The organism is Roseovarius sp. MMSF_3359 (genome assembly GCF_030733385.1).
Classification (GTDB): Bacteria; Pseudomonadota; Alphaproteobacteria; order Rhodobacterales; family Rhodobacteraceae; genus Roseovarius.
The window spans coordinates 341,913-398,127 of record NZ_JASHJC010000003.1 but is presented as its reverse complement, the minus strand read 5'-3'; the positions used below and the strand labels follow the sequence as shown (position 1 = coordinate 398,127).

General features: G+C 61.6%; 57 protein-coding genes (2 of these 57 only partly in view). 30 read left to right on the top strand and 27 right to left on the bottom strand.

Features of this window, described 5'->3' with window-relative positions; genetic code table 11:
- Both RBB29_RS06955 and RBB29_RS06950 read right to left on the bottom strand, forming a co-directional pair.
- A protein-coding gene (locus RBB29_RS06955) for a glutamine synthetase family protein (RefSeq protein ID WP_306113832.1) crosses the window boundary here: on the bottom strand, positions 1-216 show its beginning. The gene continues 1,086 nt to the left of window position 1, outside the view; the window shows 216 of its 1,302 coding nt (coding positions 1-216); the start codon lies at positions 214-216; its stop codon lies beyond the left edge, outside the window.
- Entirely contained in the window at positions 213-1,058 is an 846-nt protein-coding gene (locus RBB29_RS06950; RefSeq protein WP_306113831.1) for a MurR/RpiR family transcriptional regulator, read from the bottom strand. The genes RBB29_RS06955 and RBB29_RS06950 overlap by 4 nt, the downstream gene beginning before the upstream one ends.
- An 83-nt stretch (positions 1,059-1,141) precedes the next feature.
- Between RBB29_RS06950 and RBB29_RS06945 the strand changes: the two genes are divergently transcribed.
- The 6 genes from RBB29_RS06945 to RBB29_RS06920 are packed head-to-tail and all read left to right on the top strand — an operon-like array spanning position 1,142 to position 7,202.
- Complete coding sequence (locus tag RBB29_RS06945) at positions 1,142-1,912, top strand: N-formylglutamate amidohydrolase (RefSeq protein WP_306113830.1); 771 nt, start codon at positions 1,142-1,144, stop codon at positions 1,910-1,912.
- Positions 1,909-2,553, top strand: coding sequence for an isochorismatase family cysteine hydrolase (locus RBB29_RS06940; protein WP_306113829.1), 645 nt, complete (start codon positions 1,909-1,911; stop codon positions 2,551-2,553). Before RBB29_RS06945 ends, RBB29_RS06940 begins: the two co-directional genes overlap by 4 nt.
- On the top strand, positions 2,550-4,436 hold the full coding sequence (locus RBB29_RS06935; protein WP_306113828.1) for an ATP-binding cassette domain-containing protein: 1,887 nt from the start codon (positions 2,550-2,552) through the stop codon (positions 4,434-4,436). The genes RBB29_RS06940 and RBB29_RS06935 overlap by 4 nt, the downstream gene beginning before the upstream one ends.
- A complete protein-coding gene (locus RBB29_RS06930) occupies positions 4,433-5,581 on the top strand; it encodes an ABC transporter substrate-binding protein (RefSeq protein WP_306113827.1) in 1,149 nt (382 codons plus the stop codon). The genes RBB29_RS06935 and RBB29_RS06930 overlap by 4 nt, the downstream gene beginning before the upstream one ends.
- Positions 5,582-5,590: 9 nt before the next feature.
- Entirely contained in the window at positions 5,591-6,307 is a 717-nt protein-coding gene (locus tag RBB29_RS06925) for an ABC transporter ATP-binding protein (RefSeq protein WP_306113826.1), read from the top strand.
- 7 nt (positions 6,308-6,314) lie between these two features.
- Complete coding sequence (locus tag RBB29_RS06920) at positions 6,315-7,202, top strand: branched-chain amino acid ABC transporter permease (protein WP_306113825.1); 888 nt, start codon at positions 6,315-6,317, stop codon at positions 7,200-7,202.
- 121 nt (positions 7,203-7,323) lie between these two features.
- Here RBB29_RS06920 and RBB29_RS06915 read toward each other — a convergent pair whose 3' ends face one another.
- Positions 7,324-8,070: a hypothetical protein gene (locus tag RBB29_RS06915; RefSeq protein WP_306113824.1), complete on the bottom strand. Its 747-nt coding sequence runs from the start codon at positions 8,068-8,070 to the stop codon at positions 7,324-7,326.
- A 94-nt stretch (positions 8,071-8,164) separates the two neighbouring features.
- On the opposite strand from RBB29_RS06915, the gene RBB29_RS06910 reads away from it, so the two are divergent.
- From RBB29_RS06910 to RBB29_RS06895, 4 genes are all read left to right on the top strand, one after another.
- Complete coding sequence (locus RBB29_RS06910; protein ID WP_306113823.1) at positions 8,165-8,707, top strand: MarR family winged helix-turn-helix transcriptional regulator; 543 nt, start codon at positions 8,165-8,167, stop codon at positions 8,705-8,707.
- Entirely contained in the window at positions 8,704-9,411 is a 708-nt protein-coding gene (locus RBB29_RS06905; protein WP_306113822.1) for an MOSC domain-containing protein, read from the top strand. Before RBB29_RS06910 ends, RBB29_RS06905 begins: the two co-directional genes overlap by 4 nt.
- Before the next feature lie 236 nt (positions 9,412-9,647).
- On the top strand, positions 9,648-10,688 hold the full coding sequence (locus RBB29_RS06900; protein WP_306113821.1) for an efflux RND transporter periplasmic adaptor subunit: 1,041 nt from the start codon (positions 9,648-9,650) through the stop codon (positions 10,686-10,688).
- Positions 10,689-10,698: 10 nt separating this feature from the next.
- Positions 10,699-13,737: an efflux RND transporter permease subunit gene (locus RBB29_RS06895; protein WP_306113820.1), complete on the top strand. Its 3,039-nt coding sequence runs from the start codon at positions 10,699-10,701 to the stop codon at positions 13,735-13,737.
- A 45-nt stretch (positions 13,738-13,782) separates the two neighbouring features.
- Here RBB29_RS06895 and RBB29_RS06890 read toward each other — a convergent pair whose 3' ends face one another.
- Genes RBB29_RS06890 through RBB29_RS06875 form a run of 4 tightly spaced genes read right to left on the bottom strand, consistent with a single transcriptional unit; the run spans position 13,783 to position 16,218 of the window.
- Positions 13,783-14,049, bottom strand: coding sequence for a hypothetical protein (locus RBB29_RS06890; protein ID WP_306113819.1), 267 nt, complete (start codon positions 14,047-14,049; stop codon positions 13,783-13,785).
- Positions 14,046-14,807, bottom strand: a complete 762-nt coding sequence (locus tag RBB29_RS06885; RefSeq protein ID WP_306113818.1) for a hypothetical protein — start codon at positions 14,805-14,807, stop codon at positions 14,046-14,048. The genes RBB29_RS06890 and RBB29_RS06885 overlap by 4 nt, the downstream gene beginning before the upstream one ends.
- Positions 14,804-15,853 carry a Rieske 2Fe-2S domain-containing protein gene (locus RBB29_RS06880; RefSeq protein WP_306113817.1) on the bottom strand — a complete coding sequence of 350 codons (1,050 nt, stop codon included), beginning with the start codon at positions 15,851-15,853 and terminating at the stop codon, positions 14,804-14,806. Before RBB29_RS06880 ends, RBB29_RS06885 begins: the two co-directional genes overlap by 4 nt.
- Complete coding sequence (locus RBB29_RS06875) at positions 15,850-16,218, bottom strand: hypothetical protein (RefSeq protein WP_306113816.1); 369 nt, start codon at positions 16,216-16,218, stop codon at positions 15,850-15,852. The genes RBB29_RS06880 and RBB29_RS06875 overlap by 4 nt, the downstream gene beginning before the upstream one ends.
- 207 nt (positions 16,219-16,425) lie before the next feature.
- Between RBB29_RS06875 and RBB29_RS06870 the strand changes: the two genes are divergently transcribed.
- From RBB29_RS06870 to RBB29_RS06835, 8 genes are all read left to right on the top strand, one after another.
- On the top strand, positions 16,426-17,997 hold the full coding sequence (locus RBB29_RS06870; RefSeq protein ID WP_306113815.1) for an amidohydrolase: 1,572 nt from the start codon (positions 16,426-16,428) through the stop codon (positions 17,995-17,997).
- Between the two features lie 344 nt (positions 17,998-18,341).
- Positions 18,342-20,321, top strand: coding sequence for an acetate--CoA ligase (acs, locus tag RBB29_RS06865; RefSeq protein WP_306113814.1), 1,980 nt, complete (start codon positions 18,342-18,344; stop codon positions 20,319-20,321).
- A complete protein-coding gene (locus RBB29_RS06860) occupies positions 20,321-21,007 on the top strand; it encodes an adenylate kinase (RefSeq protein WP_306113813.1) in 687 nt (228 codons plus the stop codon). The genes acs and RBB29_RS06860 overlap by 1 nt, the downstream gene beginning before the upstream one ends.
- 71 nt (positions 21,008-21,078) lie before the next feature.
- Positions 21,079-21,360 carry a DUF4212 domain-containing protein gene (locus RBB29_RS06855; protein WP_306113812.1) on the top strand — a complete coding sequence of 94 codons (282 nt, stop codon included), beginning with the start codon at positions 21,079-21,081 and terminating at the stop codon, positions 21,358-21,360.
- A gap of 4 nt (positions 21,361-21,364) precedes the next feature.
- A complete protein-coding gene (locus RBB29_RS06850) occupies positions 21,365-23,164 on the top strand; it encodes a sodium:solute symporter family protein (RefSeq protein WP_306113811.1) in 1,800 nt (599 codons plus the stop codon).
- An 81-nt stretch (positions 23,165-23,245) separates the two neighbouring features.
- Positions 23,246-25,072: a DUF294 nucleotidyltransferase-like domain-containing protein gene (locus RBB29_RS06845; RefSeq protein ID WP_306113810.1), complete on the top strand. Its 1,827-nt coding sequence runs from the start codon at positions 23,246-23,248 to the stop codon at positions 25,070-25,072.
- 18 nt (positions 25,073-25,090) lie between these two features.
- Entirely contained in the window at positions 25,091-25,612 is a 522-nt protein-coding gene (locus tag RBB29_RS06840) for a hypothetical protein (protein WP_306113809.1), read from the top strand.
- A 1-nt stretch (position 25,613) separates the two neighbouring features.
- Entirely contained in the window at positions 25,614-26,999 is a 1,386-nt protein-coding gene (locus RBB29_RS06835; RefSeq protein WP_306113808.1) for a 3'-5' exonuclease, read from the top strand.
- A gap of 27 nt (positions 27,000-27,026) precedes the next feature.
- Here the strand turns inward: RBB29_RS06835 and RBB29_RS06830 are convergent, their stop codons facing one another.
- The 8 genes from RBB29_RS06830 to RBB29_RS06795 all read right to left on the bottom strand — a co-directional run bounded on the left by RBB29_RS06830 (position 27,027) and on the right by RBB29_RS06795 (position 35,029).
- On the bottom strand, positions 27,027-27,995 hold the full coding sequence (locus RBB29_RS06830; protein WP_306113807.1) for an ABC transporter permease: 969 nt from the start codon (positions 27,993-27,995) through the stop codon (positions 27,027-27,029).
- On the bottom strand, positions 27,988-29,109 hold the full coding sequence (locus RBB29_RS06825) for an ABC transporter permease (RefSeq protein ID WP_306113806.1): 1,122 nt from the start codon (positions 29,107-29,109) through the stop codon (positions 27,988-27,990). Before RBB29_RS06825 ends, RBB29_RS06830 begins: the two co-directional genes overlap by 8 nt.
- Positions 29,106-30,674 carry an ABC transporter ATP-binding protein gene (locus RBB29_RS06820; protein ID WP_306113805.1) on the bottom strand — a complete coding sequence of 523 codons (1,569 nt, stop codon included), beginning with the start codon at positions 30,672-30,674 and terminating at the stop codon, positions 29,106-29,108. The genes RBB29_RS06825 and RBB29_RS06820 overlap by 4 nt, the downstream gene beginning before the upstream one ends.
- A gap of 7 nt (positions 30,675-30,681) precedes the next feature.
- The gene (locus tag RBB29_RS06815; RefSeq protein WP_371931442.1) at positions 30,682-31,662 is read right to left on the bottom strand and encodes a BMP family protein; all 981 of its coding nucleotides are present in this window, start codon (positions 31,660-31,662) and stop codon (positions 30,682-30,684) included.
- Between the two features lie 73 nt (positions 31,663-31,735).
- A complete protein-coding gene (locus RBB29_RS06810) occupies positions 31,736-32,578 on the bottom strand; it encodes a 2OG-Fe(II) oxygenase family protein (protein ID WP_306113803.1) in 843 nt (280 codons plus the stop codon).
- A 28-nt stretch (positions 32,579-32,606) separates the two neighbouring features.
- Positions 32,607-33,524, bottom strand: a complete 918-nt coding sequence (locus tag RBB29_RS06805; protein WP_306113802.1) for a nucleoside hydrolase — start codon at positions 33,522-33,524, stop codon at positions 32,607-32,609.
- Positions 33,517-34,383: a ribokinase gene (locus tag RBB29_RS06800; RefSeq protein WP_306113801.1), complete on the bottom strand. Its 867-nt coding sequence runs from the start codon at positions 34,381-34,383 to the stop codon at positions 33,517-33,519. Before RBB29_RS06800 ends, RBB29_RS06805 begins: the two co-directional genes overlap by 8 nt.
- A 64-nt stretch (positions 34,384-34,447) precedes the next feature.
- Positions 34,448-35,029, bottom strand: a complete 582-nt coding sequence (locus tag RBB29_RS06795) for an HD family hydrolase (protein WP_306113800.1) — start codon at positions 35,027-35,029, stop codon at positions 34,448-34,450.
- 65 nt (positions 35,030-35,094) lie between these two features.
- On the opposite strand from RBB29_RS06795, the gene cdd reads away from it, so the two are divergent.
- Positions 35,095-35,496, top strand: a complete 402-nt coding sequence (gene cdd / locus RBB29_RS06790; protein ID WP_371931438.1) for a cytidine deaminase — start codon at positions 35,095-35,097, stop codon at positions 35,494-35,496.
- Between the two features lie 65 nt (positions 35,497-35,561).
- On the opposite strand, the gene katG is transcribed toward cdd, so the two are convergent.
- Positions 35,562-37,748: a catalase/peroxidase HPI gene (gene katG, locus RBB29_RS06785; protein ID WP_306113798.1), complete on the bottom strand. Its 2,187-nt coding sequence runs from the start codon at positions 37,746-37,748 to the stop codon at positions 35,562-35,564.
- Between the two features lie 209 nt (positions 37,749-37,957).
- On the opposite strand from katG, the gene RBB29_RS06780 reads away from it, so the two are divergent.
- Together RBB29_RS06780 and RBB29_RS06775 are read left to right on the top strand one after the other, a co-directional pair.
- Positions 37,958-38,869: a LysR substrate-binding domain-containing protein gene (locus RBB29_RS06780; protein WP_306113797.1), complete on the top strand. Its 912-nt coding sequence runs from the start codon at positions 37,958-37,960 to the stop codon at positions 38,867-38,869.
- 52 nt (positions 38,870-38,921) lie between these two features.
- The gene (locus RBB29_RS06775) at positions 38,922-40,067 is read left to right on the top strand and encodes a Xaa-Pro peptidase family protein (RefSeq protein WP_306113796.1); all 1,146 of its coding nucleotides are present in this window, start codon (positions 38,922-38,924) and stop codon (positions 40,065-40,067) included.
- An 81-nt stretch (positions 40,068-40,148) separates the two neighbouring features.
- Here RBB29_RS06775 and metG read toward each other — a convergent pair whose 3' ends face one another.
- The 3 genes from metG to RBB29_RS06760 form a co-directional block, all read right to left on the bottom strand.
- A complete protein-coding gene (gene metG, locus RBB29_RS06770) occupies positions 40,149-41,861 on the bottom strand; it encodes a methionine--tRNA ligase (RefSeq protein WP_306113795.1) in 1,713 nt (570 codons plus the stop codon).
- A gap of 128 nt (positions 41,862-41,989) precedes the next feature.
- Entirely contained in the window at positions 41,990-44,794 is a 2,805-nt protein-coding gene (gene polA, locus RBB29_RS06765) for a DNA polymerase I (RefSeq protein WP_306113794.1), read from the bottom strand.
- Between the two features lie 158 nt (positions 44,795-44,952).
- Positions 44,953-45,318 carry a MarR family winged helix-turn-helix transcriptional regulator gene (locus tag RBB29_RS06760; protein ID WP_306121113.1) on the bottom strand — a complete coding sequence of 122 codons (366 nt, stop codon included), beginning with the start codon at positions 45,316-45,318 and terminating at the stop codon, positions 44,953-44,955.
- Between the two features lie 218 nt (positions 45,319-45,536).
- Here RBB29_RS06760 and RBB29_RS06755 point away from each other — a divergent pair, with 218 nt between their 5' ends.
- Together RBB29_RS06755 and RBB29_RS06750 are read left to right on the top strand one after the other, a co-directional pair.
- Entirely contained in the window at positions 45,537-45,905 is a 369-nt protein-coding gene (locus tag RBB29_RS06755; RefSeq protein ID WP_306113792.1) for an antibiotic biosynthesis monooxygenase, read from the top strand.
- 38 nt (positions 45,906-45,943) lie between these two features.
- Complete coding sequence (locus RBB29_RS06750) at positions 45,944-46,387, top strand: hypothetical protein (protein ID WP_306113791.1); 444 nt, start codon at positions 45,944-45,946, stop codon at positions 46,385-46,387.
- 67 nt (positions 46,388-46,454) lie between these two features.
- On the opposite strand, the gene RBB29_RS06745 is transcribed toward RBB29_RS06750, so the two are convergent.
- Positions 46,455-47,474 (bottom strand): ribose-phosphate pyrophosphokinase, encoded by a 1,020-nt coding sequence (locus RBB29_RS06745; protein WP_306113790.1) that lies wholly within the window; start codon positions 47,472-47,474, stop codon positions 46,455-46,457.
- A 105-nt stretch (positions 47,475-47,579) separates the two neighbouring features.
- On the opposite strand from RBB29_RS06745, the gene RBB29_RS06740 reads away from it, so the two are divergent.
- Genes RBB29_RS06740 through RBB29_RS06730 form a run of 3 tightly spaced genes read left to right on the top strand, consistent with a single transcriptional unit; the run spans position 47,580 to position 48,998 of the window.
- Positions 47,580-48,179, top strand: coding sequence for a 2-hydroxychromene-2-carboxylate isomerase (locus RBB29_RS06740; protein ID WP_306113789.1), 600 nt, complete (start codon positions 47,580-47,582; stop codon positions 48,177-48,179).
- Positions 48,180-48,183: 4 nt separating this feature from the next.
- Entirely contained in the window at positions 48,184-48,510 is a 327-nt protein-coding gene (locus RBB29_RS06735) for an alpha/beta fold hydrolase (RefSeq protein WP_306113788.1), read from the top strand.
- Complete coding sequence (locus tag RBB29_RS06730) at positions 48,498-48,998, top strand: alpha/beta fold hydrolase (RefSeq protein ID WP_306113787.1); 501 nt, start codon at positions 48,498-48,500, stop codon at positions 48,996-48,998. The genes RBB29_RS06735 and RBB29_RS06730 overlap by 13 nt, the downstream gene beginning before the upstream one ends.
- A 45-nt stretch (positions 48,999-49,043) precedes the next feature.
- On the opposite strand, the gene RBB29_RS06725 is transcribed toward RBB29_RS06730, so the two are convergent.
- The 7 genes from RBB29_RS06725 to RBB29_RS06695 all read right to left on the bottom strand — a co-directional run bounded on the left by RBB29_RS06725 (position 49,044) and on the right by RBB29_RS06695 (position 54,352).
- Positions 49,044-50,087 carry a low specificity L-threonine aldolase gene (locus RBB29_RS06725; protein ID WP_306113786.1) on the bottom strand — a complete coding sequence of 348 codons (1,044 nt, stop codon included), beginning with the start codon at positions 50,085-50,087 and terminating at the stop codon, positions 49,044-49,046.
- A complete protein-coding gene (locus RBB29_RS06720; RefSeq protein WP_306113785.1) occupies positions 50,088-50,558 on the bottom strand; it encodes a YcgN family cysteine cluster protein in 471 nt (156 codons plus the stop codon).
- Positions 50,555-51,493: a bifunctional riboflavin kinase/FAD synthetase gene (locus RBB29_RS06715; RefSeq protein WP_306113784.1), complete on the bottom strand. Its 939-nt coding sequence runs from the start codon at positions 51,491-51,493 to the stop codon at positions 50,555-50,557. Before RBB29_RS06715 ends, RBB29_RS06720 begins: the two co-directional genes overlap by 4 nt.
- 57 nt (positions 51,494-51,550) lie before the next feature.
- The gene (locus tag RBB29_RS06710; protein WP_306113783.1) at positions 51,551-51,922 is read right to left on the bottom strand and encodes a hypothetical protein; all 372 of its coding nucleotides are present in this window, start codon (positions 51,920-51,922) and stop codon (positions 51,551-51,553) included.
- A gap of 132 nt (positions 51,923-52,054) precedes the next feature.
- Positions 52,055-52,498, bottom strand: a complete 444-nt coding sequence (locus RBB29_RS06705) for a MaoC family dehydratase (protein ID WP_306113782.1) — start codon at positions 52,496-52,498, stop codon at positions 52,055-52,057.
- Positions 52,499-52,600: 102 nt separating this feature from the next.
- Complete coding sequence (locus tag RBB29_RS06700; protein ID WP_306113781.1) at positions 52,601-53,473, bottom strand: TIGR01459 family HAD-type hydrolase; 873 nt, start codon at positions 53,471-53,473, stop codon at positions 52,601-52,603.
- Positions 53,474-53,524: 51 nt separating this feature from the next.
- Positions 53,525-54,352 carry a LysR family transcriptional regulator gene (locus tag RBB29_RS06695; RefSeq protein ID WP_306113780.1) on the bottom strand — a complete coding sequence of 276 codons (828 nt, stop codon included), beginning with the start codon at positions 54,350-54,352 and terminating at the stop codon, positions 53,525-53,527.
- Positions 54,353-54,451: 99 nt separating this feature from the next.
- Here RBB29_RS06695 and RBB29_RS06690 point away from each other — a divergent pair, with 99 nt between their 5' ends.
- The 4 genes in view from RBB29_RS06690 to RBB29_RS06675 are tightly spaced (at most 9 nt apart) and all read left to right on the top strand, a layout consistent with a single transcriptional unit that may run on beyond the window.
- Positions 54,452-55,492: an LLM class flavin-dependent oxidoreductase gene (locus tag RBB29_RS06690; RefSeq protein ID WP_306113779.1), complete on the top strand. Its 1,041-nt coding sequence runs from the start codon at positions 54,452-54,454 to the stop codon at positions 55,490-55,492.
- The gene (locus RBB29_RS06685; RefSeq protein WP_306113778.1) at positions 55,489-55,977 is read left to right on the top strand and encodes a flavin reductase family protein; all 489 of its coding nucleotides are present in this window, start codon (positions 55,489-55,491) and stop codon (positions 55,975-55,977) included. Before RBB29_RS06690 ends, RBB29_RS06685 begins: the two co-directional genes overlap by 4 nt.
- A 9-nt stretch (positions 55,978-55,986) precedes the next feature.
- A complete protein-coding gene (locus tag RBB29_RS06680) occupies positions 55,987-56,181 on the top strand; it encodes a 4-oxalocrotonate tautomerase (RefSeq protein ID WP_306113777.1) in 195 nt (64 codons plus the stop codon).
- 9 nt (positions 56,182-56,190) lie between these two features.
- Positions 56,191-56,215 carry the beginning of an alpha/beta fold hydrolase gene (locus RBB29_RS06675; protein ID WP_306113776.1) on the top strand. The gene runs 755 nt beyond the window's last position, so 25 of the gene's 780 nt are visible here — the first part of the coding sequence; the start codon lies at positions 56,191-56,193; its stop codon lies beyond the right edge, outside the window.

Below are 56,215 nucleotides of genomic sequence, written 5' to 3'. Positions count from 1 at the left end.
GGCGGTCACGCTTGCGGTCTCATCCGGGATCAGCAAGAGGTCGCCAAGCGCGCCGAACGGGCTCTCGGCGATGCCATCGAAACAGTTGATCTGCACGTTGGTGGGGGTCCAGCCGACACCGCGTTGCAGGCGTTTCTGCAGTTGTCCCGCTGGAAAGGCCTTGCCGCGCACTTTCCCGGCCAGGTCGCAGGTTGCCGCAAAGATCAGATCACTCATCCCTCGTTCTCCCATGTCGTTGCCCGCACCGCATCCCACGCTTCGATCCGGGTGCGTGTCTTGTCCCAGGTTTGCTCGGCCACGCGCGTGACCAGGGCTTCGGTCACGGCCAGGGCGGCGGAATAGCTGTCCCAGATTGTGCCGGTATCAATCGGCACCGCAAGGACCTCTGCGGCGTACCGGGTGGCCGGCGATAACCCTTTGTCTGTCATCAGGATAACCTGGACTTTCTGCTTGCTGGCCTGCTCGGCCAATTGGCACAGGTTGCGCTGGTACCGGCGAAAATCGACGAGGAAAAAGATGTCCCCGGCTTTCATCCGCAATAGATACTCGGGCCAGGTTTCGGGATCGCGGGGCAGGTGAAAAGCGCCTTCGCGCGAAAGCCGCAGGTGAAAGGTCAGGTGCTGGGCGATCGTGTCGCTGATTCGTCCGCCAACGGCAAAGACATTGCGTTTCGGATCGGCCAGCAGGTCGAGAATTCGGTTGAACTGCCCTTCGGTCACGGCCTCGCCCGCGGTCTGAATCTGCTCTGCGGCGCGACCGAGGAACCCGGCCAGATAGCCGCCCTCGATCTGTCGTGCATTGGCGTGAAGATCGACCGGCGACCGATCGCCAGCGCGCAATTCCGCCAACAGGCGCCGCTGCATCTCGGCATACCCGGACAGGCCGATTTTCGTGACAAAGCGAGAGATTGAAGGCGGCGAGACCTCCGCGCGTTCGGCCAGTTCCTGGATCGAGATCAACCCGGCATAAGGGTAATCCGACAAGAGGGCGGTGGCCAGTTTGCGCTCGGACTGGGTCAGCATTGCCGAAGAAGATTCGATCTGATCGCGAATATGCATGGCACTATCGTTTTTGAAAAAGTAATTTCAGTCAATGGCTTTACCGTTGACTCTGGTTTTTTATTTTCTCTAAGCTGCTTCGTATGTTCTCAAATGCTGCCGTTACGTTGATCGGGCCTGCCGATCCTGCGCCTGTCGAAGTTGTCCCCGGTGATAGCACGTCCGATCTCGTGCTGCTCTGCGAGCATGCAGGCCGGGCGATCCCGGCGGCGTTGGGTGAGCTGGGTGTGAGCGACGCGGTGCTGAACAGTCACCGCGGATGGGATATCGGCGCCGAAGACGTGGCCCGCGGGGTCGCTCGTGCGCTTCGGGCGCCCTTGGTCCTGCAGCGGTATTCGCGGTTGGTCATTGACTGCAATCGACCGACGGGTTGTGTGCAATCCGTTCCGGAAATCAGCGACCACGAACATATCCCCGCCAATAAATCCATCTCGGAAAGCGAACGCAGGGCGAGGATCACGGAGATTTTCGACCCGATGAACAAGCAGCTTGATACGCTCTTTGCGGCGCACGAGCCGCGCGCGGTTTTCTCGATCCACTCGTTCACGCCGCGCATGGATGATCACGACCGGCCCTGGCACGCGGGCTTCCTGACACGGCGGTCGCCGGAGACGGGCGAAGCGTTGATGGCCACCATCGCCGGGATGCGTCCGGATCTGCATCTGGCGCTGAACCAGCCCTACCAAATTGATGATGAGACCGACTGGTTTATCCCGCAATACGCCGAACCTCTTGGGTTGCCCCATAGCCTGATCGAGATCCGCAACGACCAAATTGACCATGCGGAGGGTGTGAGCCTTTGGGTCGAACTTTTGTCCCGCGCCATTGGTGCCTTTATGGAGGAATTGCCATGACCCTGACACGCGAAGTGCCGCTGACCCCGCCGCAATCGGCGTTGATTTTCATTGACGTGCAGAATTTCGCGGCACATCGGGATGGTGGGGAATTCAAGGATCTGTCCGAGGCCGAATTCGACGAGAAATATGGCTGGTTCTTCGATCAGCTTGAGGCGCGCGTCGTCCCGAATATGCAGGCCATCCAGGCCGCCTGCCGCAAGGCGGGGGTCGAGGTGATGTATACCAACATCGAAAGCCTGACGCTGGATGGCCGCGACCGGTCGCTGGACTACAAGATCACCGGGTTCCACGTGCCAAAAGGGTCCTGGGACGGCAAGGTGATCGACCAGATCGCGCCCGAGGGAGACGAGATCGTGCTGCCCAAGGGCTCTTCCTCGGTCTTTGTCTCGACCCATATTGATTACATCCTGCGCAATCTGGGGGTGCGGCAGGTGGTGCTGGCGGGCCTTATCACCGACCAATGCGTTGAAAGCGCCATTCGGGATGCCTGTGACCTTGGGTACCTGGTCACGCAGGTCACCGATGCCTGCCTGACCTACAGCCAGGAGCGGCACGACCATTCCCTGCGCACGATCAAGGGTTATTGCCGGCAGGTGACAACGGCAGAACTCGTCGCGGAACTGGACGCAGCCGGATGACAACGCCCGCGCTCACCACACACCCGGCACGGCTGCTTGCGGCCAACGGAGTGCGTACCGCGGCGGCGCTGGCGGTGCTTTTGGTGGCGGTGGCGATCCTCGTCTGGGTGTTTGGCCGCACGGGCGAGCGCATCGCGGTGTTGATGTGTGTGAATGTTTCGGCGGTTGCGGCGCTGGCGATCTTTTGTGGCAACACCGGCATTGTCAGTTTCGGCCATGGCGCTTTCATGACCGTAGGGGCGTATCTGTCAGGTATCCTGACCATGCCCGCGGCGCTACAGCGTTCGGCGTTGCCGGAGCTGCCCATCTGGCTGGCGGGGCATGAACTGGCGGTCTGGTCGGCCTTGCCCTTTGTCGCGCTGGCGGGTCTGGCGCTGGCGTTGTTGACGGGCAGCGCGATTGCCAGGCTGGTCGGCGCATCGGCCACCATCTCGACACTTGGCCTTTTGATCATCGTGCATTCCATCGCCATCAGCGCGCGCGAAATCACCCGGGGCAGCCAGACTTTCTATGGTGTGCCGCGGATTACCGACCTGACATTCGTCCTGGTCGCGGCAGTAATGTTCATCCTGATCGCGCGTATGTTCCGCGAAAGTCGCTGGGGCCTTTTTGCCAGGGCCGTGCGGGACGACGAGGATGCGGCCACCGCCTTGGGCATCGCCCCGCGCCGGGCACGTCTTGTCGCCTGGACCCTGTCCGGTGCTTTGGCCACCGTCGCGGGGGCGCTCTATGGGCACATCCTGGGGGCATTTTCGCCCGCTTCCTTCTATCTCGGCCTCGTGTTCGCGCAGGTGGTGATGATGATCGTGGGCGGTATGGCCTCGGTCGGCGGCGCCGTCGTGGGGGTGATCGCCGTGACGCTTCTGCAAAACTCGGTCCGCAACCTTGAGGGCGGCGCAACCGTGCTGGGCATAAGCCTGCCCGAGGTCTTCGGCCTGACCACGATCGCGCTCGGACTTGCGATCCTTCTGGTCATCTGGCTGCGCCCGCAGGGGCTTGTCGGAGGTTTCGAGATCGGCCCCAATGCGGATGCGCCCTTCCTGCCCGGATCAAAACGCGAAACCCAACCCGCCGCAATCCCCGCACCGGCGGAGACAACCGAGATGGTGGCGGACGGATTGGCCAAGAGTTTCGCCGGTGTTGTCGCGGTTGACGACATGAGCTTTTCCGCGCCCACCGGCACGATCACCGGATTGATCGGCCCGAACGGGGCGGGCAAATCCACGCTGATTAACCTGATGACCCGGCAATATGACGCGGATAAGGGCGTGGCGCGCATCGGCACCTCGGACCTGACGAAATTGCCGCGTCATGCCATCATCCGCCAGAAAGTCGCGCGCAGTTTCCAGAACCTCAGGCTGTTCAATGGGCTGACCGCCTATGAAAACGTCTTTGTGGCCGCACTGGCCGCGGGGCATTCGCGCCGTGAAGCGCACCGCATCACGCTCCGGGAACTGATGGCGTTTGATCTGGGCAGTATCGCAGCGATGCGGGCTGAAAACCTGCCTTACGGCGCCCGCAAACGGTTGGAAATTGCCCGCGCGCTGGCCCAGGACCCCGTGATCCTGTTGCTGGATGAACCGGCGGCGGGCATGAACCCAGCCGAGACCGATGACCTGGCCGACCGGCTCGATGTGATCGCGCAGGAGCGCAACATCGGTGTCCTGCTGATTGACCATGATCTGAAATTCGTGAACCGGCTGTCGAGCCGGATTGTTGTGATGAACCGGGGTCAGAAGATTGCCGAAGGCACTCCGGAAGAGGTGCGTGCCGATGGGCGCGTGATCGAAGCATATATCGGGCGCGGTCGGACGGCGCGCGCCGCGCAATCCAATCAACATTCCAGTGACCGTCCAGATCCAACAGAAGGAGTTTTAGCATGAAGATCAGAGCATTCCTGATGACGAGCGCCGCGGTGGCCCTGGGGACTGCCGCAGTCGCCGAGGACTATGTGATCGGCGTGATGTCCGCCCAATCGGGCTATCTCGCGCCCTATGACGGACCGGCCTATGCCGGGTTCCAGTTCTGCATCGACGAAATGAACGCGGCAGGCGGCCTGAACGGCACCACGCCGGTCAAGTTGATCGTCAAGGACACTCGGTCGGACATCGCCGTTGGCGTGCAGGTGGTCCAAGAGATGATCGACGATGGCGCGAAATTCATCGTCTCGTCGGCCGATGCCGACCCGACAATCGCCGCCGCGCAGATCACCGCGGCCGATGTGATCCCGACCATGACCTTTGCCGGCACCGCGCCGGTCCTGACCCAGGTCGGGCCGCATGTCTTCGGCAGCTACCCGGCGGACAATCAGCAGGCCACGGTGCTGGCCGGGTATGCCCGCGAGCAGGGGCATGAAAATGTCTGGCTGGTGAAATCGCCCGACAGTGCCTACACCCTTGGCGGGCCCGAGTATTTTGGCGAAGCCTTCTCGGCGCTTGGCGGCAATGTCGTGGGTGAAAGCAACTATTCGCTGAACCAGCCCGATTTTTCGGCCATCGTGACCACGATCCAGGGCGCAGATCCAGCGCCGGACCTGATCGTCACCTGGGCATGGGAGCCGGATTTTCCCGCCTTCATCCGTGCCTTGCGCGGGGCCGGGCTGGACACGCAGGTCATGGGCGGTGACGTTCTCGACACACCCACCGTGCGGGGCCTCGGTGACGTGGTCGATGGGGTGGTGCACACCTCCGGCGGCTTCCCGGACGAAGGATCGCCCTATGCCGAGTTCATCGACCGTTTCAAGGCAGCGACCGGGACAACGCCCGACAACAACTACTACGTCAACGGTTGTGACATCGCCCACATGATCGAACAGGCGGTGGCGGCGGCGGGCACCACCGATCCTGCTGCGGTGAGCGAAGCCATGGCCGGGATCGAAGACGGCAAGGCCATCATGTCGAACTTCACCTTTGCCGGGACCGACCGGATGCCGCTGCGCGACGTTGTCGTGGCGCGGATTACCGGGTCGGGCGACAAGGAGTTCATCCTGCGCGAGGCCGCCGATCCGGCGATCCTGCCAAGCCCGTGATGTGACCGGATGGACGACCTCGCCCTCGACATAAAGGCATTGGATGTGCGCTACGGCCCGGTACAGGCCGTGCGCGGCATCGACCTGAGTGTGCCCAGGGCAGGCATCACCGCGCTGCTTGGTGCCAACGGGGCGGGCAAGACCAGCACCGTGATGGCCGTCGCCGGGGTGATACCGCCGACGGCCGGTACGGTGTCGATCTTCGGTCAATCCATGACAAAGGCGTCGCCCGATGCGATTGTGCGCGCGGGCGTCGCCATCTGCCCCGAAGGGCGGCGCATCTTTGCGTCGCTCACGGTGGAAGAAAACCTTGTCCTTGCCGGGTCCGCCGCAGGCACGCCGGAAACGGCGGCATCCCGCCGCGATGCTCTGATGGACCGGTTCCCGATTTTGGGCGAGCGGCGCAAACAACTGGCGGGGCTGCTGTCGGGTGGCGAGCAACAGATGCTGGCCCTGGCCCGCGCCCTGATGAGCGAGCCGCGGCTTTTGTTGATGGACGAGCCGTCACTTGGGCTTGCCCCGCAGATGGTCGATACCGTCTTCGCCATCGTTGAGGAGTTGAAGGCCGAGGGCATCTCCGTGCTGCTCGTCGAACAAAACGCCTCCCTGGCGCTTGAAATTGCCGATCATGCGGTTGTGCTGGCCAACGGTGCCGTTGCGGCAACCGGCGCGCCGTTGGACCTGGCCGGCGACGATATCCTGAAATCAGCCTACCTGGCAGCTTGAGGCGTAAATGGACCTGCTCCTTCAACAGATCATCAACGCGCTGAGCCTCGGTGGCATCTATGCGATGCTGGCGCTTGGCCTGGCGATCGTCTTTTCGATTGTCCGGCTGATCAATTTTGCCCATGGCGAGATCATGACATTTGGCGGCTACGGCATTTTCCTGTCCATGGCTTTTGGTTTTCCGCCGCTCGCGGCGCTCGCCATCGGAATCGGTGCCGCATTGGTGATGGCCCTGGCCATGGAGCGCGCGGCCTTTCGGGCGATGCGGGGCGCGGATGTTGTTTCGCTTCTGATCACCAGCTTTGCCGTGTCGGAGATCCTCAAGGTCCTGTTCCAGAACGGCATCTCGGCCCGGCCCGTGCCAATCTCTTTTCCGTCCTCATGGTCGGGCACTTACCAGATTGCGGGCATGACGATCGGTGTCGCGCCGACCGTATCTATACTGGTCACGCTGACCTCGCTTGGGGCGCTGACATTTGTGTTGCGCCGCACGCCCATGGGCATGGCCATGCGCGCCGCGGCGGAGGATTTCGAGATGCTGCGGATGCTGGGCCTTAAGGCTAATCGCGTGGTCGCGGTGTCCTTTGCCATCTCCGGCCTTCTTGCCGGTGTCGCCGCCGTGATCTGGACCGCTCAACGTGGATCAGTTGATCCGATGATGGGTTTCTTTCCGGTCCTCAAGGCGTTCATCGCAACTGTTCTGGGCGGGTTGGGGAGCCTTGGTGGCGCCGTATTGGGCGGTTTCGTCGTCGGAGGGTTGGAGGTTTTGACCCAGGCCTTTCTGCCGGACAACCTCGCCCCCTATCGCGACGCCATCGTCCTGAGCGCCGTTATTGCGGCCCTCCTGATCCGGCCAGACGGCCTGCTGCCTGCCAAGACTGGTCACAGATCGTAACCAGAAAGGCGGAATAGAGCGATGACTGCAGATCTCTGTCGCACGGCGGCAGGGCCGCAATCCTCCGGGTGCCTGCCGCCGACTGGGTCAAGGGCGGTGCGGCGCACCGCCCTGAGGAGGTTCAGTCAACTTTCCCGGGCAGGCTCAGGTCACCCGAAGCGATATCGAATACGTCCGTCACGCACACATAGGGCGCATGGAAGTCGGTATCGACGCGCAAAGCCGATGTCACGCCGTCGTAGTTGGCTTTTTCAAGGACGTTGATGTCGGCATTGGCCAGCACAACATTGATTGAAATCTCCGGCCCGTCGAAGACGGGGGTGAAACCGGGGCTGTCGAGATAGAACGGGACACCGGGCCATGTGGCGGGCATGACAGGTGTTTCGCCGTCGGCAACATCACGCACCGCCAAGGCCCCCGGACCGCAGGCTTCGTTCGGTGTGAGAACCACCCAATGGCTGTGCCAGTGCGCCCCGTCATTGCCGGTATCACCATCGATGTTTTCGTCAAACAACGGGGTGTCATCGAAGTCGGGGTGATTGGTGGCCGCAAGCGCAAGAATGCCGGTCTCTTCTCCGAAACCGACGACAGACGGATCCAGTGTGGTCGGCCAGACATAGGACCAGATCGAAGCCCCCGGCGCGCCATTTCCTGTGGCCTCAAGGGTCGTATTTCCGGCAACGCCCGCTGTCGCCATGCGGAACGTGGCAAAGCGCCCATTCAGGGTCACTTCAGCGGCAACAATGTCAAAGTCAGCGATTTTCGCCGCGTCAACGGGCGACTGGATGCCATGCGAATGGTCTTCGCCAGCGGCAACGGCGCCCGCGATCAAGGCCAAGGTTGCGGCGGTGGACGTCGAGAGTTTCATATCAGGTCCTTTCGGGTTGGGTTGGTTTCGACTCACTATTAGTATCGAGTCGAAACTATTGCAATAACTATTTCGAGTCGCTATTAATATGGGCATGGAAGATGATCTCTATACTCGCGAGCTGATAAACCGACTGGCCCGGCTTGATGCGACCTCGGCCTGGAAGGGTGACCTGAACCCGGCGCAGAAGGCCGCGCTGACCTATCTTGCGCGGGCCAATCGCTTTTCGCGCAGCCCGTCCCATCTGGCTGAATATCTGGGCAGCACGCGCGGGACGATTTCGCAAACCTTCAAGGCGCTTGTGCAGAAAGGCTATGTGACAGAGCGAAGATCGCAGGCCGACAAACGCGCGATCAGTTTCGATCTGACCGAGAAGGGTGTGCAGGCAATCGACGCGCCAAATCTGCTCGGGCGCGGGATCTCGAAGATGGATCAGCAGATCAAGAAAGATCTGCTCACGTCCTTGGAGGTGCTTTCGCGACAGTTGCTGAAGGAGAACGGGAGCAGAGCTTTTGGCGTCTGCAACCAATGCCGGCACTTTTCCGCGCGAAAAAACGGTGGCCATTGCATGCTTCTGTCGGAAGACCTGTCACCGGCGGAGACCTTGAAAATCTGCCACGAACAGGAGGCAGCATGACGGGTATCAATCCCTCCAGCCGCATTGACGGCATTTTCTTCGGCAAGGTTACGAACCGGTGGGAAGGCCGTGGACCATCCGCGATCGGCAAGACACCGGTCAAGGGCCCTCAGGAGATCGACGAGTTTGGGTTCCTGGACGACGAGCAAGCGGACCTGGAGCATCACGGCGGGGCCGAGAAAGCCATTCACCACTATGCAACCGAGCATTACCAGGACTGGATGACGGAAGGTGCCATTCCATCCGGGACGGCTCCCGCCGCCTTCGGCGAAAACATCGCGACACGCGGGATGACCGAATGGACGCTTTGTATCGGTGACAAGCTGCGCCTTGGAACCGCGGTGGTGCAGATCAGTCAGGGGCGGCAGCCATGTTGGAAGGTGAGCGAGCATACGAAAAACGAAAAGATGGCATACCTCTTTCAAAAAACGTCACGCACCGGGTGGTATTACCGGGTTCTTGAGACGGGTGTCGCCGCACAAGGGGATCAGATCAGCCTGATCGAGAGGCCCCAGCCAAAGTGGAGCGTCGCGCGCGTGACCTCAGCGCGGCTTACCCGTCGCGTCACGCAGCACGACGCTGAAGTCTTGGCCATGTTGCCGGAGCTCGCCGATGGATGGCGCAAGGCCTTCGTTCGGATGGCCGAGGGGAACATGCAAGAGGATACCAGCAGTCGCCTTGTCGGGGACAAGGAACCGTTGTGATCGCGGATTGCTGTTCATCAAGTGCTCTGGCAGGTGTCGTCCGAGCGAGGACACCAACACGCGGTCTCACTGCACCTTCCGGCCAGACACTCCAACCGGTTTGAGCCGTCCGTCTGGGCGGCTCCGGCGCGCCGGGATCTGGCGGAAGTTCTCCAAGACGATTGCTAACTGCGCTCAAGTCTTATTTACTCAAGCAATGACACCGTCATACGCGACAGGCTGCACGAGGTAATCAAGTGAAAAACATATGGAAACTGACCGCTGTCCTCATCCTTGGCATCGCCTCGATGGGGCAGGCGCAGGATGACGTCCCCCTTGCCAAGATCGTCAAGGTTACCTCGCAAAAGGACGATGTGGCGCGGCAGTTCTTTGGCCATGTCGTTGCCAAGGAAACGGTCGATCTTGCGTTTCAGGTTGGTGGCCAGTTGATCGAGATACCGGTGGTTGAGGGTGAGCCGATTGAAGATGACGGCCTGATTGCCAAGCTGGACCCGGAACCGTTCCAGTTGGCGCTTGATCAGGCGATTACCCAGAAAGAGCAGGCGGACCGAACGCTCGAACGCCTCTCGAAACTGGAAGGCAATACCGTCAGCCAGGTCTCTGTGGACGATGCGCAAACACAGGCCGATCTTGCCGCGATCGCCGTCCGTGACGCCGAGCGGTCATTGCGGCACTCGGAACTGCGCGCGCCCTTCGATGCGTTGGTCGCCACGCGCAATGTCGCGAATTTCTCGACAGTGAGCGCTGGAACACCCATCGTCCGATTGCATGACATGTCCGAGTTGCGGATTGAGATAGATGTGCCCGAAACCCTGTTTCAGGAGGCGGGACGGGATCCGGACATCGACCTTTGGGCCAAGTTCCCGGCGAGCGAGGAACAGTTTCCACTTGAGACACGTGAATTCAACGCTGAGACCTCTCAGGTCGGCCAGACGTTCCGGATTACACTTGGTATGGCGCCACCAGAAAACCTGGTTGTCCTGCCCGGCTCGTCGGTCACGGTGACGTCGGTCATTCGGGGCGACGATCGGCGCATCATCATCCCGGCATCAGCGGTTGTGACGGCAAATGACGGATCGACACATGTGATGGCGTTCGGCGGTGGCGACGAGGATGTGGGGACGGTCACCCCGGTCCCGGTTGAGATCACGCCGACGCAAAATGGCGCGACGCAGGTTCTCTCGGGGCTCGAGGAGGGCCAAGAGATCGTCGCCAGCGGTGCCACCCGGCTCGGCGAGGGCGACCGCGTCCGCCGCTTCACCGGCTTCGCGAACTGACGGTCGCCCCATGGACATCGCGCGCGCTTCCATCGACCGGCCCCTCTATACCTGGATCGTCATCCTGATCTGTCTGCTTGGCGGGATCTGGGGGTTTATGACCCTCGGACGTCTCGAAGATCCGGCCTTCACCATCAAGACCGCTGTTGTCGTCACGCAATATCCCGGGGCGTCGGCCGAACAGGTGGCGCGAGAGGTTTCCGAACCGCTCGAATCTGAAATACAGACCATGAGCGAAGTGAAAGAGATCCGGTCCATGAACCAGCCCGGCCTTTCGTGGATCACGGTCGATATGAAGGACCAGTATGATGGCACTGAATTGCCGGAGATCTGGACCAAGCTCAGGAACCGCGCGAACGCAGCGGCGCTGCCGTCCGGGACGTCGCGGCCCTTTGTAAATGACGGTTTTGGCGATGTGTTCGGCATCTATTACGCGGTCTCTGCGCCGGGATATGACAATAGTGAAATCTACGAACTCTCCACGTTTCTCAGGCGCGAACTGCTGGCCGTTGACGGGGTGGCCGATGTCGCGGTGTCCGGCGTCCCCGACGAGGTGATCTATGTTCAGCCGGATCTTGTCATCACCACCAACCTGAACGTACCGCCCGCGGCCATTCAGTCCGCGATCGCCAATGCGAATTCGGTTGTCGATGGCGGCTCGCTCCAGAATGTGAACGGGCGGACGCTGATACAGGCGCCCGATGGCAGCGATAGCGTTTCGGAAATCGCGGGGCTGACCGTCGGTGTCGGGGGGGAGGTGCTCAACCTCTACGATTTTGCGGATGTCCATCGCGGCAGGGAGCAGAACCCGGATCTCTTGATCCGGCACGACGGGGTCGAGGCGTTCACGCTCGGGGTGGCGGGGATCAGCACCGAAAACATCGTCGATGTCGGCAAGCGGGTCGATGCGAGACTGACAGAGTTGCAGCCGCAGATCCCCCTGGGCGTGCAGCTCAGCCCGATCTACCAGCAGCATGTCGTTGTCGAAGAAGCATCGAACGACTTCCTCGTGAACCTGGCAATGTCGGTCAGTATCGTTGTCGTTGTCCTCGCCCTTTTCATGGGCTGGCGCGCGGCCATCGTCGTTGGGACAACCTTGCTTCTGACCGTGGTGGGAACGCTGCTTTTCATGTCGATATTCTCTATCGAGATGGAGCGTATCTCGCTTGGCGCCTTGATCATCGCGATGGGCATGCTGGTTGATAACGCCATCGTGGTTGCGGAAGGCATGCAGATCTCGATGGCGCGGGGGCAGTCCTCCCGCGATGCGGCGGAGGATGCGGGCCGCAAGACACAAATCCCGCTACTGGGGGCCACGGTGATCGGGATCATGGCCTTCGCGGGGATCGGCCTCAGCCCGGATTCGACCGGCGAATTCCTGTTCTCGCTCTTTGCGGTGATCGGCATCTCGCTCACCTTGTCCTGGCTGTTGGCCCTGACAGTCACGCCGCTTCTGGCGCACTACTTCTTCAAGACCGGCAGCGGCGGCGAAGATGATGCCTATGGCGGGATGCTCTTTCGGGTCTACGGCGGTCTTCTGCGGCAGTGCCTCCGTCTCTGGTGGCTCGTCATCCCCGGGTTGATCGCCGTCACAGTTGTATGTTTTGCCCTTTTCGGGCAGATCAAGCAGCAATTCTTTCCCGACAGCAACACGCCGCTCTTCTTCGTGCATTACAAGCTGCCGCAGGGCGCGTCGATCCATCAGACATCACGTGACCTCGCGGTGATTGAAGACTGGCTTGCGGACCGGGAAGACGTCGTGGCGTACACCGCCTATGTCGGCGACGGTGCGTCGCGGTTCATGCTGACCTACCAGTCCGAGGATCCGAACCCGAGCTATGGCCACATCATCGTGCGGACCGAGACGATTGACACGATTGCACCGCTGATCGCCGATATGGAACAATTCGCACATCGCGCGGTGCCGCAGGGAGAATTCAGGGCGAAACGCCTGGCCTTTGGTCCCGGCGGCGGCGATCCGATCCAGGTACGGTATTCCGGGTCGGACCCCGAGGTCCTGCGTGACCTGGCCGATGACGCCATGGCGGCCCTGCTTGCGGCATCGGACAACATCGTCGAGCCGCGTGTTGACTGGCGCGAGATGGAACAGATCCTGAAGCCCGTCTATTCAAGCGACCGCGCGCAGGAGGCGGGTATTTCCCGCGATGACATCACCGACACGCTGCGTTTTGCCACCGAGGGGATCGATTCCGGCGTCTATCGCGAAGGGGAGCGGCAGATACCGATTGTCCTGCGGACCGACCCGCAATCCGGCATGGTCCTGTCCGACCATGTTGTCTATTCCGAAAGTGGCCAGGCGTTCGTTCCGTTCGAGCAGGTCACCGATGGCATGGTGTTCGAGCCGCAGAACACGCTCGTGATGCGCCGCGACCGCGTCTATACGATCACCGTGGGCGCCGACATTCCCGCGGGCTTTACCGCTGCGCAGGTCCAGGCCGAGATTCAAGACGCGATCGAGGCATTGCCCGTGCCCATAGGCTATAAGATGGAATGGGGCGGCGAGTATGAAAGTTCGTCCGATGCGCAGGCAAGCCTTGCCGCGCAACTGCCTCTCAGCCTCATCATCATGGTGCTGATCTCGGTGCTGCTTTTCAACGCGCTGCGTCAGCCGCTCATTATCTGGCTGCTGGTGCCGATGTCGGTCAACGGGGTCAGCCTTGCGCTCTTGGGGACGGGGTTACCGTTTACGTTCACGGCCTTGCTTGGCCTCCTGTCGCTTTCGGGGATGTTGATCAAGAACGGGATCGTGCTGGTCGAGGAGATTGACATAGTCCGCGAAGAGAACCCCAAATGGGCGCTGAAGGATGCGATTGTGTCGGCCTCCACCTCGCGCTTGCGCCCGGTGATCCTGGCCGCCGCAACGACGATCCTGGGCATGATCCCCCTGATCCGCGATGCGTTCTTTCAGTCGATGGCGGTGACGATCATGGGCGGGTTGGCCTTCGCGTCGATCCTTACGCTGATTGCGGCGCCGGTGTTCTATTACATCTTCTTTATGCGCAGCAGCGCGCCGCAAGAGGAAGCGTGAAGCAATGTGCCAAGACCTGCGCGCGGTGACCCCCCGTGCGCTGGGTCACTTGTCGCCGCTGCCGAAGCGGCCATAGAGCTTTTCCAGGCCCGTCAGGATCAGGAAGAAAGACACCACCCAGATGATAAGCTCGAACGGTGCAAATTGTGTGCCGCGCAGCCATCGGGCCAAGAGGCCGCCCTGAGGTCGGAGATCCTGAAGGCCGAAGAGGCCCTGGCGACCCCAGAAATCGAAAATCCAGAACCGCGACAGGTAGAACAGGATCACCGTGACAACGAGCGTGATCAGCAGCCAGGTGATGCGCCGGGTCATGGCAGCACCTCGATTGTTGCCGGGTCCATCCGCAGGACCAGCAGGTCACCGTGGCGGGTGATATCGCCTTCAAGCGCGACGAAATTGCCGACGTAATCATAAATGCTGTCCGGTATCTTCCCCCCATCCGGCCCGACCGCCATCAGGAATTCGGACCCGGCGACGGGTTGGCTGGACACAAAGACCGGCGGGATATCCCCGATCAGGCAGAGATTGGCGCAGGCCTTGTGCGCCAGGCCGCGGCCCGGTCGCATGGCGCCCGCCAGGCATTTGCCGTCGCAGATTTCTCCGGCGAGTTTCCAGCGGCCCAGAGGTTCAGCGGCAGGTATATCGGCGGTCCCCTCGGCGGCTTTCAGGCCCTGGTTGCCGCCGCGAAGTTGCAGCATCTCAAGCGCCCCCCGGTTCAGCAGGATGCCAGATGCCGTGACCTGCTGACCGCTGAAGGGCTGGGTCAGGCCCATGACACCGCGCTTGCCCTGCGAGGCCAGCATCAGGACATTGCCAGCCTTGATCCGCTCGGTCCCTTCGGTGACATGCAGGATCGGATAGGGCAGCATTTCGATCACGCCGGTCACGTTCTGGCGGCCATAGTCAAAGCGAAAGGCACCGGTGCCGGGGTCATCCTGCGCACTGCCCAGAAGCAGCCCGAAAAGCGTCATGGCGGCGACCAGCATGATCCCGGCTGCCAGCAGAAAGAGACGCAGCTTCCTGGGCGGGTTGAGGTAGCCCACGAAGAAGGGCGCATTGTCGTGTTTCATGGCGCCACCTCCACCGGTTCGACGGGCGTGCCGGGCGGGTTGGCGACAGGGTCGACCAGCACCACGCCATCGCGCAGGGCGATCTTGTAGGTCGGGATCTTTTCCGTGAAGGGGGCAGGGGATTGGCCGTTGCGGACATTGTATTGAAACCCGTGCCAGGGGCAGGTCACCAGGCAGGCGATGATCCGGCCTTCGCCCAGGGGGCCGTTTTGATGGGCGCAGGCGTTGGAGATGGCCGAGAGTTTGTTTTCGAACCGAAAGACCGCAACGCGATCGCCATTGGGCAGCACCGCGATCCGCGCCCGGGCCTCGGGGATATCCTCGGCCTTGCAGACCGCGATCCAGCCGTCGGATGCCGTCTCGCCCACCGGATCGCCGGACCGGCGTTCATGCCAGAAGGCGGCGAGGTGCAGGAAGACAACCACCACGGCCATCACGACGAAGATCCAGTTGAAAAGCTGGTTTTGCTGATCCTGCAGGATACCGAGGCAGACATGGGCCACGACCGAGGCATAGGCCAGGTAGATCAGGTAATGCAGGCGTTTCCAAAGCGGAGCGGTCAGGAATTTCAGCCAGAAATCATGGCTCGTCGCGGCCAGAACCAGCAGGCAAAGCAGCGCGACGATCCCGAAAATCTCGAAGGGAAAACCAGACGCGCGATCAAAGCTCGTGTTGGCAAAAAGCAGGGCTTCGTACCTTCCCGAGGGCGAGAAAGCGAAATACCAGTTCAGGATATAGCCAAAATGCGTGAGCGCCACGGCAGCGGTCATGACCCCGAAATGACGACGGTTATAGACCAGCGGCAGGAAGCGGCGGTCAAGGCGCGCCAGCGGACCCAGGGCCAGAATGACGCTCAGCATTACGAAGGCGCAGGCGCCAAAGGCGCGGGCATTGTGGACCTGCGGATTGATCGGGCGCTCGTGGCTGAGCACTTCGGGGCTGACGAAGAGGAAAAGCCATAGGAAACCGACCACCCCTGCCAGCATGAAGCCGTCGTAGATCCACTTGTTCCGGTTCCATTGCACGGGGATGTATTTGACGCTCACTGCGCGACCTCCCCGATCTGCGTGGGTTCAAAATCGGCAGGCCATTCCTGACGCACCGCAAGGCCAAGGGCGATGGCGCCCAGAACGGTCACGCAAAGCAGGATCGCGGCGATCCCATGGGCGGCGCGGACCGGGCGATACCGGGAGTGCGGATCAAACCGCGCGGCTTCAAGCGTCCACCAGCGCCAAAGCACAAGCGGCCAGATCAACAGGATGCCGGGGATCAGGAGCGGGCGGAACGCGTAGGCACCGCGTGCGTCTTCGTCGATGCGGTCGATCCCGATGGTCAGGAAAACCGCTGCGACCGCCGCCCCGATCCAGAGCCAGGTGCGCGCGATCCAGAAAATGAGCTCTGCTTCGTTCATCACTGGTCACCTTAGGCATGTCGGGCAATTCGGTCATGTCCTTTTTCGGGATTGTGAGGTCTGTTGAGAAATCACGTGATGCCAAGGGCCCAATATCTGCGGCTTCCGTCGTTTCGCGGTGGTTTCGCGGGCGGCTGGCACCGCAGATCATCTTGCCCCTTTTCCCGGCGGCGCAAACCTGCCTAAGCTCATCACAGGGAGGCCCGCATGAAACTGACCAATGCCCAATCCCATGCGCTTGGCGTCGTTGACGCGCGCATGGCGGAGTTGTCCGACTGGTGCGCGACGATTTTCGACTTTGCCGAGACTGCATGGCGCGAGTACCGCTCGGCCGAATGGTACGTGACGCGGCTGCGCGCAGAAGGGTTCACCGTCGAGGAAGGATCAGGCGGGATGCCCACGGCGTTTTGCGCGGAGTGGTCGAACGGGGACGGGCCGGTCATCGGGATGTACGCCGAATATGATGCGGTTCCGGGCAATTGCCAGGCCGCCACCACGTCCCGTCAGCCACGCGACGGGGTGGGGTTTCAGGCGGGCGGGCATACCGATCCGCATTCCGGTCTGGGGGTATCGACCCTGGGCGGGCTTCTGGCAACCAAGGCCGCGATGGAAAAGCACGGGATCAAGGGCGGGCTGCGCTATACCGGGGAACCGGCGGAGAAGGTGCGCGGATCAAAACCCATTCATGCGGCCAAGGGGTATTATGACGGCCTCGCCGCGATGCTGTCATTCCATCCGTTCTACATGCTGCCCATGTGCAATACCGTCCGGTGGGACACCCATTGTGGTGCCGCCTATTCGATGATCTATCGCTTCATCTGTGACGCGCCCGAGACCTGGGGCAGCACCGACGGCGCACCGATCCCGCAATCGCATTCCGATGTTCGGGCGCCGGGGGCGAATGATGCGTTGATGACGATGTACCAATCATCCAAGGTACTGCGGGAGGCGATGTTGCCGCATCAGGGCGGCTGGTCCGTGTCCGAGGCGATCCTGACCGCGGGTCAGGCGACGGCGGACAATCTGCCTGCGGGTTTGGCCGAAATCCAGTACATGATGCGGGTGCCGACGGTTGAGATGGCCGACAGAATCACCGCCGTGCTGGACCGCAATGCCGAGGCGGCGGCGGCGATGACCGGATGCCGGGTCGAGCGGCATTGGGTCTGCAAATCACGTCCCGGGCTGGCCAATCACGCGATGGCGGAGGTGGTCTGGGCTGCCATGCAAGAGGTGGGCACGCCGGTCTGGGACACGGCCGCCATGGACGTGGCCCGTGAGATCCAGCGCAACCTTGGGATTGAGCCCATGCCAGCGCCGTTCATCGAGGAGCTTGGACAGCTGATTGCCCCGCAGGAGGCCGAGGCGATCCTGCGCCGGGATCTGCCGCCGAGCCAGTTGAATTCCACCTCGGACGACTACACCGACATGACCTGGCACGCCCCGACCGCCCGGTTCTATGTCGCGCGCCCCGCGCTCAAGGCGCCGACGGGGGTGGTGTATCCGCCCTGGGTGATGAACGCGCTTGGGGGTATCCCGGCGACGATCGACCCGATGCTGCGGTGTGCGGCCAAGATCATCGCAGCCTCGGCGATCCGCCTTCTGGAAGATCCCGCAGCGCGCGAGGCGGCCATGACGGAGTTCAAGCACCGCACCGCCGGTGACGCCATGATCGAACCGCTTTGCGATTACGATCCGCCGATCCATTTCCGCTGGCCGGAATATGTCGAAACGGCGCGCGGTCGCGATTGGTGGATACCTTCGGGCATGCAGGGCGCCTGATTCACCCTCCGCACTGCAATTGGCTGGTGTCCTGGCATGGGTTTCGTGTGCGCCATCGGGCGCACAGCGATACAACCATGCCGGAAGTGACGGGGGTGGTGCAGAAGTCTTGAAGCGGTTTGACACCTAGTCTGTTGAGATTGCTCAGCTATTGCGGTTCTGTCGAAAAAATTTACAAAAAACTGTATTAGGAGTAAATTAATTAACAAAAATATTCATTTATTATAATAAGATAAAACAATCTTTTCACATTTGATGTACAACACCTTTACTCACTGGGCGGGTGTTTGTTTGCAATTGTTTGAGCGTTTTTTGTGCCCCGTAGGTATTGGAGGAGGAAAAACGTGGAAGAAAATCAAACCCAAAATACATCTGCAATGCGTGTATTCGAGCCGGATCAGGACACGGTTGGAAATGCGCATGTCAACGCCGAGCAATATAAATCTCTTTATGCCGATTCTGTCGCCGACCCCGAAGCGTTCTGGGCAAAACAGGGTCAACGCCTTGATTGGATCGCGCCGTTCACCAAGGTCAAGAATGTCGATTTCACCCTTGGGAACGTGACGATCAAGTGGTTCGAGGATGGTGTTCTCAATGTCTCGGCCAATTGCATCGACCGGCATCTGGATAGCCGTGGCGATCAGACCGCAATCATCTGGGAGCCGGATGAACCGAGCGATCCCGCCCTGCACATCACTTACAAGGAACTGCACAGCAAGACCTGCAAGATGGCCAATGTGCTGAAGTCGCTTGGTGTGACCAAGGGCGACCGCGTTGTCATCTACCTGCCGATGATCCCCGAGGCGGCCTATGCGATGCTGGCCTGCGCGCGGATCGGCGCCATTCATTCGATCGTTTTTGCCGGTTTCTCCCCCGATGCGCTGGCGGCGCGGATCAGCGGGTGCGACGCCAAGGTCATTATCACCGCCGACGAAGCGCCCCGTGGCGGCCGCAAGACACCGCTGAAATCCAATGCCGACGCCGCGCTCCTGCATTGCAAGGACAGCGTCAAATGCCTCGTCGTCAAACGCACCGCGGGTCAGACCACCTGGACTGACCGGGACTATGACTACAACGAATTGTCGCTGGAGGCGGATGACCACTGCCCACCCGCCAAGATGAACGCCGAAGATCCGCTTTTCATCCTCTACACCTCCGGCTCCACCGGGCAACCCAAGGGCGTTGTGCATACATCGGGTGGCTACCTCACCTATGCAGCGATGACCCATGAGCTGGTCTTCGATTACCACGATGGCGATGTCTTCTGGTGTACCGCCGATGTGGGTTGGGTCACGGGTCACAGCTATATCGTCTATGGTCCGCTGGCTAACGGCGCGACCACGATCATGTTCGAAGGGGTGCCGACATATCCCGATGCGGGACGTTTCTGGCAGGTTTGCGAAAAGCACCGGGTCAATCAATTCTATACCGCGCCGACCGCGATCCGTGCCCTGATGGCGGCGGGGGATGAGCCCGTCCACGCGCATGATCTGTCGGACCTCAAGGTGCTCGGTACGGTGGGTGAGCCGATCAATCCCGAGGCCTGGAATTGGTACCACACGGTTGTCGGCAAGGGGAAATGCCCGATTGTCGATACCTGGTGGCAGACCGAAACCGGCGGGCATCTTCTGACCCCGCTGCCGGGGGCGACAAGCCTCAAGCCCGGCTCGGCGCAGCAACCGTTCTTCGGCATCCAACCCAAGGTCCTGGAGCCCACGAGCGGCGAGGAAATCACCGAGACCGAGGCCGAAGGGGTGCTGGTTCTGGCCGATAGCTGGCCGGGGCAGATGCGCACCGTCTGGGGCGATCATGAGCGGTTCGAAAAGACCTATTTCTCGGATTACAAAGGGTATTACTTCACCGGCGATGGCTGCCGCCGCGATGCCGATGGCGATTACTGGATCACCGGCCGGGTTGATGACGTCATCAACGTCTCGGGCCACCGGATGGGCACCGCCGAGGTCGAAAGCGCGCTAGTGGCCCATGCCAAGGTCGCCGAGGCCGCCGTCGTGGGGTATCCGCACGCGATCAAGGGGCAAGGCATCTATGCCTATGTCACGCTGATGAACGGCGAAACGCCTTCGCCTGAACTGCGCAAGGAGTTGGAAACCTGGGTGCGGTCGGAAATCGGCCCGATTGCCAAACCCGACCTCATCCAATGGGCGCCCGGCCTGCCGAAAACCCGTTCGGGCAAGATCATGCGCCGCATTCTGCGCAAGATCGCCGAGGATGATTTCGGTGCGCTTGGCGATACGTCCACCCTGGCCGATCCGTCGGTTGTCGATGACTTGATCGAAAATCGCATGAACCGGGAGGACGCATGATGGCTGCACAAACGTTATCTGCCTCGGCGCCGGTCTTTATCCTGCTCGGACCTCCGGGTGCGGGCAAGGGGACGCAGGCGCGGATGCTCGAAGAGCGGTTTGGCCTGGTGCAACTCTCGACCGGTGATCTGCTGCGCGGCGCTGTTGCCGCCGGCACGCCGGCGGGGCTTGAGGCGAAATCGGTGATGGAGGCCGGCGGGCTCGTCAGTGACGAGATCGTGTTGGCGATCCTCAAGGATCGCCTGACGCAGTCCGATTGCGCCAAGGGCGTGGTTCTGGACGGCTTTCCCCGTACCACGGGACAGGCCGAGGCGCTTGATGACCTGCTGGCCCGGAAAGGGCAGCAGATCAGCGCGGTCGTGTCGCTTGAGGTCGATGACGTCAAGATGGTCGTCCGGATCGCGGGCCGCTTTACCTGCGCGGGCTGCGGCGAGGGCTATCACGACACGTTCAAGCCGCCAAAAGTGGCAAACACCTGCGACAATTGCGGGGCGCAGAAGATGACCCGTCGCGCCGACGACAATGCCGAAACGGTGATGTCGCGTTTGGATGCCTATCACGCGCAAACGGCCCCGCTCATCAGCTACTACAGTCAAAAGGGTAAGCTGCAACGTGTTGATGCAATGGGAGAAATCCCGCACATCGCCGCGGATATCGCGAACGTCGTCGCAAGCCCGGTGGCCTGACCGCCACCCGGGATACCAAGGCCTCAGGGCCATGTCTGACATTACGACAATAAACGAAGGAGGAGCGCCAAATGGCGGATCAAACACAACAAACCAAGGCGGCCGAGGATGGGGCCGGCTATTGGTCGGCAAACATCCGAATTATCACTATCAGCCTCATCATCTGGGCGCTGGTGTCCTTTGGGTTCGGCATTCTGCTGCGCCCGATGATTTCCGGCATCGCCGTTGGCGGCACTGACCTGGGCTTCTGGTTTGCCCAGCAGGGGTCGATCATCGTCTTCCTGGCGCTGATCTTCTTCTACGCCTGGCGGATGAACAAGCTGGACCGTGAATACGGCGTCGAGGAGGACTGAGACGATGGACCAGTTTACACTTAACCTGCTGTTTGTCGGCGCGAGTTTCGCGCTCTACATCGGCATCGCGGTCTGGGCCCGGGCGGGCTCCACCTCGGAATTCTATGCGGCGGGCCGGGGCGTTCACCCCGTGACCAACGGCATGGCCACGGCGGCGGACTGGATGTCGGCGGCCTCGTTCATCTCGATGGCGGGTCTCATCGCCTTCACCGGCTATGACAACTCGTCCTTCCTGATGGGCTGGACCGGGGGCTATGTGCTGCTGGCGCTGCTTCTGGCACCTTACTTGCGGAAATTCGGCAAGTTCACCGTGTCGGAATTCATCGGCGACCGCTTCTATTCCCCGACCGCGCGTCTCGTGGCGGTAATCTGTCTGATCGTGGCCTCGACCACCTATGTGATCGGTCAGATGACCGGCGTGGGTGTGGCCTTTGGCCGCTTCCTGGAGATTTCCAACACGTCCGGTCTTCTGATCGGGGCCTGTGTGGTTTTCGCCTATGCGGTTTTCGGCGGCATGAAGGGCGTGACCTATACGCAGGTGGCGCAATATGTCGTGCTGATCACGGCCTATACGATCCCGGCGATCTTCATCTCGCTGCAACTGACCGGCACGCCGATCCCGGCGCTTGGCCTCTTCAGCGAAACCACCGCCACCGGCGGCGAAGGCAGTGTCTACCTGCTGCAGAAGCTCGACCAGATCGTCACCGATCTCGGCTTTGCCAGCTACACCGAGGCGCACAAAGACAACCTCAACATGGTGCTCTTCACGCTGTCGCTGATGATCGGGACGGCGGGTCTGCCCCACGTCATCATGCGCTTCTTCACCGTACCGAAGGTGTCGGACGCGCGTTGGTCCGCGGGCTGGGCGCTTGTTTTCATCGCGCTTCTCTACCTGACGGCTCCGGCTGTTGGTGCAATGGCGCGCCTGAACATCACCGAGCTGATGTGGCCCAACGGCACAAATGGCGAGGCGGTTTCGGTTGAGACCATCGCCAATGACGAGCGCTACGACTGGATGGAAACCTGGCAGAAAACCGGTCTTCTCGATTGGGAAGACAAGAACGGCGACGGCAAGATCCAGTATTATAACGACAAGTCCGACGCGATGGCCGAAAAAGCTGCGGCGAATGGCTGGGAAGGCAACGAGTTGACCAACTTCAACCGTGACATCCTGGTGCTTGCCAACCCCGAGATTGCCAACCTGCCGGGTTGGGTGATCGGTCTCGTGGCCGCGGGTGGCCTTGCGGCGGCCCTGTCGACGGCGGCGGGCCTTCTGCTGGCGATTTCGTCGGCGGTCAGTCACGACCTTGTCAAAGGCGCGATCAATCCGAGCATCTCGGAAAAGGGCGAACTTCTGTCGGCCCGGATCGCGATGGCGGTGGCCATCGGTGTCGCCACATGGCTGGGTCTTAATCCCCCGGGATTTGCGGCGCAAACCGTGGCGCTGGCCTTTGGTCTGGCGGCGGCGTCGATCTTCCCGGCGCTGATGATGGGGATCTTCTCCAAGCGCGTGAACAATGTCGGCGCGGTTGCCGGGATGCTTGCGGGTCTGGTCTTTACCCTGATCTACATCTTCCTGCACAAAGGCTGGTTCTTTATCGCGGGCACCAACTCCTTCCCGGATACGGTTGACGGATCGCTCTTCGGCATCCAATCGACCGCGATCGGTGCGGTTGGCGCGATCATCAACTTCGCCGTGGCCTATGGGGTGTCGATGTCCACCAAGGACACGCCGCAGGAGATCAAGGACCTGGTCGAAAGCGTCCGTGTCCCTGCTGGTGCAGGCGCTGCGGTGGACCACTAAAAGATCAAGGCGGGCGGTTATCATGCCGCCCGCCTTTCTTCCGGCCGCAATGGCCTTGCGAATTCAACAAGGGTGCAGATCATGACCGAAGATGTTTTGTCATTCCTGTCGCATCAGCACCCTTACGACATGCTTCCCGATGACGTCCGTACCACCGTTTCGGTCGAGGCAGAGCGGGTGCACCTGCAACCTAACCAAGATGTTTATGTCCTCGGCGCGCCGATGCGCGGCCTTTACATCGTCTTGGGCGGGCAGATTACCGTCAAGGATCAGAATGGCGGCGTCATCTCGGTGCTTGAGCGCGGCAATTCCTTCGGCGAACGCGGCCTGCTGCGCGATGGCAAGGCAGTCACCTCTGCCCGCGCCGATACCGAGGCCGAGCTGATCTGCCTGCCGGCGCCTCTTTTTCACAAGCTGTGGGACGATCACGCACCCTTCCGCAAATTCTTCGACCGCCACCCGGCCGGCCCTGACAAGAACCCGGCCCGCGCCAACGACCTGACGAGTGTGCGGGTTGAGGACCTGATGGTGCGCGATCCGGTCACTTGCGCGCCCGATACGACGATCCGTGCGGCGGCGCAGCTCTTGCAGGAGCGCGGGATTTCCTGCCTCTGTGTGGTCGACAACGGGGCGCTGACCGGCATCGTCACTGTCCGCGATCTGTCGGGCAAGGCTCTGGCCGAGGGCATGGCCCATGACACGCCTGTCGAGGCGATCATGACCCGTGCGCCGCGTGTCCTGGGGCCGTCGGCGATCGGCTCGGATGTGCTGCACCTGATGATGGAGCATCGGATTGGTCACCTGCCCATCGTGGCCGCCGGAACCCTGATCGGCATCGTCACGCAGACCGACCTGACCCGGTTTCAGGCATCGAATGCGGCGGGCCTCGTGTCCAAGGCCGCGCGGGCCAAGACCGCCGAAGACCTGGCCGGGATCACGGCGGGCATCCCCAGCCTTCTGGTGCAGCTTGTCGGCGCTGGACATCGCCATGATACGGTCACGCGCCTGGTCACCGACGTGGCCGATGTGGTGACGCGCAAGCTGCTGAAGCTGGCCGAAGAGAAATTTGGCCCAGCCCCGGCGCGGTATCTCTGGCTCGCCTGCGGATCGCAGGGACGACAGGAACAAACCGGCGTGTCCGACCAGGATAATTGCCTGATCCTCGAGGATGGGATTGACGACGCCGCGCAGGCCTATTTCGAACCCTTTGCGCAGTTCGTGAGCGACGGTCTCAATGCCTGCGGCTATGTCTATTGCCCCGGCGACATGATGGCCACGAACCCGCGCTGGCGACAGCCGCTTTCGGTCTGGCGCGAGTATTTCCGCGGCTGGATCGCGCAGCCCCACAAAGAGGCGCAGATGCTGGCCTCGGTCATGTTTGATCTGCGGCCCATTGGCGGGGACACGACGCTTTTCGACGGGTTGCAGGCCGAGACCCTGCGCGCGGCGTCGGAGAATTCGATTTTCACGGCGCATATGGCCAGCAATGCCCTGACTCATCAGACGCCCTTGGGCCTCTTACGAGGTTTTGCGACGATCCGCTCGGGCGAGCATCGCAACACGATCGACACCAAGCTCAACGGGGTCATTCCGGTGGTGGACCTGGGGCGGATGTATGCCTTGCAAGGGCAGTTGGACGCGGTCAATACTCGGGCGCGGGTCAAGGCAGCCCTTGAGGCAGGCGTCATCAGTCCAAGCGGCGGGCGCGACCTGCTCGATGCCTATGACCTGGTGGCGCAAACGCGGTTGGAGCATCAGGCGGCCCGAATAAAGGCCGGGGAGGCGCCGGATAACTTCCTGCCACCGTCGACGCTTTCGGATTTCGAACGCAGCCATCTGCGCGATGCGTTTGTGGTGATCAAGACGATGCAATCGGCACTGATGCAGGGGCGCGGTCTGTTGGCCTGAGGATGACGGGGAGGGGAAATGTTTTTCGAACTGATCGGCACGGTGGTGGCGGGCGCTGCGGCGGCGCTTCTTGTCTGGGCATTGAACCGGATGCTGGGCGGGCGTCTGCCGAAATGGCTCATCCCCGCATCGGCAGGGGTGGCGATGCTGCTGGCCACGATTTCAAGCGAATATAGCTGGTTCAACCGGACACAAGCCACGATGCCGCAGGGGCTTGTCGTCGCGCAGGCCATCGAGGAGGCGGCATTTTACCGCCCCTGGACCTATGCCAAACCTTATGTGAACCGCTTCGTTGCCGTCGATCAGGCCACGATCCGGCGCCACCCGGACCAGCCCGGGCAGCGGATTGTCGAACTCGTCTTTTACGGACGCTGGGCGCGGACGGCCAAGGCGCCGGTCCTGTTCGATTGTCCGGCGATGAAACGCGCGGATATCGTCGATGGGGTGGAATTCGGCGCGGATGGCGCGGCGCTCAATGTGACCTGGCGCGATGTGGCCGAGGATGATCCGATCCTGCAGGCGGCCTGCGCGGAGGTGTGATGTGAGAGACCTCCCCCTCAGGCTTCGGGTCTTTCTCTTTTTCTGCCTGTTGGGGGCGGGCATTGTCGCGGTTGCGGCTCTGGCGCTCTGGCTGGGATACCGGCAACTTGCCGTGCCGGAGGCACTGTCGGCCTTTGTGACCGTGGGCATCGTCGTCGTGTTCGGCGTACTCGGTCTGATCCTGGCGGTCTGGCTTTTGTTCGACCGTCATGTAAGCAAACCGATCGAAGCCCTGGCCGCCCATCTACGGGTCCGGGCGCATTCCGACGTGGCGCAGCCGATCGACGAGGGCGCGGCGCGGTATCTGGGTGATCTGGCCCCGGCGGCATCGGCCATTCATCGCAAGCTCTGCAGCACCTCCGAGACCATCGAGGAACAGACCGCCCGACTGACCCGCGAAAAGGAGCAGTTGCTGCGCATCCTGTCGGACATTCCGCTGGCGGTCATTCTGGTCAGTGCAGATCACCGGATCGTGCTTTATGACGGGCAGGCGGCGGCGCTGATGGAACGCGAAGGCACGCCGCGGCTCAGGGCATTGATCTTTGACTATCTCGACAAGGAATCGATCCAACCCACCCTCGACAAGATGGCGAAAACGGATGTCCCGCGCAGCACCATTGCGGTTACTGGCCGCTCGGGCGCGATCTATTTGGGCCATGTGCGCCGGTTCGCGGGTTGGGCGGGCTATACCCTGATGCTGGAGCCACTGGAGGCCGAGGCCGCGCGCCCCTTCACCTATGATTTCGGCCTGCTGGAGGCGCCGCAATCCTCCGAGCTTCGCGAAACCGCGCTGCGCGACCTCACCTATGTGATCTTCGATAGCGAAACCACTGGCCTCAATCCCGACCGGGACCGCGTGGTGCAATTGGCGGCCGTGCGGGTGGTCAATGGCAGGATCGTGGCAGGCGAAGTGTTTGACACGCTCGTGCGGCCGGGCCGCAAGATCCCCGCGCAATCGACCAAGGTCCACCGGATCGACGACGCCATGGTCAAAGGCGCGCCCCGGTTCAAGGCGGTCTGCCGTGACTTCCACCAATTTTGCGAAGGTGCGGTGATCGTGGCCCATAACGCGCCCTTCGACACGGCCTTTCTCTATCGGCAGGCGGAGCGGCTCGACATTGATTTCGACCATCCGGTGCTTGATACGGTGCACCTGTCGGCGGCGGTTTTCGGTGGTTCGGCGGAACACACGCTGGATGCGATCTGCGATCGGTTGGAGATCGAGATCGACCCATCGCTGCGCCATACGGCCCTGGGCGATGCGCAGGCCACGGCGGAGGCTTTCGTCAAGATGATCGCGGTGCTTGAAGCGCGCGGCATCCGCACCTTTGGCGATGTGCAGGCCGAGGCCCGTAAACACAGCCGTATCTTAAAAAACGTGGAATGACGCGCCGCCGGTCGCGGTGCAATCCGGTCATTTGTGATAGGGTTGACCGATGGCGGCGGGCGGACTGGGACGTCCGATGAACCCCGCCAGAAGCAGCACGGTCAGCACGTAAGGTAGCGCCAGCATGAGCTGCGTCGGGACCTCGCCGATCAGCGGAAGATCGACCCCCTGCAGGCGCGATGTGGCCGCTTCGAGGAAGCCGAACATCAGGCAGGCCATGAAGGCCCGGAGCGGACGCCAGTTGCCAAAGATCACCGCGGCCAGCGCGATATAGCCCTTGCCCGCCGACATCTCGCGCACGAAATTGCCGCCCTGCGCAACCGACAGGTAAGCCCCCGCGATGCCGCAGAAGACGCCCCCAATGATAAGCGCCCGGTAGCGCAGCCAGGTGACCGAAACGCCCGCGCTGTCCACCGCCTCGGGCACCTCTCCGACGGCGCGCATCCTGAGGCCGAAGCGGGTGCGGTAGATGATGAAAGCCGTTAGCGGCACGGCGAGCAGCGCCAGGTAGACAAGGACGTTATGGCCCGAGATGAGCTGCCGGTATATCACGCCCAGAAGCGGGACCGCATCCAGTGTTTCCGTCCCGATCCAATCGAGCGGCTTGAAGCGTTCGTCGCGGCCAAGGGTTGGCGTCTGACCTCCCCGCCGGAAAAGTGCGATGCCGATCACCACGGTCAGACCCGAGGCAAGGATGTTGATCGCCACGCCGGAAATCACCTGATTGCCCTTGTGGGTGATGCAGGCGAAACCGTGGACAAGCGACATGAAGATGCTGGCGAAAATGGCGCAGATCAGCCCGAGCCAGGGCGATCCGCTGAGCGCGGCCACGGCGGCAGCAACGAAGGCCCCGGTCAACATCTTGCCCTCAAGCGAGATGTCGATCACGCCGGAGCGTTCCGCAAAGATCCCCGCCATCGCGCAGAGGATCAGCGGTGCGGCGATCCTGAGCGTGGCATCGAAGGTCAGCAGGAGTTGATAGAGGAAGTCAGCCATGGGCGACCTCCCGTTTCGGGGCCGAAATCCGGGCGATGAACCGGGCGAGCGGCGGGTTGAACATATAGGCCAGCGCGCCGGAGAAGAGGATGATCATGCCCTGGATCATCAGGACCATTTCGCGGGTGATCGACTGAAACTCGAAATCAAGCTCTGCCCCGCCCTGATAGAGCGCCCCGAAGAGAAGCGAGGCGAGGAAGATGCCGACCGGATGGTTGCGGCCCATGAGCGCCACGGCGATGCCGGTAAAGCCATACCCGGCGGTGTAGTTCAGGATGACCCGGTGGCTGATCCCGAGGATTTCATTGGTGGCCAGAAGCCCCGCGAAGCCGCCCGCGATGGCCATGGCGATGATAATTGTGCGCGGCACGTTGATGCCCGCGTAATGCGCTGCTTGAGGGTTCTGCCCCACGGCGCGGATGTTGTAGCCCAGCCGAGTGCGCCAGATCAGCACCCAGAAGACCGCGAGCGACACCAGCGCCAGTAGAAAAGAGGCATTCAAAGGCGTGGCGGCGGTTTCAACTCCGATGGCGCCCAGCATCTCGTGCATCTTGGGCAGGTAGCTGCCCTCGGGCAGAGGCACGGATTGTGGGGATTGCTGCCCGGGTTCCAGCATGGGACCGACCAGAAGCCAGACCATGATCGACGCCGCGATGAAGTTGAACATGATGGTCGTGATGACGATATGACTGCCGCGCTTCGCCTGCAGATAGCCCGGGATCACACCCCAGCAGGCCCCGGCTAGCGCCGCACCCGCAATCGCCACGGGCAGGGCGACAATCCCCGGGGCCGCGCCGATGGCAAAGGCCGCCAAGGCCGCGCCAAGCCCGCCGATATAGGCCTGCCCCTCACCGCCGATATTGAAGAGCATCGCGTGAAATGCCGTCGCCACCGCCAGGCCCGTGAAGACGAAATTGGTGGTGTAGTAGAGCGTGTAGCCCAGGCCGCCGGAATAGACGAAAGCCCCTTTGAGCATGACGCCCAGGGCTTCGATCGGGTTCTCGCCGATGGCCAGCACGACCAGCCCGCAGACGAAAAGCGCCGCCATCAGGTTGATGACCGGCAACAGGAACAGATCGGCCCATCGGGGCAGGGGTGGGGTCGGCCCGCTCATGCGGCATGTCCTTCGCGTTTTTGCCCGGCCATCATCAGGCCAAGCGTCTGCCGGTCCGCTTCGGCCCGGTCAACGATCCCGACATTGTGGCCATCGCAGAGCACCATGATCCGGTCCGAAAGCGACATGATCTCGTCAAGCTCCACACTAACCAGCAGGATCGCGCAGCCCGCATCGCGGAGCGCCAGAAGCTGCTTGTGGATGAACTCGATTGCGCCCACATCGACGCCGCGCGTCGGCTGGCCGACCAGCAGGACCACCGGATTGGCGGAAAATTCGCGGGCGATCACGATCTTCTGCTGGTTCCCGCCCGAGAAATTCTTGGCGAAATGGCGGGGCGCATCGGGGCGGACGTCATAATCGCGCATTTTCTCACGGCAATTGGCCTCGATCGCCGCGGGGTCCATCAGGAAGCCTGTGCCCGCAAGGTCGCTGTCCTGCACGCCGAGGATCATGTTTTCGCGCGCCTCGAAATGCAGGATCAGCCCGTGTTGGTGGCGGTCCTCGGGGATGTGGCGCAGGCCCAGATCCCGGATGATGCGCGGGTTGGTCTCGGTCGCGGGGGTGACTTCGGTGCCGAGGATACTGATCGACCCGGCGGTCAGGTGCCGCATGCCCGCCAGCACCTCCATCAACTGCGTCTGGCCATTGCCGGACACCCCGGCCACGCCGAGGATTTCACCGGCACGCACCTCGAAACTGATATCCTGCAATTCGACCACACCTTGACTGTTGGTGTATCCCAGTCCACTGGCAGAAAACTGTACGTCGCCGGGATTGGCTTCGGTACGCTCCACCTCAAGCAAGACCTTGCGGCCGACCATCAATTCGGCCAGTTCGGCGGGCGAGGTCTCCGCGGTCTTGCGGTGGCCCACGATCTGCCCCTGCCGCATGATGTCCACGGCGTCGGTAATCTCCATGATCTCGGCCAGTTTGTGCGTGATGAGCAAGACCGACACGCCCCGGTCGCGCAGCACCTTGAGGATTTCAAAAAGCTGCTCGGCCTCCTGCGGGGTCAGGACGCCCGTCGGCTCGTCCAGAATAAGGATTTTCGCGCCACCCTTCAGGGCCTTGATGATCTCGACCCGCTGGCGTTGACCCACGTTCAGATCGCCGACCAGGGCATCGGGGTCAATCCGGAGGTTATAGCGTTCCGACAGTTCCACGATCCGGTCGCGGGCGGCCTGTCGCCCTTCGCGTAAGAGCGCGCCGCCTTCGGAACCCAGCATGACATTTTCCAGAACCGTGAAGGTTGGCACCAGCATGAAATGTTGATGCACCATGCCGATCCCGTGGCTGATCGCGTCGGCGGAGGAGCGCATATCGACCGGCTCGCCCCCCACAAGGATTTCGCCCTCGTCGCGGACATGCATGCCATAGACGATGTTCATCAGCGTGGATTTCCCCGCGCCGTTCTCACCGATGATGCCGTGGATACTTCCAGGTCTGACCGCAAGGGTGATGTCGCGATTGGCGCGGATCAGGCCAAAGGACTTGCTGACGCCCTTCAACTCCAACGCATAGGGAGCGGCACCGCCGCTCCCGTCTTTGTTCGTGTCCGTCATGCCGGGATCAGTCCGCGGGGCAGCTGCTGTCCGAGCGGTAGTCATGCACGACGATTTCACCCGATTTGATCTTCTCGGCGGCCGCATCGATCGCGGCCTTCATGTCGTCACTGATGAGCGAGGCATTATGTTCGTCCAGCGCCCAGCCTACGCCATCCTCGGCAATGCCAAGGTTGCGCACGCCGGTGTCGAAATCGCCCGACATGGCGTCTTTCATGGTCTCATAGGCCGCAACATCGACCCGTTTCAGCATCGAGGTCAGGACATTGCCAGGGGCCATGTGGTTCTGGTTGGAATCGACGCCAATGGCCAGCTTGCCGGCATCCGCCGCGGCCTGGATCACGCCCACACCAGTGCCGCCTGCGGCCTGATAAACAACGTCGGCACCCCGGTCGATCTGACTTTGCGTGAGTTCCGCGCCCTTGGCCGGGTCATTCCAGGCGGCAGGGGTCGTGCCGGTCATGTTTTCGATGACATTCACCTCGGCGCTGGCGGATTTCGCGCCTTGCTTATATCCGCAGGCAAAGGCGCGGATCAGCGGGATGTCCATGCCCCCGACAAACCCCACGGTGCCGGTTTCCGAGGCCATCGCGGCGGCGATGCCCACAAGGTAAGAGCCTTCCTGCTCCTTGAAGGCATATTGGCGCAGGTTCGGCTGATCCAGCCAGTTCACGTCGATGATCGAGAAATTGACCTCCGGATTGGCCTCGGCCACGGCGTTGATGGCATCGGCTTGGGCAAAGCCCACGCCCAGCACAACGGTCGCACCACGCTGGACCATCTTCTCCATGGCCTGCTGACGCTGCGCCTCGTTGGTGACTTCGAATTCCATCACTTCGACGCCGGTTTCATCGGTGAACCGCTTGATGCCGTTATAGACGCCTTCGTTGAACGACTCGTCGAATTTCCCGCCCATGTCATAGATGACGGCCGGTTTGAAATCAGCCGCCAGCGCGATGCTGGAGAGCGTGGCAAAGCTCGCAGCCATGAGGGTGGTCAGTGTCTTTTTCATCGGTGAACTCCTTGTTGAACGCTGGCCGTTTGACCGGCCTTTTTTGATTTCAGCCGCCCTGGCCGATCTCCTTAAGTCTTTCCTGCAGGAACTCTCCGGCGGTCTGATGGGCCAGTTGCACCTCGGGGCGCGGATGCATGAAGAGCGGCAGGGAATAGCGGGATTGGTTCTGCTGTTTCGGCGGATTGATGACCCGGTGCACGGTCGAGGGGTAATACTTGCGGCTGGCCTGTTCCAGCATGTCGCCCGCATTGACGTTGATGTAACCGGTGCCGCAGGGGATATCGTGCCAATCGCCGTTCACATCCTGCGCCTGAAGACCCGGCTCGGAGCCGGTGACCAGAAGCGTGATAAGGTTGATATCGCCATGGGCCGCGGCGCGGACCTCGCCCGGCTCCACATCGTCGGGCAGGGGCGGGTAGTGCAAGACCCGCAGCAGGTGATCGTCGGAACCATCGACCATCTTGGTAAACGGCATCGACAGCTTTTCGGTTACTTCGGGCGGCGAGACCTGATCGAGCCAGCCCAGAAGCGTTTCGCCAAGTTCAATGAGGCTGGCGTGAAACTTGCGGGTCACGTCATTGCATTCCGCGGGAACATGGCGGGACTGATAGACGTGATAGAATTCCTTGAGGTCCTTTTGCGACCGGCCCTTGGCGTTTTCGGATTTGTAGCCGAAATACCCCGCCGGGTCGCCTGCGGGCATGGCGTCGCTGTATTTGCTGTCGCTGGCGAAATAGCCCGACCAGGTGTCGTACATCGCTTCGATCTCGGACATGTCGATGTCATGATCCTTGATGACGGCAAATCCCGTTTCGCGCAGCGATTTGGCGAACCTTTCGGCTGCATCCGGATCCTTCGGGCTGACTGCAAGAACTTCAAACTCTGCCATTCTGGGTCCTCTCTTTGCCGGTGCCGGTTCAGTGTCCGGTGCCAATGACGGACAGGAAACGCGCTTTGACGGCCTCGGCATCAACACCCAATGCGACGTCGATCAAAGGCCGCTCCGGGTTGTCGGAACGCCGCGTCTGTCCCGCGCGATTGCCGTTCAGGATAACCTCAAGGCGAAGGGGTTCAAGCGCAAAATACTCCGGGTTGGTGACGGCGATGAGTGCCGTCGGGTCATGCATCTGCGCGCCGTTCAGGCCGTATTGCGCGTGGTAGAACCGCATGTAGAACTGCGCGGCCCGATGCAGGAACCCGCCCAACTGCGGCGCAGCTTTCGCGCATCTGTCAAAATCGGCCGGATCGGCCAGCACCTGCATCGTCACATCAAGGCCGATCATCGTGACGGGCCACTCCGCGGCAAAAACCGCATCAGCTGCATGGGGATCGTTCCAGATATTGGCCTCGGCAAAATCCGTGACGTTGCCGCGGGCGATCCCACCGCCCATGATGACCAGCCGTTTGACCTTGCCCGCGATCTCCGGATCCCGTCGCAGCGCCTCGGCGATGTTGGTCAGGGGGCCGATCGGGGCGAGAATGACGTCCCCGGGATGGGCATGCACGGTCTCGATGATGAAATCGGCCGCGTCAATGTCGAGGGGCGCGCACGACGGGATCTGCGCGGGCAGATCGCCAAAGCCTTCATCGCCATGCACATGGTCCGAAACGGGCTTGGGCGTCTGCTCCAACGGCTTTGCCGCGCCCTGGGCCACGGGGATGTCCTGGCCCAGCATATCCGACAGGACGAGGGCATTGCGGGCGGCAATCTCTGCGGTCACATTGCCGAAAACGCTTGTCATTCCAATGAGATCAATGTCGGGGTGCAGCCCGGCATAGAAGATCGCCATCGCGTCGTCGATGCCTGGATCGGTGTCGATCAGAACCTTATGCATCGCGCAGAAACGCCTCGATTTCATCCGCGCTCGGGATAGCGGCGGCAGCGCCTTCGCGGGTTACCTGGATGGCCGACGCTGCGGCGGCAAAATTGAGGGCCCCGGCGGCGTCGCCTTCGAGGAAGCGGGCCATGAATGCGCCCAGGAATGTATCGCCCGCGCCGGTGGTGTCGATGGCTTCGACCAGGAAACTGTCCTGATGAAACATTTGGCCGTTCGAGTGCAGTTCGGCGCCGTCTGCCCCCTTGGTGATGAGGACGTGATCCACGCCCAGATCCGGCGGCGCCTTGCCGGTTTTCGCCCCAAGTGCCGCGGCTTCGCCTTCGTTCAAGGCAAGCAGCGTGACCGCGCCCAACACCTCTTCGACAGCGTCCGCATCGAACGGGGCGGCGGAATAGGCCACGTTCAGGCCGCGGCGGTGCGCGGTTTCGGCGATGTAGCTGACCAGGTTGGTCTCATTTTGCAGCAGGACCCAGTCACCCGCCGCCGCGCTGCTCAACACGGCGTCGATTCGGGCCTTCTCAAAACCCTGGTTCGAGCCGCCGAAAAGCACGATCTGATTCTCGGCATTGTCATCGACATAGATGACCGCATGGCCCGTCGGGGAATCCACCGTCGCGATATCATCGAGGGTGAGGCCAAAACCCGCGATCTGGTCGCGCAGCCAATCGCCGTCGGGGCCGAGGCAGCCCACGTGGCGCACGGTTGCCCCCGCGCGGGCGGCGGCGATGGATTGGTTGACGCCCTTGCCGCCGAGGAACTTGGCGAAGGAGGTGCTCGCCAGTGTCTCCCCCGGGGCGGGCAGATGCGGCACCCGGTAGACCAGATCGAGATTGATTGAGCCGAAATTGAGAATCATGGGACCGCGCGCCTAGTTTCAGGCCCTGAGGTTAACCAGCATCGCAGAGCTATGCGACCCGGAATTATTGTTGGCTATCGGGGTTGGTCGTCCCGATACAGGCCCGGGTCTTGTCGTCCACGAAGTCGCGCAGGGTCCGCAGGAGGGGGTGCGCATCGGTTCGGTCGCGGCCATAATCCAGGTTGAAGCCGTGATCGAAACCCGGCGGGTTTTTGCCTTGTGTGTGCTGCAGGATGGTCTCCAGCTTGTCGAGCCCCTTGGCCAGCCGCGCTTCGGGGGAGCCGGCGTTGGCATAGTCATCCCAAAGGGCGGCGAGATTCTCTCTGACATTGGCTGGCAGCGGCGCGAGCAGGGTCATCAGATCGGCGCGCTCCTCCGCCGATTTGTCGGTGTGCTGCAGCGGCGCGGGGATGTCCCCCGAGATCGCCTCGCCCAGGTCGTGGAGAAGGCAGATTTTCAAGAGCCGCAGAATGTCGACGCCCGCAAGCTGGTCTTCGAAAACCAGGACCCAGAGGCAGAGCCGCCAGGTATGCGCGGCAGTATCCTCGGGCCGGCCCGCAATGGTGAAACCCGATCGCATGACATCTTTTAGCGCGCCTGCCGCCTCCAGAAACTCAAGCCTTGCCGCCGCCTCGTCCCGTTTCATCGCCCGCCTCGCCGTTGCATGAAAATCCGCTACACTCTAAGGAGCGGAAAACGCAAAGGTCAAAGATGCAGCTTACCGATACCGAAATCGCAACCCTGATCGCCGAGGCGCAAAAGGCCATGGCAGAGGCCCACGCGCCCTATTCGAACTTTACCGTTGGCTGTGCGGTGCTGATGGAAGATGGCAGCATCCATCGCGGTGCCAACGTCGAAAACGCGAGCTATGGCGCGGCCATTTGTGCAGAACGCTCCGCGATCAGCAGTGCGATGAGCCAGGGCCACCGCGGGCTCAGGGCGGTCTGCGTGACCAATGCGACAGATACCAAGATCACCCCCTGCGGGATCTGCCGCCAGGTGATTTATGAGTTTAGCCGCGATGTGCCCGTGATCTGCACCAATCAAAGCGGTGAGCACATGATCCTGAGCATATCAGAGCTGTTGCCGCACGCTTTCACCCTCGATCAATAATCTGTTTCAAAACAAAAAGGCGCGGCCGTTTCCAGCCGCGCTCCTTGGTGTTTCTGCCGGGTCGATCAGGCCAGGTCGAAGCGGTCCGCGTTCATCACCTTGGTCCACGCAGCGATGAAATCCGCCACGAAGGTATCGCCGCGATCCGATTGCGCATAGGCTTCGGCGATGGCACGCAGTTGCGAGTTGGAGCCAAAGACCAGGTCAACACGCGATGCGGTCCACTTAACCTCACCGCTCTTGCGGTCGCGGCCTTCGAACGTATCCTCGTCCGCCGACGTCGCTTTCCACTCGGTTCCCATGTCCAGCAGGTTGACGAAGAAATCGTTGGTCAACTGGCCGGGGCGGTTGGTGAAGACACCGTGGGACGACCCGCCGGTGTTGGCACCCAGAACCCGCAGGCCGCCAACCAGCACGGTCATCTCCGGCGCGGACAGGGTCAGGAGCTGGGCGCGGTCCACGAGCAGTTCTTCGGCAGAGATGCTGAACTTTTTCTGCTGATAGTTGCGGAAGCCATCGGCCTTCGGTTCCATCACGTCGAAACTTTCGACGTCGGTCTGCTCGGCGCTCGCGTCCATGCGGCCCGGGGTGAAGGGCACGGTTGAGCCGCTGGCCTGCTCGATCGCGGCAGAACCGCCCAGGACGATCAGGTCCGCCAGCGAGACTTTCTTGCCGCCCGCCTGGAAATCGGCTTGGATGCCTTCGAGGACGCCCAGAACCTTGGCCAGTTGTGCCGGATCGTTGGCTTCCCAGTCCTTCTGCGGGGCCAGGCGGATGCGCGCGCCATTGGCACCACCGCGCTTGTCCGACCCGCGGAAGGTCGAGGCCGAGGCCCAGGCGGTCGAGACCAGTTCGGCGGTCGAAAGGCCCGAGGCCAGGATCTTGGCTTTCAGGTCCGCGATGTCGCTGTCACCGACCAACGCGTGATCCACCGCCGGGATCGGATCCTGCCAGATCAGCTCTTCACTCGGCACCTCGTCACCCAGGTAAAGCGATGTCGGTCCCATGTCGCGGTGGGTCAGCTTGAACCAGGCGCGGGCGAAGGCATCGGCAAACTCGTCCGGGTTGGCGTGGAACCGGCGCGAGATCTTTTCATAGGCCGGGTCCATGCGCATCGCCATATCGGCGGTGGTCATGAAGATCGGCACCTTTTTCGACGGATCTTCGGGATCGGGCGCCATGTCCTCTTCCTTGAGGTCCTTCGGGATCCATTGATTTGCGCCTGCGGGGCTTTTCGTGAGCTCCCATTCATAGCCAAAGAGTACATCGAAATAGGCATTGTCCCATTGGGTCGGGTTCGGCGTCCACGCCCCTTCGAGACCGGAGGTGATGGCATCACGGCCCTTGCCGCTGCCATGGCTGCTGAGCCAGCCGAGGCCCATCGCCTCAAGCGGGGCCGCTTCGGGGTCGGGGCCGACATGCGCCGCATCGCCCGCGCCGTGCATCTTGCCGAAGGTGTGTCCCCCGGCGGTCAGGGCGACGGTTTCTTCGTCGTTCATCGCCATCCGGGCAAAGGTCTCGCGGATGTCGCGGCCCGAGGCCAACGGATCAGGATTTCCGTCGGGACCTTCCGGATTGACGTAGATCAGGCCCATCTGCACGGCGGCAAGCGGCGATTCGAGTTCGCGGTCGCCGGAATAACGGCTCTGCTCGTGGTCTGTCGTGGCGAGCCATTCGTCTTCGGAGCCCCAATAGATGTCCTCTTCGGGCGCCCAGATGTCTTCGCGGCCGCCGGCAAAACCAAAGGTCTTGAACCCCATCGATTCCAGCGCGCAGTTCCCGGTCAGGATGAAAAGATCGGCCCAGGAGATCTTGTCGCCGTATTTCTGCTTGATCGGCCAAAGCAGGCGTCGTGCCTTGTCGAGGTTGCCGTTATCGGGCCAACTGTTGAGGGGGGCAAACCGCTGGTTGCCGGTCGAGCCGCCACCACGGCCATCGGCCGTCCGATAGGTCCCGGCCGCGTGCCAGGCCATGCGGATGAAGAGCCCGCCGTAATGACCGTAATCCGCGGGCCACCAATCCTGCGAATCGGTCATCAGGGCATAAAGATCTTCCTTGAGCGCCTTGAGATCGAGTTTCTTGAACTCTTCCGCGTAGTTGAAGTCGCGTCCCAGCGGGTTCTCGGCTGGTGTGTTCTGATGCAGGATCTTCAGGTTAAGCTGGTTCGGCCACCAGTCCCGGTTGGAGCGCACCCCCAAATTCGTGTGCATGACCGGGCATCCGCCCGCTTTGCCTATATCATTTCCGTCCATGATGTCTCTCCGATGCTGGTTTAGGTCTGGCGGTCCGAAAGCGTTCGAACTGCGGAGTGGCGCGGAAAGAAGGACGTAAAGACCCGCGCGTCGCAGCGATCGCGCATTGCTTCGGTCTTGTCGGCCTCCCTGCCGTTACCTGCCTTATGTAGCAACAGTTTAGAATAGTTTTAAGTTGCATTTTCTGATCTGCTCGATAATTTTTTCTTATGGCAAATCTCACGATCCGACAGCTCAGATATTTCGAGGCGCTTGCCACCCATGGCCATTTCGGGCGGGCTGCTGAGGCCTGCGCCGTGACGCAACCGGCGCTCTCGGTACAGATCAAGGAGTTGGAGCAGGACCTCGGCACGAAACTCTTTGAACGCGGCGCGCGGCAGGTGCGCCTGACCGGCTTTGGTGAGGAGTTCTCCCTACGGGTGCGGGACATTCTGCACCGCGTCGATGAATTGGGCGATATGGCGCGTGCTTCCCATGACAAGATGGTCGGGCGGTTGCGCCTGGGTGTCATTCCCACCATCGCGCCCTACCTTCTGCCCCGGATCATCGCCAACCTTTCGCAGAGCCATCAAGAACTTGATGTGCATGTGCGCGAGACCCTGACACCGAGGCTGGTGCAGGAACTGACCGAGGGGCGGCTTGACGCGGCGATTGTGGCCTTGCCGATTTCGGATCCGGCCTTCACTGAAGTGGCTCTTTTTACCGAGAACATGGTGCTGGTCCGCTCGGATGCGGATGCCGGGACGCCGGTGCCTGACAAGGAGGCCTTACGCGAAATGCGGCTTTTGTTGCTGGAGGAGGGGCATTGCTTTCGCGATCAGGCGCTGTCCTTCTGCAACATCCCTTCGTCGCTGCCGCAGGAGGGGTTGGATGGCAGCTCGCTCTCGACCCTGGTGCAAATGGTCGGCGCCGGTATCGGTGTGACCCTGATCCCTGAAATGGCCGTGCCGGTCGAAACCCGGTCGGCATCCGTCTGTGTCGGGCATTTCCGCAACCCGCAACCGACGCGCACCGTCGGCATGATCTGGCGCCGGACCAGCCCGCTCGCCGATCATCTGCAACAGGTGGCGGATATCGTTCAACAATCCGCAAATGATCTCCGGGCCGAGGAAAACATTTGAATTAACCCACAACCGGTGCCAACGTCCGCCCTGAAAAAGAGGGGGGTATGCGATGTTTGCAGACAGGGTAAGACGGTTGCAGCAGCGTTTGGCCGAGGCGGGCCTGGACGTGGCGCTGATCACCGATGATGACAACGTCTATTACCTGACGGGCTATTACAACTACCTGCATATGGAGTTTGGCCGCCCGACGATCCTCGTGGTCCCGAGAGAGGGCGAGACGCTCCTGATCACGCCGACGATTGACCTCACGATGGCCGAGGCATCGGCGCGGGTGGGCCGGATTGCGCCCTGGAATGACGGGGCGGGCGATGAATGGCGCACTGAGCTTCCTGCGGTCCTGGAGCGTGCGAACCGGATCGGGATCGAGCCCGATCACATGCCCCCGCTGGTGCGGGCCTTCGTCGATCGATCCGTCGATGCCGCTTCGATTGCCAGCGTCACGCCGCACCTGGCCCAGATGCGGATGATCAAGACCGCGGAAGAGTTGCAATTGGCCCGTCATGCGGGGCAGGTCGCTGGGGCCATGATGCAGGCCGGGCGCGAGGCCATTGCCGACGGTGTGCCGGAATTCGAGGTGGCGATTGCCACGTCGCAGGCGGGCACGCGCAAGGCGGCGGCGCTTTTGTCGGCCCATTACGACGATGCAGACATGTCCCCCAACACGCATTTCCTGCAGATCATGGCCTCCGGCCCCGAGATCACCAAGACCCATCACCGCGCCACGACCCGGATCATGCGCCGAGGCGAGCCGGTGTTCCTCTGTTTCTGCGGCATGACCAATTTTCACCGGTTCAAGCTCGGGTTCGACCGCACGTTCTGGATCGGTGAGATTGCCGATGAAAGCCAGGCCGCGGTCTACGAAGTGGCACTGGCCAGTCAGGCGGCTGCGCTCAACGCGCTTCGTCCCGGAGTGACGGCGGAGTCTGTGCATGCGGCCTATGCCGAGGTCATCCAGGGGGCGGGGTATGACTATCCCTTCCGTTGCGGGCGGGCGACGGGGTTCAGTTTCCTCGAACATCCGCAACTGGTGACCGGCGACAAGACGATCCTGCAACCGGGCATGGTTCTTGCGGTCGATGGTTCAGTCTCGACCGAGACCTTCCGCGCGCAGGTGGGCGACAGTTTCATCATCACCGAAGATGGTTATGAGGCCGTGACCGACCATCCGAAAACAATTGAGGATCTCGTGCTGTAAGGCCGCGCCCTGCATGCTTGATGGCGCACTGGGTGAATGCGCCTCAGACGCCACCCTTCCAAATAACTTTGGCGATCCCCTTTAGGTCCGGGTGCCCGAGAACTTTGCCTGCCACTCTTCGCGTTGCTCGTCCGTGATCTTGGCGAAAAGAACCTCGGGTACTGTGAACGCGTGACCAGGCGACAAAGTGTCGAGCGCCTCTGTCACATCCTCCGGCCAGCGATCATCATCGGTTTGCATCGCGCTCAGCATCGCGGCGGAGGCATCCGGAATGAAGGGGGCGCTGAGCACCGCGTAAAGCCGGATGAGATTGAGCGCCAGGCGGATCTGCATCGCGGCTTTTTCCGGATCTTCCTTGAAGGTGGCCCAGGGCGCGGCGGATTGCAGGTACTCGTTCCCGGCGACCCAGATTGCGCGCAATTCGGTGGCGGATTTGCGGACTTCGATGGCTTCCATATGGCCTTCATAGGCGCGGATGCGGGTGGTCAGTTCCGCGATCAATGCCTCTTCCTGCGGGCCATGGCTGCCGCCCTCAGGGATTTCCTCGCCAAATTTCGACCGGCAGAACTTGGTCACGCGGCTGACGAAATTCCCCAGCACGTCGGCCAGATCCTTGTTCACGCTGGTCTGGAAGTTTTCCCACGTGAATTCGCTGTCACTGCTCTCCGGCGCGTGGCTCAGCAGCCACCAGCGCCAGTAGTCGGCAGGCAGGATCTCAAGCGCGTGATCCATGAAGATGCCGCGGCCCTGCGAGGTCGAGAACTGCCCGCCATCATAGTTCAGGTAATTGAAACTCTTGATGTAATCCACGAGCTTCCACGGCTCACCCGATCCGAGAATGGTCGACGGAAAGCTCAGCGTGTGAAAGGGGACGTTATCCTTGCCCATGAACTGGGTATAGGTCACGTCATCGGCCCCCTTGTCGGTACGCCACCAGCGTTCCCAATCCACGCCCTTGCCCGCATCCTGCCATTCCTGCGCGCAGGCGATGTATTCGATGGGCGCATCGAACCAGACATAGAACACCTTGTCCTCCATGCCCGGCCAATCCTTTGTGCCGCGCTTGACGGGCACACCCCAATCGAGATCGCGGGTGATGCCGCGATCCTGCAACCCGTCACCGTCATTCAGCCATTTCTTGGCAATCGACGTGGTCAGGATCGGCCAGTCGGCCTTGCTGTCGATCCAGGCGTTCAGATCGTCGCGCATCTGGCTTTGACAAAGGTAAAGATGCTTGGTTTCGCGCACTTCCAAATCGGTCGACCCTGAAACGGCGCTGCGCGGCTCGATCAGGTCAGTGGGATCAAGCTGCTTGGTGCAGTTTTCGCATTGGTCGCCCCGCGCCTTGTCATAGCCGCAGTTGGGGCAGGTGCCCTCGATATAGCGGTCCGGCAGGAACCGGCCATCGGCGTTTGAATAAACTTGCTTCTCGCTGACCTCACGAATGAGGCCCGCATCATGCAGTCGCCCGGCAAAATGCTGCGTCAACGCCCGGTTCTGCGCGCTGGACGAGCGGCCGAAATGATCAAAACTGAGCCGGAAGCCCTTGCCAAGGCGGTCCTGAACCTCCCACATCTCGGCGCAGTAGTCGGCAACCGGTTTGTCGGCCTTGGCGGCGGCCAGCTCGGCGGGGGTGCCATGTTCATCGGTGGCGCAGAGAAACAGCACCTCGTGCCCCCGTCCGCGCAAGTACCGCGCATAGAGATCCGCCGGGAGCTGCGAGCCCACCAGATTGCCCAGATGTTTGATCCCGTTGATATAGGGAATGGCCGAGGTGATGAGATGCCGTGCCATGTCTTGCCCATGTTTGCGTGTCGCGTTGGCGACCCGTTTAACGCAGGTTTCCGGACAGTGCCAGAGCGGGTCGGCCTGAGCCGGACCAAGTCTGGCGGTTGGCTTCGGGATCAGGCCGTCGGGGCGCCTTAATGCGCTTCGGCCCAGTTCATGCCCTTGCCCGCATCCACGGTTAGCGGCACGTCCAGGTGCACCGCCGGATTGGCCGCGTTTTCCATCACGTCACGGGCGGTTTTGATCACGTCCTCGGCGGCGCTCTCTTCGACCTCGAAGAGCAATTCGTCATGGACTTGCAACAGCATCCTGCAGGGCAGCCCGTCGATGGCCGCGGGCATGCGGATCATGGCGCGGCGGATGATATCGGCGGCGGTTCCCTGGATCGGCGCATTGATCGCGGCGCGGCGAGCGAACCCCGCATGGGGGCCCTTGGCGTTAATCTCGGGCGTGTGGATCTTGCGACCAAAGAGCGTCTGTACGAACCCGTGTTCCTTGGCGAACTTCACCGTGTCGTCCATATAGGCCCGGATGCCAGGGAAGCGTTCGAAATAGCGGTCGATGAACCCTTGCGCCTCGGAGCGGGGGATGCGCAGGTTGCGCGCAAGGCCAAAGCCCGAGATGCCGTAGATCACGCCGAAATTGATCGCCTTGGCGCGGCGGCGCACCTCCGGCGTCATCTCGTCGAGCGGCACATCGAACATCTCGCTGGCGGTCATGGCGTGAATGTCGAGCCCGTCGGCAAAGGCCTGTTTCAGCGCCGGAATGTCGGCAATATGCGCGAGGATACGTAATTCAATCTGGGAATAATCAAGTGAGAGCAAGGTGTTACCAGGGGTCGCAATAAACGCCTCGCGGATGCGTCGGCCCTCTTCGGTGCGTACGGGGATGTTTTGCAGGTTCGGATCGGTCGAGGCAAGCCGCCCCGTCGAGGCGCCGGTTTGCACATAAGAGGTGTGCACGCGGCCGGTGTCGCGGTCGATATGGTCCTGCAACGCATCGGTGTAGGTGGATTTGAGCTTGGAAAGCTGCCGCCAGTCGAGCACGCGGGCGGGCAGGTCATGTTCCGTCGCCAGATCTTCGAGCACGTCAGCGCCGGTGGCATAGGCGCCGGTCTTGCCCTTCTTGCCGCCTTCGATCCCCATTTCGTCGAACAGGATCTCACCCAGTTGCTTGGGTGAGCCCACGTTGAATTCGCGTCCCGCCAGTTCGTGGATCTCCGCCTCCAGCCCGGCCATCTTCTGGGCGAAGGCGTTGGACATGCGGCTCAGCACCTCGCGGTCGACTTTGATGCCGTTCATCTCCATCTGCGACAGGACCGGCACCAGCGGGCGTTCGAGGGTTTCATAGACCGTGGTGACCTGTGTGCGGTGCAGTTGCGGCTTGAAGATGTGCCAAAGCCGCAGGGTGATGTCCGCGTCTTCGGCGGCGTATTTCACCGCCTCGTCAATCGGCACCCGATCGAAGGTGATGGCGGATTTGCCGGTACCCAGAAGCGATTTGATCGGGATCGGCGTGTGCGACAGGTAACGTTCGGCCAGGGTGTCCATGCCGTGATTATGGGTGCCGGCGTTGAGCGCGTAAGACATGAGCATCGTGTCGTCGATGGGCGCAATATCCACGCCGTAGCGGGCGAATATCTTGGCGTCATACTTCATGTTCTGCCCGATCTTGAGGATCGCCTCATCCTCGAAAACCGGTTTGAGGGCGGTCAGCACCTCTTCGGTGTTCAATTGTCCGTCGGCCAGCTTATCATCGGCAAACAGGTCATCGCCGCCCTTGCCCTCCTTGTGGATGAGCGGGATGTAACAGGCCTCGCCGGGTTCGACCGACAGGCAAATCCCGACCAGTTCCGCCTGCATCTCGTTGAGCGACGTGGTCTCGGTGTCCACGGCCACGTAGCCGCGTGCCTCGATACGGTCGATCCAGACTTGCAGCGCCGCCATGTCCGCCACCCGTTCATAGGCCTTGGGGTCGATGGCGGGCCATTCCGGGGCGCTTTCTTCGGCCTCGGGGGCGGGCGCATCCGCGATCACCGGCGGTTCCGCTCCAAGCGCGTCCGCCACACGTTTCGAAAGCGTGCGAAATTCCATTTCTGCAAGGAATTCCAGAAGTTTATCGGATTCTGGGTCGCGGACCTCAAGGTCGTCCAGCGTGAAATCGAGCGGCGTGTTTTCGTCAAGCTGAACCAGTTTCTTGCTTAGTTCGATCTGTTCGCGCTTTTCAATCAGCGTCTCGCGGCGCTTGGGTTGCTTGATCTCCCCGGCGCGGTCCAGAAGGGTTTCCAGATCGCCATATTCATTGATGAGAAGTGCGGCCGTCTTGATCCCGATCCCGGGCGCACCGGGGACGTTGTCAACGCTGTCACCGGCGAGCGCCTGTACATCGACCACGCGGTCGGGCCCAACGCCGAATTTCTCTTCGACACCTTCCACGTCGATGCGTTTGTTCTTCATCGCATCGAGCATTTCGACACCGCCGCCCACAAGCTGCATCAGGTCCTTGTCGCTGCTGATGATCGTCACGCGCCCGCCTGCATCACGCGCCTGCACCGCCAGTGTGGCGATGATGTCATCGGCCTCGAACCCTTCGATCTCCTTGCAGGCGATATTGAAGGCTTCCGTTGCGGTGCGGGTCAGCGGGATCTGCGGGCGCAGGTCTTCGGGCATCGCCTCGCGATTGGCTTTGTACTCGGGGTAGAGGTCGTTGCGGAACGTGTGGCTGCCCTTGTCGAAGATCACAGCCACATGGGTCGGCGCGTCCGGCCCGGCGTTATCGGCCACGTATTTCTGCAACATGTTGCAAAAGCCGGAAACTGCGCCGATGGGCAACCCGTCGGATTTGCGGGTGAGCGGCGGCAGCGCGTGATAGGCGCGGAAGATGAAGGCCGAGCCGTCGATCAGATGCAGATGGCATCCCTTGCCGAATTGAGTGGTCATGCGCACGCGCCCCCGGGTCTTGCGGTTTTCCTGATTTCAGGTGTGCCATGAAGCGCGCCGGGCTTCCACCCGGTTCGTGACAATTGACGGCAAGAGATGAGGGCATGCCTGTTGTCTGCCCCACGTGCCAAAAGTCGGGATCCGACGGAAGATCTACGTTAGCGCGCGCCATCCTTTTGGGAATTCGACGCGGCCTCGAGGCGGTTTTTCAAAAGGGCGATAACGTCTTGGGTGATTGCGATGTCATCTGGTGACAGCCCTTCCGAGAGATCGTTCACCCAAGGAACCTGCAAAGCGATTGCGGCTTCGAAGAGCTCCTGACCCTTTGATGTGAGCACCACGAGATGGGCTCTTTTGTGATGCGGGTTCGGTTGGAATTCGACGATTCCTTCCTTTTCCATCTCGTTGACAATGCGTTGAACCCCCTGGCGATGAACACCCATCGTGCGGGCATGCCAGGCAACAGATTCCGGATGGGCTGCATAGGCGATGGCGCCAAGGACTTGCCAGCGCGCGCTGGTCAACCCGAGATCAGCGACCAGCCGGTCACCGGCAAGTTGCAAACGACCATTCAGGCGGAAAACGTCCAGTATCAACGCTGTCACCGCCTCCCCGGACTTTGTCCAATGCTCATTTTTCATGTCGATGGTTTACGGTATTGACAACGTGTTGTCAAATTAGTTAGTGAGATGAAATTGACAACATGACACCAAATTAAATCACCACTCACGGAGTAAGACAGATGGTCAACTTCAAGCCCCTCGATCCAGACTTTCCAATAGAGCAGCAACTGGGCATCGACGCTGGCCCGGTTGTCCTGGTCAACCTTTTCACGATTGATCCCGCGGATCACGACGCCCTGATCGCGGCGTGGAAAGAAGACGCGCTCTGGATGAAGAAACAGCCGGGTTACATCAGCACGCAGATGCACAAGGCCATCGGCGATGGTGGCATGTACCTGAACTACGCCATCTGGGATACGGTCGCCGATTTCCGCGCGGCGTTTTCCAACCCGGCGTTTGAAAAGGCGCTGAGCCACTACCCATCCAGCGCCGTCACCGCACCGCATCTTTTCGAGAAGATTGCCGTCTCGAACTGCTGCACGGCTTGAGGCATCTCTCCGCAAATACGGCACTGGAGGACAGAGCGATGAAAAAACGCATTCACGCAATCGCAGGCGGCATCGGCTTCCTGATGATCTTTCTCTTCTGGACATCCACGGCCATCACCGAGCTGTTTGCTAGTCACGAGACAATTGCCGCGGTCAAAGCATTGATCTTGAAGGGCATGTTCATCCTGATCCCCGCCATGGCGATCGTTGGTGGATCGGGCATGGCAATGGGTCGGAGGCGCAAGGATGCGCTGACGAGAGCCAAGAAAAAACGCATGCCGATCATCGCGGTGAACGGCTTGCTGATCCTGGTACCTGCCGCCTGGTTCCTGGCGGGCAAAGCAGCCGCGGGTGAGTTTGATGCGGTGTTCTACACCGTCCAGGCGGTCGAACTTGTCGCCGGTGCAGCGAACCTGACCATGATGGGTATGAACATTCGCGATGGCTTGAAAATGACAGGGAAAATCAAGCGCACACGTTGAAGCCGAGGCCGTCGACAAAACTTTTGGGCCGCAGCCAACGCAAGACGCCTTGCCGTGCGGGTCGAGGTCACTCCGCCGCGTACAAACCTTCGTAGATCGGGCCGAGTGTTTCGGTGTCGAAAAGCGATGATACCGACGTCCCGTTCCAGATATTGAGGATTGCCTGGGCAAAGACCGGTGCCGTCGGCACGATGCGGATGTTCTTGGCTGCGGCCACGGCGTCGCGTGCGGCGATCGTGTCGGTCAGGACCAGCGATTTCATCACCGATTTGGTCACGCGGTCCACGGCGGGGCCGGACATGACGCCGTGGGTGATGTAGGAATGTACCTCGGCAGCGCCGTTATCCATCAGCACCTCGGCAGCCTTGCAGAGCGTGCCGGCCGTGTCGACAATATCGTCGACGATCAGGCATTTCTTGCCCTTGACGTCGCCGATGACGGTCATCTCGGCCACTTCGCCGGGCTTTTCGCGGCGCTTGTCGACGATGGCGAGCGGCGCGTTGATCCGTTTGGCCAACTCGCGCGCGCGACCCACACCGCCCACATCGGGCGAGACGATCATGATATCGCCCATCTTGCCCTTGAATTCCTTCATGATGTCGAGGGCAAAAACCGGTGAGGCGTAGAGGTTATCGACGGGAATGTCGAAGAAACCCTGGATCTGCGTCGCGTGCAGATCCATGGTCAGCACCCGCTCGATCCCCGCGCCAACCAGCATGTTGGCCACCAGTTTGGCCGAGATCGGCGTCCGCGCACGGGAGCGGCGGTCCTGCCGCGCATAACCGAAATAGGGGATCACCGCGGTGATGCGCTGCGCCGAGGAGCGCCGGAGCGCATCGGCCATGATCAGAAGCTCCATCAGGTTGTCATTGGCCGGGTTCGAGGTCGGCTGGATGATGAACATATCCTCGCCACGCACGTTCTCGTAGACCTCGACAAATATCTCGCCGTCGTTGAACCGCTCAACCCGCGTGTCGCAAAGGCCCACGGTGGAGCCCCGGTGCATCGACATCCGCCGCGCGATGGCAGTCGCAAGCGGCATGTTAGCATTGCCCGAGATGAGTTTCGGCTCTGGTCTGGCTGGCATGTTTGGCTTCCCCAAGGTGGTCTTGATGACAGAATCATGACGTTGACTCCGCTTAACATGCGCATACTGTCTGGCAAAGCTATGCAAAGGGCGGAGACGGGAAATTTGGCACATATCGACTATTATTTTTCGACTCTGTCACCCTCTGCCTACATGGCAGGCACGCGGCTCGAAGAGATTGCTGCGCGGCATGGGGCGACGGTCACCTACAAACCGCTCGACATCATGGCGCTTTTTGCCCGGACGGGCGGGCAACCGCTGGCCGAACGGCACGCCAATCGGCAGGCCTACCGGGCGCAGGACATGGCGCGGCAGGCGAAACGGCTGAACATGCCGATCAATGTGAAGCCGGCCTTCTGGCCGCCCAATCCCGCGCCGTCCTCCTATGCCATCATCGCGGCGCAGAGTGCCGGGGGCGGGGATGTCGGGCAGCTTGCGCATTCCGTGCTGCGTGCGCTTTGGGCCGAGGACCGTGACATTGCCGATGATGCGGTGATCCGGGCGTGTCTAGACGCGGCGGGATTTGACGCGGGCCTTGCCGATAGCGGCCTTCTTGCCGGGGCTGAAACCTATGCCGCCAACCTGGAGGATGCGGTCAATGCGGGCGTCTTCGGGGCGCCGTTCTACGTGGTCGATACCGGTCAGCTCTTCTGGGGGCAGGACCGGCTTGACGACCTCGACGCGCATCTGGCCGGGGATTTGTAACCTTATGCCCAAGGCGCCCCGGGCGGGGTTTGGGACCTATTGGACAACATATGGCCAGGGACCGCGCGAGGCGCTGATGATCCACTGCTCGCTTGCGTCTTGCGAGGCATGGGGCGGTTTGGCGCGGGTGCTGTCCGGCGCGCTGACTATGACGGCTTTCGACATGCCCGGCCATGGGCGCAGCGATGAGTGGGACGCGCGTGGTGAAATCCAGGGCGTCACCGCCGAGATCGCCGCAGGTTTCCTCGATGGTCCTGCGGATGTGATCGGTCATTCCTTCGGGGCGACGGTCGCCTTGCGGTGGAGCGGCCGGAGCTTGTGCGCAGCCTGACCCTGATCGAGCCGGTCTTCTTCGCGGTGGCGAACGCAGATCAACCTGACGCGTCCGAGGCCCATGCCCGGCGCACGGAAGGGTTCGACGCCGCCATGCGCCGCGGAGATCACGCCGAGGCCGCCCGTGCTTTCACGGATATCTGGGGCGGTGGCATCTCCTATGCGGCGAAGGGCGCGGCACAACAAAGGCGGCTCGCCGCACAGATGCCCCTGATTGCTGCAACTGCCCCGGCAATCATTGATGATGCCGCGAACATGCTTGATCCCGAACGGCTGTCGCGCGTCTCGATGCCGGTGCTCCTTGTAGAAGGCACCGCGTCCCCGCCGATCATCAGTGCGATTTGTCAGGGATTGGAATGGCGCCTTGCCGATGCGACCCGCGCGATTATCGCGGGCGCGGGGCATATGGCGCCGCTTACCCATGCCGGGGCCGTCGGTGCGGAGATTTTGCAATTCCTGCGTCTGCACCCGATGACTGTGGATTAAGGCATTTTCCGCGTCTGCCCGCCCGATGTGTTGGTCGGTGCCTCTTTACACCTTGGCGATGTCGATGAACCGGTCGATCAATTCATCGGTGATCGACCAGTCGCAGACGAGCCGCATTGAGATCGCCTCTTGGGGATCGTCCCCTTTGAGCGTGCCGTGAAGCCCATAGACCGCGCCCGCGTCATGCAGGCGCTGATGCACGGCACGGGGCAGAGTGGCAAAGATCATGTTGGCCTGCGGATCGTTCAGGAGGGTGGCGCCCGGCACCTCGCGCAAACCGGCGGTCAACCGCGCCGCTGCGGCGTTGGCGTGGGCCGCCGTTTCGCGCCAGAGGTTGTCTTTGAGATAGCCCAGCATCTGCGCCGAGAGGTAACGGTGTTTGGAAAAGAGATGCGCGGCCCGTTTGCGCCGCAACTCGAACTCCCAGGCATGTTTCGGATCAAAGAAGATCACCGCCTCGACCCCCATGCAGCCGTTTTTCGTGCCGCCGAAGCTAAGCGCGTCGATGCCCGCGCGCCAGGTCATTTCGGCCGGGGTGCAGCCAAGCGCGGCGATGGCATTCGAAAACCGTGCGCCATCCAGATAGACCGGCAGGCGGTAGGTCTTGGCGAGGCTCGTCAATGCGTTCAACTCGTTCAGGGAATAGACATGCCCCATCTCGGTCACCTGCGTGAGCGCCACCGGCCCGCGTTGCGAGACATGCACATCGCCATAGACCCAATCCTCGATCCCGGCGGCCAGTTGATCGGGCGTCATCTTGTCGGCCTCGCCCACAAGGCTCAGTTTCGCGCCACCGGTGAAGAATTCGGGCGCGTGGCATTCGTCCCGCTGGATATGCGAGAGCGGCGTGCAGAAGATCGTCTGCCACGGCTGCGCCAAAACCGACAGGGCCAGCGCATTCGCCGCCGTTCCCGTTGCCACCAGGTAAACCGCGGCTTCGGGCGCCTCGAACTGGTTGCGAATGAGACTACGCACCTCCGCCATGACCGCATCATCGCCGTAGGACGGGTGGTAGCCGGTATTGGCGTCGCTGACGGCCTGCATCACGGCGGGATGGGCCGGTCCGCAATTGTCGGAGGCAAAGAACATCTAAACAGGCTCCTCGATAATGTGATCTTCCCAATCGTCCTCGTCGATCTCGAACTCGGCGACCGTGCGGTTCTGCATCGAGACATTCGCGTCATGCACCGTCTGTGGATCGCCCGAGATCAGCGGGTGCCAGTCAAAGAGCGGTTTGCCCGTCCAGATCAGCTTGTAGGCGCAGGTTTCCGGGATCCAGTAAAGGTTCTGATCCATGTTCTGGGGGCTGAGCACGACGCATTCCGGTACGAATTGATGGCGGATATCGTACTGCGTGCAGCGGCAGGTGGCATCGTCGAACAGCCTGCAGGCGACGCAGGTCAGCGCGACCTCGGCGGTGTCCTCGTCCTCGAGCTTGTTCATGCAGCATTTGCCGCAACCATCGCAGAGCGCCTCCCATTCCTTCTGGGTCATCCGGTCCGGGCGCACGGTCTCCCAATAGCGCGGGCGCAGGCCGCTGCGATCAATCGGATCGCTCATAGGGCGGCCAGGATGTCGCGCGCTCGGGCGCAATCGGCATCCATCTGCGCGATGAAAGCCTCAAGGCTGTCGAAGGTCTCTTCGGGACGGAGGTAGTCGACCAACGCGACCGAGAGTTCCGCGCCATAGAGGTCACCGGAAAAGTCGAAAATGAAGGTTTCGAGGTTGGGGATCTCGCCGTTGAACATGGGTCTGACGCCAAGCGATGCCGCTCCGCGATAGCGGCCTTCGTGGGGGCCGTCGAGCACATCCACAAGCACCGCATAGACGCCGAATTTGGGCGGGTGCAGCCCTTCGATGGACATGTTTGTCGTCGGATATCCCAATTCGCGGCCGCGTTGTTCGCCGCCGACAACGGGGCCTTCGATCCGGTGCCAGTGGCCGAGCATGGCGGCGGCATCGCGCGGGCGTCCTTCGGAGAGCGCGGTGCGGATCGCGGTCGACGATACCTGCCCCTGATCGCCTTCGAGCAATTGCGCGATGGTCACGTCAAAGCCCATTTCCGCGCCAAAGGTTTGTAAATCCGCGGCATTGCCGGCCCGGCCCTTGCCGAAGCAGAAATCGGCACCGACCACCACATGGGTCAGCCCGAGCCCGTCATGGATGACATTCTGCGCAAATTCGCGGGGCGAAAGGGCCGACAGCGCGGCGTTGAAGTTCAATTCATAAAGCCGTTCGACGCCCAGTTTTTCCAACTGGTGCGCGCGGGCATCGGCCCCCATCAGGCGAAAGGGCGGCGCATCGGGGGCGAAATATTCCCTTGGATGCGGCTCGAAGGTCAGGATACCAAGCGGGGCGTCATGTTCTGCCGCGGCCTTGCGCGCAAGGTCGATCACGGTGCGGTGGCCTATATGCACACCGTCGAAATTGCCGATCGCCACGCTGGCGCCGCGGTCGGACGGGTCAAGGTAGTCATAGTCTCGAATGATGCGCATGGGGCAGGGGTAGCGCCCCATGCGGGCCGGTGCAAGCGCGATAGTGGCTTGTGGCGTTCACTCAGCCGGCTGGGCCGCAGCGTCGGGTTTGTGCGAGGCGATCACGAGGCAGACCGCCGCGCCGTTGAGCCAGTAGAACGCGGCATCAAGCCCGCTGAACCCGAAGAGGAAGGGCGCGGCAAGGAAGGTCAGACCGACGATGAGATCAACAGCCATGTGGACCGAATAAGGCACGATCCGGATGAGGCCGAGATGGTGATCGGTCAGGACTGTCAACACGAAGGCGGCAATGCCGGCGACAACCGACAGCCAGAGGGCCATCGGGTTGCTGTCCCCCAGCCCCAGAAGGAAGGGCAGGCCGATCAGGGCAAGGGCGACGGGATAGTCGAGATAGGCGTGGATGTTCTTGGTGACGAATTTCGCGGGCATGGCAGCCTCCTGTTTGTCTGAAGTGGTGACAAACAGATAAAGCGGCAAGCCTGTACGATTAATGCCTCAAGATGCAAGAAATCGTGCAGATCGTTCAAAGGGTCGCGGTACAGGCGTCCCGGGTTGGTTCCGTCAGTCGAATTTGCCGGTTGGTGCCAGCACGGTCGCCTCACCGATCAGGACCTTCTTGCCGTTCACAAGGCACCGGCAATCAAGCTGTACCCGGCGCTTGGCATAGTCGATCCCGACCACCTCGACCTCCGCCTGGACCATGTCGCCGGGGCGCACGGGGGCCAGGAACTTGAGCGTCTGGCCCATATAGACCGTGCCGTGACCGGGAAGCTGTTCACCGATCACCGCCGAAATCAGCCCGGCGGTCAGCATCCCGTGGGCAATCCGGCCCTCGAAAATCGTGTCGCGGGCATAATCGTCATCCATGTGGACGGGGTTATGGTCGGTCGAGACCTCGGCAAACATCTCGATGTCCTTGTCGGTGACAACCTTCTGCAAGCTGCGCGTCATGCCCATCTCGATCTCTTCGATGGTGATGGTACCGCGGGGCATATTGTCCAACATTCGACCCTCCAATCAGGTGCGGCGCGTAATTTTCAATCCGTTGCGCGCCGAAAGTTGGAACTTTATTACTTTGCAGGTGCAGAAAATCAAGTGTTTTTTTGCTTACCGCAGATGGCCGATCGTATAGGTCGGAGAGGATATTTCCTTTTGAAGATAGTCCCTTAGGGCTTCTTCATCCGGTTGCTGCGACGTTTTCGTCTCCGCTGCGGCTAACCCACCCGAGATGAAAAGGGAATCAATATCCTCGCCCATCGCCCCGGCGATGTCGGTCAGGATGCCGTCACCGATGGCCAGGATCGCCTCCGAATCGACCACTTTGCCCAGGGCGGTCAGGCGTCGGCGGGCCAGGTCATAGATCGGCGGATGCGGTTTCCCGAAGTAGAGGCTTTCGCCGCCCATCTCGGTATAGAGCCGCGCCAGCGCCCCGGCGCACCATTCACGGTGATCGCCGCGATCCACCACGATATCGGGGTTGGCGCAGAGGAGTTTCAGACCCTTCTGCTTGGCATAGAGGAATTCGGGGCGCATGACCTCGGGATCGGCCATCGCGTCAAACGGCCCGGCGCAAACGATCCCCTCGGCTTCCTCGAGCGGGACCGGCCGGACGTTGACGGGGTTTTCCACGATCTGGATCGGCTCAAATATCTTGCGATCATGGTCCTTGCCGATGAAATAGACCTTTTCGCCGACCATGCCGCGGAACATCGCCGCGCGGGCGCTGTCACCGGAGGTGGCGATGGTGTCCCAACTGTCCCGTGCCACGCCGACCTGTTCAAGCTGTGCCTCGACGTGATTGCGCGCCTTTGGGGAGTTTGTGACCAGCACGACCTTGCCGCCCTTCGCGCGATAGGCCTGTAAGGCCGCAACCGCGTCGGGGAAGGGGGTGATGCCGTTATGAACGCAGCCCCATAAATCAACGAACAGGGCTTCGTAGCGGTCGGAAATCTCGGAGAGGGAATTGATAATCTGGGTCATGGGGCAATCTATGGCAGCGAAGGGGCGGGTTGACCAGCCCGTCGGCGCCGATCAGGCGACCGCCTCCCCCGCCAGCCAGGGAAATGCGGCTTCGGACAATTCGCGCCAGCTTAGGAAAGACCGGCGGGTGAACTCCGGCGCGCCGGTGACCGGGAAGAGCTTGCCATCCGCCACAAGGCCCGCGACCTGCGTGGCCGGAAGATAGGCCGATCCGCCCTCGGACAGCAGGTGTGCCAAGGCCCAGTCGGGGTTGGAATAGCTCGACCCGGCGGTGTCTTCGACGGGCCAGACCTCGGCATGCTGAACCCGGAAGGCTGGCCCGTAATCGACGTAGATATAGTCCGGGTCCCACTCGACCACCTCCCGGGGCCGGGTCGCCACCTGCACGATCCGGTCGGTAGAAAACTCGCGGGTCTCGAGCCCCGGCTCGCTCAGCGGTTCGGGCAGGAGTGCCGCATCGCTCATCCCGCTTTGCAGCCACCTGCGCGCGTCCCCCGGTAGTCCTGCCCAGACCTCGAACGCGGTTTCCGTGTGGGCCTGGCGCAGATCTGCCATCCAGGTGGCGCCAAGTCCGGTCCAGAGGGTCGGATGGCAAACCAGGCTGAAAATCCGGGTGACACCGCGTGGCAGGTTCGTGCGCGCCCGCGCATTCTCCCAACTGCGCACGATCATCTCGGCCTGTTCGAGAAAAGCGAAACCGGGTTTTGTCAGGCTGGCACCCTTGCGCGACCTGAGCAGCAGTTTCGCGCCCAGTGCCTGCTCCAGCACGTCCAGCCGCGCCGTGACCGCAGATTGCGTGATATTGAGCTGCTCGGCCGCCCGGTTGAGGTTGCCGGTCCGCACAACGGTCAGGAAAGTTTCTATGGCCGCAATGTTCATGCGGCAGATAATACAAAATTCTTTATCTATATCTTCAATTAAATCCGTTTTTATGAATTAAATTTTTCTGCCATGATCCGCCCGAACAGGAGGCGCGACATGGAATTCAGCTTACAGCTTTCGGCCGATTACCCCGATAAATCCTATGGCGGGGACCGGGTTTATGCGGACATGCTGGATCAGGCGATGTTGGGGGATCGGCTCGGCTTTGATGCGGTGTCGATCACCGAGCATCACCTGATGAATTGCCTGATGATGCCCGCGCCGCTGCAATTCGCGGTCAAGCTGGCGGCGCATACGAAGCGCATCAAGATCATGACCTCCATTGTCGTTCTGCCGCTGCATGACATGCGGACCTATGCGGGCGAGGTCGTGGTGGCGGATATCTTTACCGAGGGGCGCCTGATGCTCGGCGTGGGCCGGGGCGCCTTTGCCTACGAGATGGAGCGGCTTGGGGTGCCGATGGACGAAACGCAGGCGCGGTTCAACGAAGCACTCGATGTATTGCAGGCGCTTTTGAGTCGCGAAGAGGTCTCGTGGCAAGGCGACTATTACAATTTCGAGCCACTCACCATCATGCCGCGTCCGGTGCGGCCCATTCAGATGATGATGGCGGTGATGAACCCCGAGGGGATCTATCACTGCACCAAGCGTGGCTTTCATATCCAGACGACACCGCTTTCGGGCAATCATCAACTGCTGCTCGATCAGGTCGGCGGGTTCAACCGTGCCAAGGATGAGATGGGTAAGGCGGGCGCGCACCTGACCCTGACGCTGAGCCGTGTCGCCCATATCGCCACAGGCGCGACAGAGCGGCAGCGCAAGATCGGGGCCGCCCACAAGTACTACAGCCGTTTCGATAATGTCTTTACCGGCCCCGGCATCGTGGATAACGGTATGGTACGGGAACTGCCGCGCGATCAGTCGGTGGAAGAGTTGGGAGAGAGCCTTTTGATTTGCACCCCACAGGAGATGATCGACAAGCTGGGCCCCTATGCCGAGCTGGGGGTCGACCGTGTGATCCTGAACAAGAATTTCGGGCTTGAGGCGCAGGAAACGCTCGAGTCGATCCAGTGTTTTGCCGAAGAAGTCATGCCCCATTTCACCGGACGCCCCGCATGGCAGGGGGCGGCGCAATGAACGCCGCGCGTCAGGCCTTTATCACCGCGATGCGCAAGGTCGCCTCGACCGTCACGGTCGTCACGACCGATGGTCCCGCGGGCATGTCCGGCGCCACGGTCAGCGCCTTTTCATCGCTGAGCGCCGATCCGCCCTCGGTCCTCGTGTGCCTCAAGGCCGACAGCCGGATTGCCATGGCGGTCAAGGATAACGGCGTCTTTTGCGTCAATATCCTGAGCGAAGATGCCGAAGAGGTCGCGCACCGTTTCGCCGGGGCGCTCGATGCCACCAACCCCAACCGGTTTGACGGGATCGAGGTCACGATGACCGAAGAGGGGCCGATCCTGCCCCGCGCCACGGCTTTCACCTGCTCGCTCAACCGGACGGTGATCCACGGCAGCCATGCGATCTGCATCGGCGACGTGACCGGCATTTCGGACGCGGGCGAGCAACCCCTGACCTATATGAGCGGTGCGTTCCACGTGGTGCGCCCGAAATCGGAGTAGGAGCGTAAGATGCCGATCATTCGGGTAGAGATGTTCAAAGGCCGTAGTGTCGAGCAGAAACGCGCGCTTGTCCGTGATCTGACCGATGCCTTTGTTGGCGCGGCGGGCGGGACACCCGACAGCGTGCAGGTCGTGATCACCGATGTCGAGAAATCCGATTGGGGTACTGGCGGAGAGTTGAATTCCGACAGGTTCCCGGACTGAGGCCGCGTCATGAGTGATGTGATCGACTGCGAAT

Bases quoted from the DNA above. Each gene is read 5' to 3' on its own strand.
- RBB29_RS06950 (WP_306113831.1), bottom strand. From the start codon at position 1,058: ATGCATATTCGCGATCAGATCGAATCTTCTTCGGCAATGCTGACCCAG.
- RBB29_RS06945 (WP_306113830.1), top strand. From the start codon at position 1,142: ATGTTCTCAAATGCTGCCGTTACGTTGATCGGGCCTGCCGATCCTGCG.
- RBB29_RS06940 (WP_306113829.1), top strand. From the start codon at position 1,909: ATGACCCTGACACGCGAAGTGCCGCTGACCCCGCCGCAATCGGCGTTG.
- RBB29_RS06935 (WP_306113828.1), top strand. From the start codon at position 2,550: ATGACAACGCCCGCGCTCACCACACACCCGGCACGGCTGCTTGCGGCC.
- RBB29_RS06930 (WP_306113827.1), top strand. From the start codon at position 4,433: ATGAAGATCAGAGCATTCCTGATGACGAGCGCCGCGGTGGCCCTGGGG.
- RBB29_RS06925 (WP_306113826.1), top strand. From the start codon at position 5,591: ATGGACGACCTCGCCCTCGACATAAAGGCATTGGATGTGCGCTACGGC.
- RBB29_RS06920 (WP_306113825.1), top strand. From the start codon at position 6,315: ATGGACCTGCTCCTTCAACAGATCATCAACGCGCTGAGCCTCGGTGGC.
- RBB29_RS06915 (WP_306113824.1), bottom strand. From the start codon at position 8,070: ATGAAACTCTCGACGTCCACCGCCGCAACCTTGGCCTTGATCGCGGGC.
- RBB29_RS06910 (WP_306113823.1), top strand. From the start codon at position 8,165: ATGGAAGATGATCTCTATACTCGCGAGCTGATAAACCGACTGGCCCGG.
- RBB29_RS06905 (WP_306113822.1), top strand. From the start codon at position 8,704: ATGACGGGTATCAATCCCTCCAGCCGCATTGACGGCATTTTCTTCGGC.
- RBB29_RS06895 (WP_306113820.1), top strand. From the start codon at position 10,699: ATGGACATCGCGCGCGCTTCCATCGACCGGCCCCTCTATACCTGGATC.
- RBB29_RS06890 (WP_306113819.1), bottom strand. From the start codon at position 14,049: ATGACCCGGCGCATCACCTGGCTGCTGATCACGCTCGTTGTCACGGTG.
- RBB29_RS06885 (WP_306113818.1), bottom strand. From the start codon at position 14,807: ATGAAACACGACAATGCGCCCTTCTTCGTGGGCTACCTCAACCCGCCC.
- RBB29_RS06875 (WP_306113816.1), bottom strand. From the start codon at position 16,218: ATGAACGAAGCAGAGCTCATTTTCTGGATCGCGCGCACCTGGCTCTGG.
- RBB29_RS06870 (WP_306113815.1), top strand. From the start codon at position 16,426: ATGAAACTGACCAATGCCCAATCCCATGCGCTTGGCGTCGTTGACGCG.
- RBB29_RS06860 (WP_306113813.1), top strand. From the start codon at position 20,321: ATGGCTGCACAAACGTTATCTGCCTCGGCGCCGGTCTTTATCCTGCTC.
- RBB29_RS06855 (WP_306113812.1), top strand. From the start codon at position 21,079: ATGGCGGATCAAACACAACAAACCAAGGCGGCCGAGGATGGGGCCGGC.
- RBB29_RS06850 (WP_306113811.1), top strand. From the start codon at position 21,365: ATGGACCAGTTTACACTTAACCTGCTGTTTGTCGGCGCGAGTTTCGCG.
- RBB29_RS06845 (WP_306113810.1), top strand. From the start codon at position 23,246: ATGACCGAAGATGTTTTGTCATTCCTGTCGCATCAGCACCCTTACGAC.
- RBB29_RS06840 (WP_306113809.1), top strand. From the start codon at position 25,091: ATGTTTTTCGAACTGATCGGCACGGTGGTGGCGGGCGCTGCGGCGGCG.
- RBB29_RS06830 (WP_306113807.1), bottom strand. From the start codon at position 27,995: ATGGCTGACTTCCTCTATCAACTCCTGCTGACCTTCGATGCCACGCTC.
- RBB29_RS06825 (WP_306113806.1), bottom strand. From the start codon at position 29,109: ATGAGCGGGCCGACCCCACCCCTGCCCCGATGGGCCGATCTGTTCCTG.
- RBB29_RS06820 (WP_306113805.1), bottom strand. From the start codon at position 30,674: ATGACGGACACGAACAAAGACGGGAGCGGCGGTGCCGCTCCCTATGCG.
- RBB29_RS06815 (WP_371931442.1), bottom strand. From the start codon at position 31,662: ATGGCTGCGAGCTTTGCCACGCTCTCCAGCATCGCGCTGGCGGCTGAT.
- RBB29_RS06810 (WP_306113803.1), bottom strand. From the start codon at position 32,578: ATGGCAGAGTTTGAAGTTCTTGCAGTCAGCCCGAAGGATCCGGATGCA.
- RBB29_RS06805 (WP_306113802.1), bottom strand. From the start codon at position 33,524: ATGCATAAGGTTCTGATCGACACCGATCCAGGCATCGACGACGCGATG.
- RBB29_RS06800 (WP_306113801.1), bottom strand. From the start codon at position 34,383: ATGATTCTCAATTTCGGCTCAATCAATCTCGATCTGGTCTACCGGGTG.
- RBB29_RS06795 (WP_306113800.1), bottom strand. From the start codon at position 35,029: ATGAAACGGGACGAGGCGGCGGCAAGGCTTGAGTTTCTGGAGGCGGCA.
- cdd (WP_371931438.1), top strand. From the start codon at position 35,095: ATGCAGCTTACCGATACCGAAATCGCAACCCTGATCGCCGAGGCGCAA.
- katG (WP_306113798.1), bottom strand. From the start codon at position 37,748: ATGGACGGAAATGATATAGGCAAAGCGGGCGGATGCCCGGTCATGCAC.
- RBB29_RS06780 (WP_306113797.1), top strand. From the start codon at position 37,958: ATGGCAAATCTCACGATCCGACAGCTCAGATATTTCGAGGCGCTTGCC.
- RBB29_RS06775 (WP_306113796.1), top strand. From the start codon at position 38,922: ATGTTTGCAGACAGGGTAAGACGGTTGCAGCAGCGTTTGGCCGAGGCG.
- metG (WP_306113795.1), bottom strand. From the start codon at position 41,861: ATGGCACGGCATCTCATCACCTCGGCCATTCCCTATATCAACGGGATC.
- polA (WP_306113794.1), bottom strand. From the start codon at position 44,794: ATGACCACTCAATTCGGCAAGGGATGCCATCTGCATCTGATCGACGGC.
- RBB29_RS06755 (WP_306113792.1), top strand. From the start codon at position 45,537: ATGGTCAACTTCAAGCCCCTCGATCCAGACTTTCCAATAGAGCAGCAA.
- RBB29_RS06750 (WP_306113791.1), top strand. From the start codon at position 45,944: ATGAAAAAACGCATTCACGCAATCGCAGGCGGCATCGGCTTCCTGATG.
- RBB29_RS06745 (WP_306113790.1), bottom strand. From the start codon at position 47,474: ATGCCAGCCAGACCAGAGCCGAAACTCATCTCGGGCAATGCTAACATG.
- RBB29_RS06735 (WP_306113788.1), top strand. From the start codon at position 48,184: ATGCCCAAGGCGCCCCGGGCGGGGTTTGGGACCTATTGGACAACATAT.
- RBB29_RS06725 (WP_306113786.1), bottom strand. From the start codon at position 50,087: ATGTTCTTTGCCTCCGACAATTGCGGACCGGCCCATCCCGCCGTGATG.
- RBB29_RS06720 (WP_306113785.1), bottom strand. From the start codon at position 50,558: ATGAGCGATCCGATTGATCGCAGCGGCCTGCGCCCGCGCTATTGGGAG.
- RBB29_RS06715 (WP_306113784.1), bottom strand. From the start codon at position 51,493: ATGCGCATCATTCGAGACTATGACTACCTTGACCCGTCCGACCGCGGC.
- RBB29_RS06710 (WP_306113783.1), bottom strand. From the start codon at position 51,922: ATGCCCGCGAAATTCGTCACCAAGAACATCCACGCCTATCTCGACTAT.
- RBB29_RS06705 (WP_306113782.1), bottom strand. From the start codon at position 52,498: ATGTTGGACAATATGCCCCGCGGTACCATCACCATCGAAGAGATCGAG.
- RBB29_RS06700 (WP_306113781.1), bottom strand. From the start codon at position 53,473: ATGACCCAGATTATCAATTCCCTCTCCGAGATTTCCGACCGCTACGAA.
- RBB29_RS06695 (WP_306113780.1), bottom strand. From the start codon at position 54,352: ATGAACATTGCGGCCATAGAAACTTTCCTGACCGTTGTGCGGACCGGC.
- RBB29_RS06690 (WP_306113779.1), top strand. From the start codon at position 54,452: ATGGAATTCAGCTTACAGCTTTCGGCCGATTACCCCGATAAATCCTAT.
- RBB29_RS06685 (WP_306113778.1), top strand. From the start codon at position 55,489: ATGAACGCCGCGCGTCAGGCCTTTATCACCGCGATGCGCAAGGTCGCC.
- RBB29_RS06680 (WP_306113777.1), top strand. From the start codon at position 55,987: ATGCCGATCATTCGGGTAGAGATGTTCAAAGGCCGTAGTGTCGAGCAG.